The organism is Nocardia carnea, assembly GCF_029868325.1.
In the GTDB taxonomy this organism is placed as follows: Bacteria; Actinomycetota; Actinomycetes; order Mycobacteriales; family Mycobacteriaceae; genus Nocardia; species Nocardia carnea_C.
Genome location: NZ_JARWNW010000313.1, coordinates 1 through 45,216 on the forward strand (window position 1 = coordinate 1; position 45,216 = coordinate 45,216).

Below are 45,216 nucleotides of genomic sequence, written 5' to 3' on the forward strand. Positions count from 1 at the left end.
CCTGAAAACCCATGGGGGCCAACGTTTGCCCGCCTCCGGGATAGCACCGAACGCGAACGAGGCGCGCCACCGCGCAGCCAAGAGCGGCGCGGTTGCGGTTTAGGCGCCCAAACCCGGGCGGGGGGGCGGGCGGGTTAGGGGCGCGGGGTGTGTCTGCCCCCGCGGGGGTCCACCCCCCCGGGTATGCGCCCCTAAACCGTAACCCCGCCGCAAACCGCTCCGCCTTTTTGGGGCTCGTTCGCGTTCGGTGCTATCCCGGAGGCGGGCAAACGTTGGCCCCCATGGGTTTTCAGGCGCTGTCGCGTTCCTCGCGGAACCCGGGCAGCCAGCGGGAGGCCAGCTGTATGAAGGGCACCTCGGCATCGAGCTGGGCACAGATACCGATCGATCCCCCCAGGACCCGGAAGATCATCACGTATTCGGCGGGCAGCACCATGGCCCGCGCGGTTTTCATCTCCGGCGAGGAATAGTCGGTGGCCTTACCCGCCACCCGCTGCATCCAGCGGCGGGTGAAATGGAACGATTCGGAGCGGATCGGATCGGTGAACGGGCGCAGGTACTCCTCGATCTCCTGCTCGGTGAGGGTTCTACCGGGCAGCACCCACCCGTTGGCGTGCAGTAGTTCGGTGAGTTGGCCGTACTCCTCGGCCACCGCGAGGGCGAGTATCCGCCCCAGGAGCTCGGGGAAACCACCCGGTAGCGGGGCGCAGGCGCCGTAGTCGATCACCGCGAGTTTGCCCTCGGGCGTGATCATGAAATTGCCCGGATGCGGGTCCGCGTGCAGCAGACCGACGATTTCGGGCGAGGAGAAGTGGAATCGGCCCATCAGTCCGGCGACCCGGTTACGCAGGACGCGAGTGCCCTCGGGATCGGCTTCGCCCGCGGCGATGATGGCGGAAACCGATGTGCCGTCGAGCCATTCGCTGACGATGACCTTCGGCGCGCTCGCGACCACCTTCGGCACCACGAACTCCGGATGTCCGTCGTAGGCCTTGCTGAAGGCTCGTTGATTCGCGGCCTCGTTGCGGTAGTCCAGCTCTTCCTCGGTACGTTCGTTGATCTCGGCGAGCAGCGGTTTAACATCCGCACCGGGGATAACCTTCGCGAACAGGCCCGTCATCCGGTTCAGCGTCCGCAGATCCGCACGCAGCGCCTCGTCCGCGCCGGGGTACTGGACCTTCACCGCCACCTGGCGGCCGTCCGACCACACCGCCTTGTGCACCTGGCCGATACTGGCCGAGGCGGCCGGGGTGTCGTCGAACGATTCGAAACGCTTCCGCCAGTCGGTGCCGAGTTGCTGATCGAGGACGCGGTGCACGGTGGCCGCGGGCATCGGCGGGGCCGCGGCCTGCAGTTTGGTGAGGGCCTCGCGATAGTGTTCACCGAATTCTTCGGGAACTGCGGCCTCCATCACACTCAGCGCCTGACCGAATTTCATCGCGCCGCCCTTGAGCTCACCGAGCACGGCGAACAGCTGTTCGGCCGCCTTCTGGTTCATCTCGGTGTTGATCTCCTTGCGATCGCCACCCGCGAGCTTGCGGCCGAAACCGACCGCGGCACGACCCGCCACACCGAGCGGAATCTTGGCTAACTTCGCATTGCGGGACATGGGCCGGCGCACGATCTCAGACACTCCCCCATCATGGCCGACGGACCGGCGGATCTGCCACGGAAAACCGAAGAGAATTACCACAGCGACCGCAAGTGTGAGCGTCATCACAGCGCGCCGCTGTGATGCGGTACCAGGCAGCCACATCGTTCATGCGGTGTCCACGGACGACGGTGCAGCTGCCGGGTGCCGAGATCGAGCTCCAATGTGCGGTTCAGCGTCTCCGGTGGGGAAGCCGGGTCACAAGCGAGAATCGTCTCGAGTTCGCCGAGCGCCAGGGCGGCCACGGCGGCGATTCCGGCGGGACTCGCATGTCCCGTCCGGCCGAGCAGCTGAGCGGCCAATCGCGGCCATTCGGCATCGCGATCCACTCGGGCGAGATCGGCGCAGCGCAGACAGCTGGTGAGCCCCGGCAGAACCAGCGGGCCGACGAGTCCTTTACCGTCGCGCAGCCGGACCACGATATGCGCGATCCGGGCCCGGGACAGCTCCTGGACCAAACAGGGATCGGGAATCAGCGCATCGGCCAGTACCACCAGATCCGCCGGCGCGACGGGGCCGGGCAGCCGGCCGCTCCGGTCGCGGGAGCGGGACGGCCGGATCCCGAGCGCACCCAGGCCGGAGCCGATCGCGTCGGCGAGCGGGCCTGTCCCGTGAACACGGATGGTTCGGACACAGCCTGCGGGGCAGGAGGGATGGACCACCAGGCCGGCCGCGTCGATCACCTCGAACAACGCCGTCGCATGCCGAGCCTCGAGACCGAACGAACGCGCCCGCCACACGATCGCCGGCCGGCTGTTCAGTCCATCGAGGAGGCGGAGGAATCCCAGGACCTGCTGAGTCTCCAGCCCCGGGGCCTCACACAGTACGGCTGTCTCGGGATCCCAGCCCAGCTGGACCTGACCGGTCGAGCGCACCAGGATCGGTACCCGGGGATGCAGGAGCGGGCCGCGCGGCCGAAGTGTCGTCATGCCCGAAGTATGCGACGGCCGTTGCGGCGCAAAAGGTTCCAGGAAGGGAGTTATCCACAGGCGCATGACCTGTGGATAACTCCGATTATCGCAGCTGACGGGCGGTTCACGGCACTACAGCGAGACGGACAGGAAACTCGTGCGAAACCGCGCACTCCGGGCGCGACTGCGCAGCGCTTGGTTCGGAGTCAGTCCTTGCCGTTACCCGGTTCGGGTTTTTCCGGGCCGGATTCGTCTCCGCCTTCGGCGGGCGGGTCCTGCTTCTCGCCTTTTCGGTCCTTACCGGCCTGTTCCCGCTCCGCGGCCTCGGTGGCAGCCAGCTGGGCCATGGGATCGTCGAACGCACCGGCACCGCCGCCGATCACCGAATCGATGAACCCGGCGGGCGCGTCGAGATCCGAGGCGTCGGGCAGCAGATCCGGGTGCGCCCAGACACCGTCGCGGGCCGCGAGACCGGCATCGTCGGTCAAGCGTTGCCACAGTGTGGCGGCCTCGCGCAGTTTGCGGGGTCGCAGTTCGAGGCCGACCAGGGTGGCGAAGGTTTGTTCGGCCGGGCCGCCGGTGGCGCGGCGCCGCCGCAGTGTCTCGGCCAGTGCGCCCGCACCGGGCAGCCGCTCACCGACCGCCGCGCCGACCACGACCTGCACCCAACCCTCGATCAGGGCGAGCAAGGTCTCCAGCCGGTCCAGGGCCTGCTTCTGCTCGGGCGTCGTCTGCGGTTCGAAACTGCCCTGGGACAGGATCTCCTCGAGCTTGCTCGGGTCGGTCAGCGCCGAGGGGTCGAGATCACGGGCCGCCTCTTCGAGTGCGGAGAAATCCATGGTGATCCCGCGCGCGTAGTCCTCGACGGCGCCGAGGAGCTGCTGGCGCAGCCAGGGGACATGCACGAACAGGCGCTGATGGGCGACCTCGCGGGCGGCGAGGAACACCATGATCTCGCTCTCCGGCTGTTCGAGCCCTTCGCTGAACTCCGAGATCGCCGTGGGCAGCAGCGCGGCCGTACCGGCCGGACCCAGCGGCAGACCGATATCGGTCCCGGTCAGAACTTCCTTGGCGAGCTGGCCCAGCGCCTGCCCGAGCTGCGAACCGAAGGCGAGTCCCCCCATCTGGCCGAGCATGCCCATCATGGGGCCGGCCATTTCGCGCGCTTCCTCGGGCAGCCCAGCGGTCCACATACCGGAGATCTGCTGCGCCACCGGATCGCAGAGTCGCTGCCAGGTGGGCAGCGTTTTCTCGATCCAGTCGTTCGCGGTCCAGGCCACCGTGGTCGTCGCGCCGGCGGGGAAGGTCGTCGCATCGTCGAGCCACAGCTCGGCAAGGTGGGCGGCATCGGCAACGGCCGCGGCCGTACCGCTCGACACCGGCTCGACTGTCTTACCGAGCTGCTGGCGGGCGAGCTGTTTGGCCACGTCGTAGTTCACCGGGCCGGAGCCACCACCACCGGCCACGCCCTGTCCCATACCGCTGAGCATCTGCCCGAGCGAGGTGAGCATCTGGCCCAGGGCTGCCGGATCGAAACCGGCCGCGCCGCCGCCGAGACCGAACGGGTCGTTACCGCCCCCCGGCTTATCGCCGCGGCGACGGTCGTCGTCGTCACCGCCCTGGGAGAATCCGAATCCGAAATCGCTCATTACGCCTCACCCGCCGGTACGACGTCCGGGTGGTGTCCGGGGAGCGCGCGCGCACCGAGCGAACCGGCCGGCGCTTCGTGAAGCTGCATGTTCTCCATAGTAGGCGTGACGAACCGGCCGGTCCGCCACGGCGGGGCAGCTTCGCGCTCGGTGAACATCCGGCCGATCCGGTGCGGACCGGGACGCATCGCCCGGCCGGCCCGGTGACCACTTATTCCGCGAGCGAATCGGCGCCGGCGGCGACCCACGATTCCACGATGGTGCGGGCGATGGAAACCGCACCCGGCAGCAGCAGCTTCGGCGCCGCCTCGGGGTCGGGGTCGATTCCCGCACCCGGCCGGGCCGGCCAGCCGCCGGACGCCAGTGCCGCGCGCACCTCATCACGGGTGAACCAGCGGGCCTCGGCGATCTCACCGTCGGTGAACTCCAGCGGCTGCTCCGGATCGGCGAGCGCGCAGAAGCCGAGCATCAGCGACCGCGGGAAGGGCCACGGCTGGCTGCCGAGATAGCGGATATCGCGGACCGCGAGCCCCACCTCCTCGAGCATCTCGCGTTCGACGCAGCGTTCGAGCGATTCCCCGGCCTCGACGAACCCGGCCAGCAGGGAGAACATCGTCGCCGGCCAGCTGTGCTGACGAGCCAGCAGGACCCGGTCGGCCCCGTCGTGGATCAGGCAGATCACCGCCGGATCGGTGCGCGGGAAATCCTCGCGACCGTCCTCGGTCACCCGCGACCACCCGGCCTTGGCGGGGATCATCGGACTGCCGTCGGCGCCGTGGAATGCCGCGCCGGCATGCCAGTTGATCAGGGCGAGCGCGGCGGACAGCACTCCGGCGGTGAAATCGTCGATCCGGCTGTCGGCGAGCTGGCGCAGGTCACGCAGCTCGCCGGTGAGGTCGCGATCACGGACAGCCCACAGGTGCACACCGTCGCGGACACCGAGAAATACCGCGTCCGGGCTCGGCTCGGCCGACAGTTCGGTAGCGGCTTCCCAGACCAGAGCCCCGGATTCGTAACGCACCGTACCGCGCCGCCCGATCCGTAACAGCCGGGCGGTGGCCCAGCCTTCCTTCAGCACATGTGCGTCGCCGCGCAGATGGTCGGCGCGGTCGAGCGCCGAACGGGACAACAGAGGGATCTGGTTGAGCTCGAATACCGCCACGTCCCGAGGGTATCGCGACGCGAACCGCGGAGTATCCGGGTCAGCGCGCGCGACGGATGTAGAGCAGTTTGTCCCCGGTTTCCAGGGCGTCGACAGCCGGTTCGCCCACCCGGACCAGCTCGCCGTCGCGCACCACACCGAGCACGATATCGCTGAGGTGGCGCGGCGATCCCCCGACCTCGCCCGGCTCGACCTCGCGTTCGGCGACCGCGAAACCGTGTTCCGGGGTGAGCAGATCCTCCATCATCTCCACGACGCTGGGTGTGGTGGTCGCGATACCGAGCAGCCGGCCGGTGGTCTCCGAGGACACCACCACCGAATCGGCGCCGGATTGACGCAGCAGATGGGTGTTCTCCGATTCCCGGATCGAGGCGACGATCTTCGCCTTCTTCGTGAGCTCCCGGGCGCTCAGGGTGACCAGCACCGCGGTGTCGTCGCGGTTGGCGGCCACGATGACCGACGCGGCGTTCTGCACGCCCGCCAGCCGCAGGACATCGGATTGCGTGGCCGTCCCGTGCACGGTGACCAGACCCGCGGTGGCGGCGGCTTCGAGGGCCACCGCGTCGGTGTCGACCACGACGATTTCGGCGGGCTGCACCCCGTCCCCGATCATGGCGTCGATTGCGGTGCGGCCTTTGGTGCCGTACCCGACGACGACGGTGTGATTACGCACGGTGCGCCTCCAACGCTGGATCTTCAAGGCCTGGCGGGAACGTTCGGTGAGCACCGCCAGGGTGGTGCCGACCAGGACGATGAGGAACAGCACGCGAAGCGGTGTGATGACGAAGATGTTCACCAGCCGCGCCGAATCGGTCACCGGCGAGATATCGCCGTAACCGGTGGTCGACAGCGATACGGTCGCGTAGTAGAACGCGTCGAGCAAATCCACCGAACCGTCGGCGTTGTCGTTGTAACCGTCGCGGCCGAGGTAGACGACGATCGCGGCGGTGCACAGCAGGCCGATCGCGAACAGCACCCGGCGGGTCAGCGAAATCCACGGGCTGTTCTGCACCTCCGGGATACGCAGCACCCCGACCAGCGCGAAATCCGGGCGCTCGCCGCCGAGCCGCCCCCGGCCACCCAGCTGGGCGAACCGGGCACTGACCGGGGCTACCATCGGCTACCCCGGGAATTCGACACCCTCAGTCCCTCCGACACAGCTCGGGAGCCTACCCGCTCGCAGACCGCCGGGCCCGCTGCGCGCCCGGCGGTCCACGGGCCACCTTCGCCCGTATCCCCGGATTACGGTGGAGCCCATGGCAGACGACACACCTCCGGATACCACCCGCGATCCCGGCCGCACTCCCGCTCTGCGCCTGGCCGCGATCCTGATGGGTGCGGGGGTCATGCATTTCGTGGCGCCCGCACCGTTCGATTCCATCGTCCCGAAACAGTTGCCGGGGAAAGCACGCTCCTACACATATTGGTCCGGTGTGGCCGAAATCGGTGTCGGGACCGCATTGTTGATCCCGCGAACCCGGCGGCTCGGTGGCCGGCTGGCGGCGCTGCTGTTCATCGCGGTGTTTCCGGCCAATATCCAGTTCACGGCCGATTCGGTGGGCAACCCGAAGGCGCCGTTCGCACTCAAGGCGATCTCGCTGCTCCGGCTGCCCTTACAGGTGCCGTTGATCACCCAGGCCTTGGTGGTGAGCCGCCGGGCACCGCGTCCCTGAACGGACACACGCGCGATGGGGGCGGCATGATCGGGGCCGGCTTCCGCCACTCGGGCCGAATCGGAGCAGAGCGAGGCCACGGCTTGCGCCCCACCTCGACCGGGCCCTCGGTCCGCCCGGGGCATCGAGGCACTCGCCGGACGGACACCGACATTGTCCGGCACGACACCGGGCCAGGCCGTTACTGCCGGGATTTCGTGTCCGGATGGCCGGCGTGTTCCGCCCCCGGTGTGTTCGTGAGTAGTTCGGTGAGTTCCGCGGGTCCGGGCAACCGGTCCGGGGAGACGGTCCGGCCGGTGTGCACATAGTGGAAGGCGGCGCCGACCCGTTTCAGCACCTGTTCCTCGGTTTCCCCGGTCTGCGCCGCACGCAGGCGCGCCCAGGCCAGGCGGTAGACGGCCAGCTGCACGGCGACCGCGGGTTCGTCGGCGAAACCGGGTTCGGCGCCGGTTTTCCAGTCGACTACGGTCCAGCCGTCTCCCGGTTCCGCGAAAACGGCGTCCATCCGGCCGCGGATCACGATCCCGGCGATGGTGGTTTCGAACGGCACCTCGATTTCCACCGGACGGCGTGCCGACCAGCGCGAGGACAGGAACGCTTCCTGCATCCGGGCCAGTTCCACATCGGCCGCGGCGCCGGCATCCGCGGAGCCGGGCAGATCGTCGAGGCCGGGTAGCTGGTCGGTGGCGAACCAGCGCTGCACCCAGGCGTGGAAGGCAGTACCGCGGCGGGCCAGCGGATTCGGCGGGTACGGCAGCGGCCGGCGCAGCCGGGCGGCGAGCCTGCCCGGGTCGGCGCGCATTTCGACCAGCGCGGTGGCGGGAAGCTGGCTGGGCAGTTCCACATCGGTGACCGTGGCCGCCGTCGACCGGAATTCGGCGAGCAGCGCATCGACATCGGCGGCCCAGCCGTCCGGATCGTCGTCGGTTTCCGATTCGGCTGCGCCGGCGGCGAGGTCGGCCAGCGCGGCGTTCACGAGGGCGGCGCCCTCCTCGATATCGGTGCGGCGGGCGCCCAGCGGGTCGCCGGGCCAGGGCGCGGTATCGGGGGTCGCGGCCAGCGGGTTCGTTTCGCCCTCTTCGGGTTCGGGCGCCCAATGCGCGATCTCCATACCGCTGTCCGGCAACTCGGCGGCTGCTTTCACCTCGAGCAGGAACTCCGAGGGACCTTTCGGTTTGTCACCGGATTCGGGCCAGTGGTGCGCCGAAACCAGCAGTACGCGTTCGGTTCTGGTCAGCGCGACATAGAAGAGCCGGCGGTCCTCGTCCAACCGGCGGCGCTGTAGCGCCTTCTTGTGCGCGGTCAGGCAACGCTGCAGATCGGCACGGTCGGCGCAGTCGGCGAGATCCAGTACCGGCACCCCGTCCGGCGAATCCGCGGTGGCGCGGTCACCACGCAGCGAGGTGGGCAGCTCGGCCAGCGCGCCCAGCCAGGTGTTCACCCCGCGGGTGGACGGGAACACCTCCTTGCACACATGGGGTACCGCGACCACCTCCCATTCCAGGCCCTTGGCCGCGTGCACGGTGAGCACCTGGACACGGTCCGGGGCGACCTCCACCTCCCCGGGTTCCAGGCCGTTCTCCACCGATTCCGCGGCCGCGAGGAACGCCAGCAACCCGCCGAGGCTCGCCCCGGTATCGGCGGCGTAACCGGCGACGACCTCGGCGAAGGCATCCAGATGTTCACGTCCCGCACCGGAACCGGTCAGGGCACGACGCGCCTGCGCCTCCACACCGACCCCGATGGTGCGCTCCACATCGGCAACCAGTTCGGTCAGCGGCTGCCCGGCCCGTTCCCGCAGCGTCGCCAGTTCCGCGCCCAGTGTGGTGATCCGCCGGTACCCGGCGGTCGAATAGCGTTGCGGCGGCCCCGGGTCGGCGATCGCATCCGCCAGGCCGGCACGTTCGGCAGGTTCCGGCGCCACCTCGCGTAGCGCCGCGGCCAGTGTGGTCGCATCGGTGATTTCGCCGCCGGGATCGTGCCCGATCGACAGTTCCCGGGCCCGCCGTGCCAGCGCGGCCAGATCGGCCACGCCCAGCCGCCAGCGGGCGCCGGTGAGGATTCGTACCGCCGCGCTCCCGGCCGCCGGATCGGCGATGAGGCGCAGGGTCGCGACGATATCGGCGACCTCCGGTGTCGCCAGCAGTCCGCCGAGACCGACGATTTCCACCGGCAACCCCTGCGCACGTAACTGTTCGGCGAGTTCGGCGGCATCGGCGTTGCGGCGGATCAGCACCGCCGAGGTGGGCGGTGGCCGCTGCGCTTCGCGGGCGCGCGACCATTCGGCGGCGATCCGCTCGGCGATCCAGCGGCGTTCATCGGCCACGGTGGCACACAGCGCGACGGCGAGATCGCCGGGAGCCGCCTCCGGTTTGGCCCGCAGCGGATCCACGGTGACCCCACCGCTCGCCCGGGCCACGGCACGCAGCGGCTCGACGACCATATTCGCCAGGTTCAGCGCCTCCGGCGGGTTGCGCCAGCTGGTGAGCAACGGCAGGACCGGCGCCGGATCGCCGGGGCCGCGCGGGAAATCGGTGGTGAACCTGGGCAGGTTGGCCGCCGACGCACCACGCCACCCGTAGATCGACTGCATGGGATCGCCGACCGCGGTCACCGCCGGTGCCCGCGGTTCGCTGCGCCGGGGGCCGCTGCGTTCGGCCGCGTACCCGGCGCCGAACAGGGACGAGAGCAGGATGCGCTGCGCGTGCCCGGTGTCCTGGTATTCGTCGAGCAGAACCAGCCGGAACCGCGCCCGCTCGGCATCGGCGACCTCGCGATGTTCGGCCGCGAGCCGCGCCGCCAGCGACATCTGGGCCCCGAAATCGAGTGCGCCGCGCTGATGGAGGGTTTCGCGGAGTTGCCGGACCAGCGGCAGCAGCGCGACCCGTTCCCGCTGCGCCCGCAGAATCGACAGCAGCTCCTTGTTCGGCCCGCCCCGCTGGCGCGGCCCGGGCGGCAGGGTGTGGACCAGTTTCTCCAGCTCGGTATGCGCTTCGGACAGCTGTTCGGGTTCCACGAGATGCTCGGCGAGCTGACCGGACAACGCGAGAACTGCCTCGGTCACGGTCAGCGGTGCGCGATCGGTCTCCAGATCGCCGTCCCAGCCGCGCACCACCTGATGGGCGACCTGCCACAGCTGGGTCTCGGTGAGCAGCGCCGCCGACGGTTCCACCGGCAGCAGCAACCCGTGCTCGCGGAGCAACCGGCCAGCGTAGGAGTGATAGGTGCTGATCTCCGGTTCCGCGGCGGTCAGGGTGGTGCGCAGCTCGCCGGTGGGATCGAGATCGCGGAGCAGGCGGGAACCGGCCAGCCGGGCCAGCCGGGTCCGGATCCGGGCGGTGAGCTGCTGGGCAGCCTTCCGGGTGAAGGTCAGGCCCAGTACTTCCTCCGGGGTGACGAGGCGGTTGGCCACCATCCATACGACCCGCGCCGCCATGGTCTCGGTTTTACCCGCGCCCGCACCCGCCACCACCAGCGCCGGGCCCGGTGGCGCGGCGATCACCGCGGCCTGTTCCGCGGTCGGCGGAGGTAGGCCAAGCGCGTCGGCCAGCTGCCCCGGTGTGACCCGGGCGCTCACTCGTCGGTCACCTGACGTCCGGCGTCCTGAACCGGGCAGCTGTTCTTCACGGCGCAGTGGCGGCAGCCGTCGTTACGGATCGCCAGGAAGCCGGGGCCTTCGGTGCCGGCGGCGGCCGTGTGGATCGTCTCCCGCCAGGCGTCGAGGGTTTCGGCGTCGAATGCCGGTTGGACACGTTCCTTCGCCACCCCGCTGGAAGCCGGCAGTCCCACATACACCAGCCGCGCACCGCCGGGTTCGGGGTCTTCCGTGGTTTCGCCGAGCGCGCCCGCAGCCGCCGCGACCTGGTACGTCGCCAGCTGGGCGTGCTGGGCGGCATCGGCCTCGCTGACCGGGTTCTTGCCCGTTTTCACGTCCACGATCACGAACCGGCCCCGGTCGTCGCGTTCCAGACGGTCGATCCGGCCGCGGATCCGGACCGCGGGCGCCTCCGCGCCGCGACCGGGCAGTTCGCAGTCGACGGGCACCTCGACGCCGGCCTGTGTCAGCTCGTCCCGGGTATTGCGCACCCAGGCCACGAACGCGTCCAGCATGGCCTCGGTACGGCGCAGTTCCTGCCGGGAGTGCCAGCTGGTTTCGGGATCGATACTCGTCCAGCTGCGGGCGAGTTCGGCACGCACCCGGTCGAGCGGGACCCGGCCCGCCAGCGCCTGCACCAGAGTGTGCACCAGGGTTCCCTTCACGGCGTGCGGATTCTCCCCGTCCGACCCGCCGTGTCGTTCCAGCGCCCAGCGCAGCGGGCAGGTGCGCAGCAGCTCGATCGTCGACGGGGACAGCGCGATCGGCCCGTCGTCGTCCCACAGGGTCTCGGTGGAACTGAGACCGGGGACGCCGTACCAGTCGCCGGGCGCCGTACCGGGTATCCCGGCCAGCGCCAGCCGGGCCAGCTGCGATGCGGCGCGGCGACGCCGCTCGGCACCGGCGTCCGGATCACAGACGACCGCGCGCAGTTCGGCCACCAAGGCATGCAGCGCCAGCACCCGGCCCGGCTCCGCGATCGGCAGTGCGCCCGGCTCACCGTCGGATTCGCCGCCGATCAGTTCGGCCAGGAATCTCGACGGCACCAGATCGCGTTCACCGGTCACCGATTCCACCGCCGTCACCAGCAGTGAACGCCGGGCCCGGCTACAGGCGAGGAACAGCAGCCGGCGTTCCTCGGCCAGAATCGGCGCGGACCGGCTCACCCGCTCGGTGATACCGGCAACCTGATCCACCAGATCCTCGGTATGCAACAAGGTGCCACGGGGTCGTGGATCCGGCCAGATCCCCTCCTGCACCCCGGCGACCGCGACAACCTCCCATTCCCGCCCGGCCGCGGCATGCGCACTCAGCAGATCGACGGCCTCGTCCTGCCGCGACCGCGCCGCCCGATCCTGCGCGATCTGCTGCTGGGTCAGGTATTCCACGAAACCTTCGATGGTCGCGCCCGGTAACCGGTCGGTGTAGGCGGCCGCGGCATCGAACAGCGCCACCGCCGCATCGAGGTCGCGATCGGCCTGCATCCCCGCCGCCCCGCCGCGCTCCGACTGCGCCGGCCAGCGCTTCTCCAGCCGCGACCCCGTCCACAACGCCCACAGCACATCCTCGAGAGTGCCGCCGTCCCGCCGGACCCTGCGGGCCCGGTCCAGCGCACGCAACGCCCGGTTCAGCGGTGCGCGCTCGACCTCGGTGAGCCCCGCGAGGATCCGCTCGTCCCCCGAACCGAGGAGTATGTCGCGCAGGACATCCATCGAAGGGCGATCGGCGACGAGCCCCGGGCCGTCGACGGTACCGGTATCGCCGACGGCGATTCGGCCGGAACCCGAAGGCGAACCGGTGGAGGCATTGCCGTCTCGGGCTTCGCCATCGGTCGCCGGACGAGCGCCCCGAGGCGAACCGGTGGTACTGCCACTGGCCCGGCTTCCCGGTGCAGCGCGACGACCCGCCGGCTCGGTACTGTCCGCGGCCGGGTATCCGGCCGACACACGTTCGGCGTCCTGGAGACCGATCTCGCTGCCGGCTCCCTCCGCCGGCCGGACCTCCTGCGCAGGCGGATGAGGGCCGATGGGCCACCGACGAACCGGACCGGGGTGATCGGCGCGGTCGTCCCGGGGCGCGCCGACATGGTTCGGTCCGTGCCCTCCGGACCGGACCGTGACCTCGGTCGTGTCCACCGGAGCCCGCTGCATGTCGTGGGCAACCGACCGGGAGACCGAGAGGTTGTCGTTGTCCGGGCCCTCCGATGGTGATCCGAATCCATCGTCGCCGCCCGAGTGCTCCTGTGGTGACCCGAACCCGTCGTCTGTATCGGCGGAACCCGGCTGCGGCCCGAACTCGTCGTGCTCCCGGCCCGCCGCCACCAGGTGGCTCACCGCCGTGGGTGCCGTATCCTCGTCGGGAAAATCCGGGTCGAATTCGTCGTCTTCGTCCGGGCGCTCCGGCGGTAGCCCGTCCCACGGGTCGTCGTAGCGGTGGTCCCCGTCGAGGCCGAACCAGTCCGCGTCCTCGGCGTAGCGGACCGTGTCGTCGGCGAGACGGTCCGCGTCACGGAAGAATTCGGGGCGCGGGAAGTCGTCGGGGCGTTGCGCCTGTGGTGATTCCGGGTCGGGAATCGGCGGCTCGTACTCCGGTTCGGTTGGCGCGTAATCGGGGTCGGACAGCGCGTATCCGGATTCGGACAGACCGGTTCCAGGTTCGGGCAGCGCATCCCCGGGCTCGGGCAGTTCGACCGCGACATCTCCGGGCTCGCGCGGTCCGACCGCAGCAACTCCGGGCTCCGGCGGTCCGACCGCAGCAACTCCCGAGTGGCGCGGTTCGACCGCAGTAACTCCCAGCTCCGGCGGTTCGACCGCAGCATCTCCTGTTGCTGGCGTCGATCGGGTGAGTTCGAGGATGGTGCGCCGGATTCCGCGGCGCAGACGGCGCATGGCGATCTGGTCGGCGCCGCCGAGCGGTCCGCCCAGCAGGTCGAGGGCGTCGTCCGGGCCGAACAGTGATTCCGTGGACCCCGTACCCCGGCGGGCGGCTTCGCCGGCGAGCACGGCGCGCAGCGAAAGCAGCATCCAGGCGGCCCCGCGGCGGCGGGCCAGCGGCGTATCGATCGCCGGCTGCCGGACCGGGACCCCCGCGGCCAGCAACGCCCGGCGCAACGGCGGTAGCAGCAACGGGACCGATCGCACGATCACCGCCATCTGCGACCACGGGACTCCGTCGGTGAGGTGGGCGCGGCGCAACTGGTCCGCGATGAGCGAGGCCTCTTTGGCCGGGCTGCCGAGGACCCGGACCCTGACCTGCGCGGCAGGTGCGGTATCCCCCGCCTCCGGTTCGCCGCGTTCCGCGGGACCCAGATCGGCGAAAGTCGTGCGATGTGCGGCACTGCCCGGCAGACGCGAGGCGATACGCGCTGTCGCGGTGTGGATGGCCGGGCCCGAACGGTGGTTGGTGTGCAGAACGATCCGTCGCGACGCCGGAACTTCGAGGTCGGTCAGGGATCGGGGGTCGGCGCCGCGGAAGGTGTAGACGGCCTGGTCCGGGTCGCCGGCGATCACGGTGGTTCCGGCGCCTTCGGCGAGGATCCGCACCAGCAGCGCGGCCTGCGGGTCCAGGTGCTGTGCGTCGTCGACCAGCAGGCAGCGCAACCGGGCGCGTTCGGCGGCGAGCAGGTCGGCGTCCCCGGCCAGCGCATCGAGCGCGGCGCCCACCAGCTCCGCCGCGTTCAAGGCCGGCGCCGACGCCTCCGGCGCCGCCACCCCGACCGACCAGCGCAACAGCATCGCCTGTTCGTAGCGCAGCGCGAACCGGCCCGCCGCCACCCAATCCGGCCGGTCCTGCCGCCGGCCCAGCTCCATCAGATCCTCCGGGCCGAGCCCGCGTTCGGTGGCGCGCAGCATGAGGTCGCGGAGTTCGTCGGCGAAACCATCCAGGCTCAGGGCGGGTTGCAGGCGCCGCGGCCACAGATCGCGGGCACCGGCGGCGATATCGGTGAGGTCGCCGCGCAGCATTTCACGCAGGACGGCGTCCTGTTCGGCGCCGGTGAGCAGCCGCGGCGGCGGGTTCCCGTGCCGGGCGGCCTGGCGGCGCAGAATCCCGAAAGCGTAGGAGTGGATCGTGCGGGCCAGCGGTTCACGGGTTGCTCCGGAGATCGGCAGTCCGGAAGCGGTACCCGGTAGGGATAAGGAGGGGTCGCTCGGCTTGCCGGACGGGTGATCAGCCCCGGCAGCGGACGTGCCGGTAGCGAGCGGGTGACCGGTTCCGGCGAAGGTGGGCGAACGACCGGCCCCTGCGGGTGTGGACGGGCTACCGGGCCCGGCGACAGTGGCCGAATCGCCGGCTGCCTTCGATGTGGGTGTCTGATCGGTCCCGGCCGCAGTCGGCGAGCCGACCCCCGGGAAAAGCCCGTCGTCGGGTGCCGGGTCGGCGAGCGGGAACAGCGCGAGGTCGGCGACGCCGTATCCGTCCGGACCGTTGTCGAACACCGGGGCGCAGGTATCCCAGTGGGTCAGACGTTCGGTGAGGGCATCCCGGGCAGCGGCCGCGGCCTGTTTCGAGTGGGTGAGCAGCAGCACCGATTCCGGATCGGCACCGCCGGCGATCCGGGCGGCCGCCACATCGACCAGCAGCGCCGATTTCCCCGTTCCGGGCCCGCCGAGCACACGCCACAACCGCCCCGAACCGGATTGCGCAGGAGTTGCCGGGGTGGGGGCGAAGAGCGCGCGAATACCGGCGCCCCAGGTCCGAGCCCGGGGAGCCGCTGTTCTCCGGCGCACCAGCCGCACCGGCCTATCCGAACGCACCACAACCGCTATTGCAACAGACGGGGCCGACACCGCCGATACCCCGTCGCACCCGCGGGCGCTGCGGGTCCGCGGCCCGGCGATAAGAATGTCATCGTGCCCACACTGCATGTTCACCGATTCGGTCCGGTCACCGGCCCGCCGCTGCTGGCCCTGCACGGTCTCACCGGCCACGGCAGGCGCTGGGCCGACCTGGCCACCCGGTTGCTGCCCGATATCCGCGTCATCGCGCCCGACCTGCGTGGACACGGGCATTCCACCGCGCTGCCGCCCTGGGATCTCGAGACGATCGTGGCGGATCTGGTGGCGCTGCTCACCGCGGAAACCGAGGAACCGGTGGTGGTGGTCGCGCATTCCTTCGGCGGTGCGTGCGCGCTGCAGCTGGCCGAACGCCGGCCCGACCTCGTCCGCGGCCTGGTCCTGCTCGATCCGGCGGTCGCGCTCGACCCCGCCTGGCTGCACGAGATCGCCCTGGCGACCCTCGACTCCCCCGACTACACCGATACCGAGGAAGCCCGGATGGACAAACTCGCCACCGGCTGGGGCGCGGCCGACCCGAACCTGCTCCAGGCCGAACTCGACGACCATCTCGTCCCGGCACGCGACGGGCGGGTCGGGTGGCGAGTGAGCCTGCCGGCGCTGATCGCGTACTGGAGTCAGCTCGCCCGCGAACCCGCGCTACCGCCGCCCGATATGCCGACAGTGCTGGTGCGCGCCACGAAAGTGGACCCGCCTTTCCTCGCCCCGCCGGTGGAGGCGGTGCTCGCCGAACGGTTGGGCGCGAACCTCACCGTCGAGGAGTGGGATTGCGAACATATGGTCGCGCAGATCCTGCCGGAGCGGACCGCGGCGTTGATCCGCGCGGCACTGTAGGGCCGCGATGGTCACCAGTGACGCACAGATCGAACACGTCCGGGAATTGGTCGCCTCGATACCGCCGGGCCGGGTCGCCACCTATGGCGATATCGCCGCCGCGGTGGGTCTGTCGACGCCGCGGACAGTGGGCTGGATCATGCGCACCGACTCCGGCGACCTGCCCTGGCACCGGGTGCTCGGCGCCTCCGGGAAACCCGCCGCTCATCTGGCCGAACGGCAGCTGCGACTACTCGCGGCCGAGGGCGTACCGATCTCCGACGGCCGGGTCGACCTGCGGACCGCGCGGCACCGGTTCGGCTGAGCCGGTGCAATGGTCACCGACCCGGGATATCGTCCCAGACGGAATAGCATGAACGGTATGCCGAATTCCGCGCCCGCACCGGACGTGATCGTGCTCGCCGGGGGCCGGGCCAGCCGTATGGGTGGCGTCGACAAACCGGGGCTCGTGGTGGGCGGGCGGTCGATGCTGGAAACCGCGCTGGCCGCGGCGGGATCGGGTCGCACTGTGGTCGTCGGCCCGCCGCGACCTGAACTCGCCGCGTCGATCCTGCAAACCCGCGAACCAGAACCCGGGTCCGGCCCGGTGGCGGCCATTGCGGCCGGTGTGGCCGCGCTCGGCGCCGAGGTCACCGCCCAGGTGGTCGTCCTCGCCGCCGATATGCCCTTCCTGACGCCCGCTGTGATCGGTGAATTACTGCAGCAGTCTGCGGATTTCGACGCCGTGTTCGCGGCCGACGGCAACGGCCGGCCGCAATACCTGATCGGCGTGTGGCGGTACGAGGCCCTGGCCGCCCGGCTGCGCGAACTCGGCACGGTGATCAATCAGCCGATGAAAGCACTGGTGCCACCGCACACGAAAATGGTGACGCTGGCCGGGGTCGACGATTGCGATACACCGGGAGATGTCGACGCCGCCCGTGCCGCGTTCGGCACAAGTCAGGATTCGGCCCACCGCGTCGGCCACGACGGGCCCCCCGGCACCGCCGGCGGTTCAGCACACAGCACCAGTGATAACGAGACGTTCGGTACGGGCACCGCCGAGACACCCGACAGCGGTCGTGCCGCGCTCGGGTCCCGCGATGGTTCCGAGGTGGTCGGCCTTCGTCCGGTGTTCGCTCCCGGCGGCGCCGAGCCCGCCGTCTCCGGCGACGCGGCGACGAGGGATTTCAGCGCACCGGTTCCCGCAACCACCGGACAACCTGCCACCGGAACCCGGCCCACGTATCCCGCGGGAATCCGGGAACCCGGCGCCCGCTTGCCGCTACCGCTGGACAAGGCGCGCGAAGCCCTGCACGACAACCTGTCCCGGCTTCCCGGTCGTCCGTGCGAGTTGGCCGCTGCGCGGGGCGCGGCGCTGCTCGCCCCGATCACCGCGCTCGGCGCCCTGCCCCGTTTCGATGTCTCGGCGATGGACGGGTACGCGGTCCGCGGAGACGGCCCGTGGGAGCTTCGTGCCGATATCGGTTTCGCCGGCGGGCAACGGCCGGACGGTTTACACCCCGGTGAAGCAGTCCGGATCGCCACCGGCGCCCAGGTTCCCGAGGGCACCACCCGTGTCCTGCGCGATGAGTCCGCCCGGTACGACGGCCGGCTGCACCGAATTCCCGATACGCCGGAGCGTTCCGATATCCGCCGATGCGGCGAGGACCGCACGCCCGGTGATGTCATCGCACCGGCCGGTTCCCCTGTCACCGCCGCGCTGGTTTCCGCGGCCGCCGCGGTCGAAGTCACCACCGCTGCCGTCCGCGGACCCGTGCGCGCCCGTATAGTCATGACCGGCGACGAGATCCGCAGTACCGGCCCGCTACAAGCCGGGCAGACCCGGGATTCCATCGGCCCGATCCTGCCCGCACTACTCGCCGCGCAGGGAGTACACACCCTCGATCAGGTACATCTTCGCGACACCTCCCACGGTTTCGATCAAGTTTTGGCTACTGCCACCGATTGCGATCTCCTGGTCGTAGTCGGCGCGACCGGCGGCGGCGCCGCCGACCAACTCCGCGGCGCCCTCGACCGCGCCCGAGCCCGAATCCTGGTCCCCCGTCTCGCGCTACGCCCCGGCGGTTCCACCGTGGCAGCCGAACTCCCCTCGACCACCACGGTTCTCGGGCTCCCCGGCAACCCGTTCGCCGCAGTCGCCACCCTGCTCGCCCTGTCCCCCGCTATCGTCGCGGGCCGCACCGGCGCCCACCCACCCCGGCCACTGATCGGCCCTCTGCACAACGCCGCGGAAATCTCCGGTCCGGTAACCCGCATCGTCCCCGCCCGCAGGAGCGAGGACGCCGTCGGCGGTTGGATCGGCGACCCCACCGTGCGAACCGCCCACCTCGGCGGCCTCGTTGACCGCGACGGTGTGGTGATCGTCCCCGCCGATGCCCAGGATGGCACCCCGGTCGAGTTCGTCCACGTCCCCCGCTGACCCGTCGCATACAGCAATACTCCGTCCGCCGGTAGCGTCACCGGACAAACATTGTCATGCAGACCAGGGGCTTTCACCGATGACTGCAACCCAGCACCCATACGTCGAGAAACTGACGTGGGACAGAGAGGCCAACGCCGCATACCTCTACATCCGGCCGGACGGTCCGCACAAACCCGCCCGCGCCCTTCCGGTCGACGACAAGGACGGCGCCACCGTGGCCGTCCTGGACTTCGCCGCCGACGGCACCTTGCTCGGTGTGGAACTGCTCGACGCAGACACCCAGTTGACGCCCGCCATGAAGGCCACTGCGACCGATATCGCCCGCGACCACCCCATCTCCTGACCGGGTATGCCCACTATCGACCGGGCTCGCTGCGCACACTTGACCATGCCGTTACGGCATAGTTCACCCTGGAGTACCGGCACGGTACACACGCCGGCAGATCCGAGCCGAGGAGCCGATCATGACCTGGAGTACTCGTGAACTCGCCGAACTCGCCGGCACGAGCGTGCGGACGGTACGGCACTATCACGAGGTCGGTCTCCTCGAACAGCCCGAACGGAGCAGCAACGGCTACAAGCGCTACGGCGTCTCGCATCTGCTGCGCGTGCTGCGCATCAAACGCCTGGCCGACCTCGGGATACCGCTGTCGCAGATCGCCGAGATGGGCGAGGAAGAGTACCCGCGCGAATCGTTGCGCACGCTGGACGCAGAACTGGCCGCGACCATCGAGCGCCTACAGCGCATCCGGATGGAACTCGCCCTCATCCTCCGGCAGGGAACCCCCACCGATCTGCCACCCGATCTGGTTCCGGTCACCGCAGAGTTCACCGAGGCCGACCGGGCCTACACCGTCATCATGAACCGGGTTCTCGGTCCAACAGCCCTGGATTCGATGCGCGATGTGATTTCCACCGGCGACTCCAGCGATCCCGCCCTGGCCGATTTCGACAACCTTCCCGCCGACGCCGACGAACGGACCCGCGAGGAGGTGGCCGGACGGATCGCTCCGTATGCCCGCAGACTCCATATCGACTATCCGAACCTCGCCGCGGTACACGATTCACCGGTCGGCCCGCAGCGCGCGACTCAGGCCCTCGCCCTGGCTCTGAAGGAGCTCTACAACGAGGCCCAGTTCGACGTCCTACTCCGCGTGAACCGCATACTCACGGCCACCGACTGACCCGAAGAAATCCGCTACATCTACACGCCCACATCGCGCCGGGCCATATGTCACCACCGAAGCGATGGACAGGGCACTGGAGGTGCACCGACATCTGGCCGCGGCGAGTCGACACCGTCACTTCAGGTTGCCGGATCTCATCGTCGCCGCCACCGCCGAATGCGCCGGGGCAACTGTGCTGCACTACGACGCCGACTACGATCGAATTGCGACGATCACCAGCCAAGCCACTGAATGGGTCGCTCCGAAGGGGTCGCTGTGATCCGGGGCTGGGCCGAGTCGGCTATGCATTTGAGCGCTTGACTTCGGTTCACAGCCACACGGCATCGGCTGAGATGTGCCACGGGGAGCCGTAATGACAATTTTCTGGACAGCCCCGGTCTTTCAGCGGTGGATTCACCATCGGTCTACCTTTCCGCCGCATGGTTCAGTTCGGCAAGGAGGCTGATGGTGCGGTTCTGTTCGGCGGTGGTCCCGTAGGGCGCGGCCATGAATTCGGTGGCCCCGGCCGCCTCGAATCGGGTGAGCGCCTGTGCCACTTCGGTATCGGTGCCGACGATCGCGACATCCTGTGGCCCGGCCGCGCCTTCCCGGTCGAGGGTGGCGCGGTACTCGGGTACCTGCGCAGCGAGCGCGAACTGCTCGGCTATCCGAGCTCTGACGTCGTCGACTGTGTCGGTGACGCAGACGGGCAGGCCGGCGACGATGCGCGGCGAAGCTTTGCCGGCATCGGCTGCGGCTTTGGTGATGACTGGAACAACGTGCTCAGCCAGGGTTTTCGGTCCTACCATCCAGGTCGCGGTCCCGTCGGTGAGTTCGCCGGCCAATTGCAGCATGCGCGGCCCCAGGGCCGCGAGCAGCACCGGCGGGGCGGGTTGACCGCCGGGGATCATCACGGCTCCCACGGCAGTGTGCGTTTCCCCGCGGTGGTCGACACTGTTACCGCGCAGCAATGGGCCGAGTATCGAGAGGTATTCGCGCACGCGCTGTACCGGCCGGTCAGTGGGCAAGCCGAATATCCCCGACACCATCGCGCCGATGCCCGCGCCCACGCCCAGTGTCAGGCGCCCCGCAACTGCGGCCTGCACCGTCAGCGCCTGCCCGGCCAGCATCATCGGGTGCCGCTGCGGAACCGGCACGACGGCCGTGCCGACCGCGATATCGGTGGCGGCGCCGGCCACCGCGAGCGCGGTCAGCGCGTCCCAGCCGAGCGCCTGACTCGCCCATGCGGTGGCGAAACCGGAATCAGCCGCCTGCCGCACCTGGTCCACGACAGTCGCCAACGTCGTGGGACCGCGTACATCACCAACCGCCAACCCGATCTGCATTTTCGTCTCCTCGGTCCGGCGCCCCACAATAATCGGAGAGGGCACCCCATTTATTGAAGTGTACGATACGGGGCGACCACCCCACTTAGCAAGAAGGTGCCAGCCCCATGGGAGAAAGCCCCAGCTCGCCGGATCGCCGGCGGGCGGATGCGCGACGCAACCGGGACCGCTTGATATCCGCTGCGAGCGCCGTCATTGCCGACGCCGGTACGGCGGCGTCCCTGGAGGAGATCGCCCGGCGCGCCGGAGTCGGGTCGGCCACCTTGCACCGGCACTTCCCCAGCCGCGCTGACCTACTGGAGGCCGTCCTCCGCGATCGAGTCGCGTCGTTGTGCGCCCGGGCGCAGGAACTGTCCACCGCGCCGAGCGCCGAGGCGGCCTTGCTGACCTGGCTTCGTGACGTCGTGGCGCACGCCGCTACGTCACGGGCACTCGGACCGGCGCTCGCCGGTTACGAGCCCGATCCGGGATTCTCACCCCACACCATGATCCGGGACGCCGCACAGCAACTCCTCGCTCGCGCCCAGCAGGAAGGCTCGGTCGCCCCGAGCCTCGCCGTCGACGATGTTCTGCAACTCACGAACGGCATAGCCCTGGCGACCGAAACTCTTCCCGACCCCGCGCAACGTGCAGACATACTCATAGCCCTCGCCGCAGACGGATTCCTGCGCGGCGCCACCGGCAACTGACAGGCGGCACCGGCCCGGAACACGTCCATTCAGAGCGCTTGGCCGTCTCGCGCAATCGGACCGTTCGCAACCTGCCGGATGGCCTGGCCGGCAGGTTTGCAACTCACGTCACCGAAGGGGGTTCGTCCACTTCACGCCGGTGAACCTGGCGAAATCGGTATCGTTGGAATGGATTTCACCCTGATTCTCAATTGCGTACGCCGCGATCTGCGCGTCCGTCGTCAGATTTCCGGCCGTAATCATGATGCCCGCTTATTGCATCGTCAAGATGCCTGTCGAAGCATGGGCAGGGACCGTGCGGCCGCGCCGGTCAGCGCCAGCGTTCCGGGGTGACCGGGGCTTCCCAGGCGCGGGAGTAGCGGCGTTTGTCGGGGCCGGCGATCTCCTTGCTGCGGTAGACGACGTAGGGGCGGACCAGGTAGCCGACGGGGGCGGAGAACATGTGGACGAGGCGGGTGTAGGGCCAGGCGGCGATCAGGGCCAGGACGAACAGGCCGTGGGCTTGGAACGTCCACGGGGTGCCGACCATCAAATCCGGTTGGGGGCTCAGGGTGAACAGGCTGCGGAACCACGGGGAGACCGTTTCGCGGTAGTTGTAGGTGCCCCACAGCAGGTTGCTGCCCATGGTGTTCAGCATGCCGGTGATCAGGGCGCCGGCGAGCAGGAAGTACATGAACTTGTCGTTGGTGGTGGTCGCTTTGCGGACAGCGGGGACGGTGAAGCGGCGGTAGAGCAGGATGCCGATACCGGCGATCACCATCAGGCCGGCCACCGAGCCGGCGCTCACCGACACCAGGTGATAGACGTGTTCGCTGATGCCCACGGCGGCGGTCCAGGATTCGGGGATCAGGACACCGAGCACATGACCGAAGAACACCCCGAGCATGCCGAAGTGGAACAGAGGGCTGCCCATGCGCAGCAGGCGGGATTCGTAGATCTGCGAGGAGCGGGTGGTCCAGCCGAACTGGTCGTTGCGGTAACGCCAGATATGGCCGAGCACGAACGACGTGAAAGCCACGTAGGGCAGGGTCATCCACAAGAATGTGGTCACCAGGTCCTCCTCGGAACAGGGGTCTGTGGTCCGCCGAGGCCGGCGCGTGTGCGGAGGCGGGAGCGCATCACGGGAGCCCCCTCGGAGCAGGTGCCTGCGGTCCGCGGAGACCGGGGCAGCGGGACCGCGTCATCGGCGGCCTTCCGATCGGTCCGGCATCGTCGGGTCCATGGCGAAGGGCTCCAGCCCGACCTCTTCTTCGGGTGGGCCCTGCGCGGCGAGTTCGGCGATCTTGCGCCGGTCCGCCGTGGTCGGCGGGGCGAGGGTCGCCAGTACGGCGGCCAGTATCCCGGCATAGGGCGAACCGGCGTCGGACAGCGACAGTCGCAGCAGCTCTATTACCGGGACGTGTTCGCCGAGGAGACGTTCGCCGCCGACGGGGTCCACGGTGGCGGCGAATTCGAGCAGCACCGGCAGGTGGTCGGGGAGTTCGGTGTCGTCGAGTTCGACCCCGGCGTGCCGGTAGGCGTGTTTGAACCGCAGCAGCGCCATACCCCGTTTGCGGGTGTCACCGTAGGCGTAGAAGGTGAGGTGCAGGCTGGCGCGGCGGCGCATATCGAAGGTTTCGACGTAGTGCGCGGCCAGGTCGAGTTGCGATGTCGTGCGCAGGTGGCCGCAGAACTCCCCGAGATGGGTGCGCACCGGTTCCGGTAGCTCGCCGACGGCCGCGCTCAGCTGGTCGAGCATGGTGATGGTGGCGGTGGCGGGATAGTCGAGTAGCAGGGCGGCGGTACGCCAGACGAGCCGGCGGTCCCGTTCGCTCATCACGACCGTGGGTTCGGGCCGACGGCGTAGTTTCAACAGCGACATTGTCTACTCCGCTCTGCGGGCACCGGGCGAGTCACCGGCCGACCTCCGAGGGTTCGGGTCGCGCAGTGCCTTCACCGCTCGCGGCCGCCCCGTTCGTGCTGACCGGGACCAACCCGTCGGTGCTCTTCCCGTCCCAGTTGAGCAGGTTGATCCGGCCCGATTTCTCCTCCGGTGCCGCTTCGTTCGAGTCGGTGAGCTGGAATTTCTCCACCATCTGGTCGAAGGCGGTCATCCCCGGACCGCCGTCGTTGTCCAGGCTGCAGCCGGTAGCGAGCGAGTCCAGTTCGTGCGCCTGCGCGCCCGCGCCGGTCGGGATCACGTAGCGGTGCTCGTATTTCGCGATGGCGAGCAGCCGGTACATGGCTTCGATCTCTTCCGGTTCCAGCCGGACCGAGGGCGCGATGGCCGGGTCGGGTTCCTGGCCGAGGTTGACCGACCGCATGAACGCGCGCATACCGGCGAGCCGCTGCAATGCCGCGCGAACCGGGCCGACGTCACCGGCGGTGAACAGTTCGGCCAAGTACTCGACGGGGATGCGGAGTGCGTCGATGGCACCGAACAGGTTGGCGTGATCCTCACCGTCGTGCCCGGTATCGGTCAGCACATCCACGACCGGCGAAAGCGGCGGCACGTACCAGACCATCGGCATCGTGCGGTACTCCGGATGCAGCGGTAGCGCGATCTGGTAGTCGACGATGAGTTTGTAGACCGGTGAATCCTGGGCGGCCTGAATCCATTCCGGGGATATCCCGGCCCGCTCGGCCTCGGCGACGACGCGCGGATCATGTGGATTGAGGAACACCCCGAGCTGACTCGGATACAGATCTTTGTCCTCGCTGACCGAGGCCGCCTCGAGCACCGCGTCGGCGTCGTAGAGCATGACGCCGATATAGCGCAGCCGGCCGACGCAGGTTTCCGAGCATACGGTCGGGATACCGACCTCCACCCGCGGATAGCAGAACGTGCATTTCTCGGCTTTACCGGTTTTGTGGTTGAAGTAGATCTTCTTGTATGGGCAGGCGGTCATGCATTGCCGCCAGCCGCGACATTTGTCCTGGTCCACCAGAACGATGCCGTCTTCGGAGCGTTTGTAGATCGCCCCGGAGGGGCACGACGCCGCGCACGACGGGTTCAGGCAGTGTTCGCAGATTCGCGGCAGGTAGAACATGAAGGTCTCTTCGAATTCGAGCTTCACCTGCTCGGAGACCCGTGCCAGCAGCGGATCCTTACCGACCTGTTCCGGCCCGGACCCCAGATCGTCGTCCCAGTTCGCACCCCAGGTGACCTTCGTATCCGCGCCGGTGATCAGCGATTTCGGCCGGGCAACCGGTGTGGTGTCGATGGCCGGGGAGGACAGCAGATTGTCGTATTCGTAGCTCCAGGGCTCGTAATAGTCCTCGATGGTCGGCAGGTCGGGGTTGGCGAAGATATTCAGCAGCCGTTTGAATCGCGACCCCGATTTCAGGGTGAGCTTGCCCCGCTTGTCGAGCGTCCAGCCGCCCTTCCACTTCTCCTGGTCTTGATATTGCCGCGGATACCCCTGGCCGGGCCGGGTTTCCACATTGTTGAACCAGACGTATTCCGTGCCACCGCGGTTGGTCCAGGCCTGTTTGCAGGTGACCGAACAGGTGTGGCAGCCGATGCATTTGTCCAGATTCATGACCATGGCCATTTGCGCCATCACGCGCATAGCTGGTCCCCCTCTCCGGGAATATGTGGATGAACCGGCTGCGCCATATCAGTACCTGACTTCCTGGCTGCGGCGGCGGATGGTGGTGACCTCGTCGCGCTGGTTACCGGTCGGGCCGTGGTAGTTCAGCGCGAAGGATTGCTGGGCGTAACCGCCGATCAGATGCGTAGGTTTGATCATGATCCGGGTGAGCGCATTGTGGATACCACCGCGTTTACCCTTGCCTGTGAAGGTTTCACCAGGTTCCGCGATTCCCTCGATCCGCGGGACATCCACCGCACGGTCCTGCGCGTGGTACATGAACACGGTGCCCTCGGGCATCCGGTGCGAGACGATGGCACGGGCCACCACCACACCGTTGCGGTTGATCGCTTCGATCCAGTCGTTGTCGGCAACACCGATTTTCGCCGCGTCCTTATCCGACATCCAGATGGTCTGCCCACCGCGCGACAGCGTGAGCATATGCAGGTTGTCCTGGTAGGCGGAGTGGATGGACCATTTGGAGTGCGGGGTCAGATAGCGCACGGTGATCCCGCGTTCGCTCACCTCGCCGACTCCGGGTTCGGCGAACAGCGCGGTCATATCCAGCGGCGGCCGGAAGGTCGGCAACTGTTCGCCGAGTTCGATCATCCAGTCGTGATCGAGGTAGAAATGCTGGCGCCCGGTGAGGGTGTGCCACGGTTTGAGCCGTTCGGTGTTGATGGTGAACGGCGAATACCGGCGGCCACCGGTTTCCGATCCCGACCATTCCGGTGAGGTGATCACCGGTACCGGGCGCGCCTGGGTATCGGCGAAGGTGATCCGTTTACCCTCGTGTTCGGCGGCCAGATCGGCCAGTTCGGTGCCGGTGCGCCGTTCGAGAGCTCGGAAACCCTCCACCGCGAGCCGGCCGTTGGTGGTACCGGACAGCGCCAGGATCGCCTCGGCGGCGTGGCTGTCCTTGGCCAGCGACGGCCGCCCCTGCGCCACCCCGGACACCACTGTGCCGTTCATCCCCGCTAGGTATTCGACCTCGGCGTCGGGGTGCGTGGTGATTCCCTTGGTGGTGACGCCGAGAGTATCGATCAGCGGACCGAGCGCGGCCATCTTCTCCGCGATCTTCGAATAATCCCGTTCGACCACCACAATTTTCGGCATGGTCTTACCGGGAATCGGTTCGCATTCCCCGGCTTTCCAGTCCAGCACCCTGCCCCCGGCCTGCGCCATGGCATCCGGTGAATCGTGCTGTAGCGGCACCGCGACGATATCCTTACGCACCCCGAGATGTTTCTCGGCCAGCCAGGAGAAACCGCGGGCGATCCGATGGAATGCCTCGAAATCGGTTTTCGCCTCCCACGGCGGCGAGATGGCCGGGGTGAAGGCGTGCACGAACGGATGCATATCCGTCGAGGACAGATCGTGTTTCTCGTACCAGGTGGCGGCCGGGAGCACGATATCGGAGAACAGCGTGGTGCTGGTCATCCGGAAGTCCAGGGAGAGCAGCAGGTCGAGTTTGCCGGTGGCGGCCTCGTCGCGCCAGACGAGCTCTTCGGGGCGGATCCCGGCGCTGTCGGTGGTTTGCAGATTGGAATCCGCGCCGAGCAGATGCCGATGGAAGTATTCGTTGCCTTTACCGGAGGAACCCAGCAGATTGGCCCGCCAGACCGTGAGCACACGCGGGAAATTCTCCGGAGCGTCCGGGTCTTCGCAGGCGAAGCGCAGCTCACCGGATTTAAGGCCGTCGACCACATGCTCGGCCGCGGTGCGCCCGGCCGCCTCGGCTTCGTCGGCGAGGTCGAGCGGGTTGCGGTCGAAGGTCGGATAGGACGGCATCCAGCCCAGGCGCGTCGCCAGGGCGATATTGTCCGCGGCCGTGCGGCCGGCGAACGTTCCTTTACCGAGGGGTGAGGCGAAGGTTTCTGCGGTGTACGGGTCGTAGCGCCACTGGTCGTTGGTCAGATACCAGAACACCGTGCCCTGCATCTGCCGCGGCGGGCGCTGCCAGTCCAGGCCGAAGGCCAGCGTGGACCAGCCGGTCACCGGACGGCATTTCTCCTGACCCACATAGTGCGCCCACCCGCCGCCGTTGACGCCCTGACAGCCGGTGAGCAGGGTCAGGGTGAAGAAGGACCGGTAGATCTGATCGGAATGGAACCAGTGGTTGGTGCCGGCGCCCATCAGGATCATCGACCGGCCGCCGGAACGGTCGGCGTTATCGGCGAATTCGCGGGCGATCCGCCGGGCCTGAACGGCCGGGACACCGGTGATGGCCTCCTGCCAGGCTGGGGTGTAGGGCTCGGTGGCGTCGTCGTAGCCGGTGGGCCAGGTTCCGGGGAGGTCCGGGCGGCCCACGCCATATTGAGCGAGCAGCAGGTCGAATACGGTTGTGACGCGTTTACCGGCTACGACTTTCGTAGGTACCCCGCGGGTCAGGACGCCGGGAACATCGCTGTCGAACCGTGGGAACTGTACGGCCGCAGCATCGTCGGTGCGGCCGTACAGCGTCAGGAGCGGTTCGACACCGTCGAGGTCCAGATTCCACCGGCCGGTGCCGTTCGCACCGAACCGATCCCCCAGCGACCCGTTCGGCACCACCGGAGTCCCGTCCGCGTCCAGCACCACAGTCCGGAACTCGGCCCCCTCGTCGGTGTTGCCGAGATCGCCGGCGGTGAGGAATTTGCCCGGTACCGCGACCCCGTCCGCGCCTTCGTCCACAGTGATCAGGAACGGCAGATCGGTGTATTTGCGGACATAATCCAGGAAGCGCGGCGTACTGCGGTCCACGAAGAACTCCCGCAGCACCACATGACCCATCGCCATGGCCAGCGCGGCGTCTGCGCCCGGCCGGGCGGCGACCCATTCGTCGGCGAATTTGGTGTTGTCGGCGTAATCCGGCGACACCACCACAACCTTCTGACCGCGGTAGCGGGCCTCGGTCATGTAGTGGGCGTCCGGGGTGCGGGTCACCGGGACGTTCGAACCCCACATGATGAGATAGCCGGCGTCGAACCAGTCCGCGGATTCCGGCACATCGGTCTGATCGCCGAACACCTGCGGTGAGGCGACGGGCAGATCGGCGTACCAGTCGTAGAACGACAGCATCGACCCGCCGAGCAGGGAGATGAACCGGGCGCCGACCGCATGGCTGACCATGGACATCGCCGGGATCGGCGAGAATCCGGCGACCCGGTCGGGGCCGAACTCCTTGATGGTGTGCACATGCGCGGCGGCCGCGATCTCGGCGGCCTCCCACCATTCGGCGCGGACGAATCCGCCCTTACCCCGGGCGGCCTTGTACCGACGGGACCGTTCGGGGTCGGCGACGATATCGCCCCACGCGAGCACCGGATCCTTCAACCGCTGCTTGGCTTCCCGGTACAGCTCCAGCAGGGCCGACCGCACATACGGGTACCGGACCCGCGCCGGTGAATAGGTGTACCAGGAAAAAGACGCGCCGCGCGGGCAGCCGCGGGGTTCGTACTCGGGTTTGTCCGATCCCACCGAGGGATAGTCGGTCTGCTGCGATTCCCAGGTGATCACACCGTCTTTCACGTAGATCTTCCAGGAACACGAGCCGGTGCAGTTCACTCCGTGGGTGGAGCGCACCACCTTGTCGTGCGACCAGCGGTCGCGATAGAACTCGTCCGCGCTGCGCCCGCCGACCTTGTGCACGGTGCGGTGATCGGCCGAGACCTCGCCGCGCTGGAAATATTTCCCCAGCCGCAGCAGCACATCGCCCGCGCCCGGTTCCCCGGCAGCGATATCCGAAGCGGTAGGTGAACCCGGAGTACGTGAAGCAACCACGACGCCCCCTTCTCTGCAAGCGGTGAAATCGGGCTGACGCCTCGACTGTAAGGACGCCGCCGGACCGGGCCAAACGGCTTTCTCACAACGAAAAGCGCAGGTCGGTGAGCTGTGAGGGCACCGCAATGTGGTGGTCACTGCGCCGGTCCGGGTGATACGACGGCCGGGAAAGACCACCTGGGGAAACGGGCCGCGATGCCGAAGATCGGATGTTTCGGCCGCCCCCGCCGGCCGGACCCGTGAAACTTCGGAAATGACCGCTTCTCCAGTGGTTTACATTTGTTTACATATTGTGGCGGTCACATCGGGCCGGTACACGCGGCCGCTGGCGCCCCTTCTACACAGCGGGAAGCCGCCCGCTTCGCGCCCGGACGCGCCTCGCCTACGATTGCTGCCCGATCCGACTGCCGCCGGCGGTCGCCCGATCAGCTTCGAGGTGCACCATGGTCAGGCCTGTGCCGGTGTCGCGGGGGCGGAGAACTACCGCTCGTCTCCTGGCCCCTGTCGCGGCGATAATTCTGGCCGCCGGCGCGGTGGCCGGCGTCGGTACGGTATCCGGCCCCGGCCGGGCTTCCGCGGCCCCGGTGGCCGCCGCCCCAGCGGTGACCGTGTATCCCGGTATGGAGGTCAGGCGTAGCGAGATCGTCGGCGGCAAGGTCGAGATCAGCCGCTGCACGGTAGGGCTCACCGGCATGATCGGTACCGCACGGTACGCGGTCACCGCGGGACACTGCTACCGCGACGGAGTGGTCACCGACAAGGACAGCAACCCGATCGGCTGGTACGAATTCCACCGGCCCGACGAGGGCCTCACCTTCGGATTCGCGCTGATCCGGCTGTACGACGGTGTCGGGGTCGCGGCCAGTATGGGCAGCTTCGGCCTGTCGTCGGTGGATATGAAGCCGCAGCTGAACCAGCAGGTCTGCAAACTCGGCGCGACCACCGGCTGGAGCTGCGGAACGATCACCGAAATCACGGAGCGCTACCTCTATACGACCAACACCCTGGGCGCGGAGGGCGGCGATTCCGGTGCGGTGGTCTACCGGCAGACCTCCGACGGGCACGCCGCTTTCGTCGGCCTCCTGGTGGCCTTCGACCAGGACGCCGGCCACAGCGCGGTGGTGGAGCCCGCGCAATGGCTGTTCGATCAGATCGACAAGTACGGTCCCACCCGCGACAATCCGTTCGTCTGGTACCGGGTCTGATCCCGGTTCAAACGCCCAGGGCGCCCGCGAAAACCGGCCAGGACCGGTGTAGATCGTCCTGCCAGTAGGCCCAGGCATGTGTGCCCGGGTGGAAGTGCACGGTGGCCGGGATCTGCCGGGCGGCCAGCGCCGCCGCCAGCGGGCCGGTGCAGTTGTTGACGATGGATTCCATCGTCCCGCCGACCAGCACCCGGTCGGCCAGCCGCAGCGGGTCGCCGTCGATACCGCGGGAATTCAGTACCTCGTGCGGGCCGGGCGCCCCGTTACCGGAGGAGAGGTAGAGCGCCGTCCCCCGCAACCGGTCCAGGTGCAGCGTCGGGTCGTGTTCGAGCCAGGCGGGATGACCGGGACCGCCCCACATATTGGTGGCGTTCGCCCCGAACAGCGCCAGCTGCGAATACACGATGGCGCGCGCCGCCGGGTCGCTGGTGCGGGGGCAACCGCTGTACGCGCCGACCGCCTGGTAGAGGCCGGGAGCGTGGATGGCCAGATTCAACGCCGAGGTCGCCGACATCGACAGCCCCGCCACCGCATTGCGGCCGGTCATCCCGAACCGGGCATCGAGCAGCGGCGGCAGTTCGCGGGTGAGGAAGGTTTCCCATTTGTTGCGGCCCAGCACCGGGTCGTCGGCGATCCAATCGGTGTAGTAGCTGGCCCGCCCGCCCATGGGCACGATCACGTTGACCGGTTTATCGGCGAAGAACTGGGCCACATCGGTGCGCCGCATCCACGGGCCGCCGTCCTCACCGCCGTCGACGGCATTGAGCAGATACAACGCCGGCGCCCCCGGCCCGGGATGCGAGATCCACAGCGTGACCGGTTTGTCCATCGCGGCGGAATGCACCACCACCTCGGACTGCCGGCCGCCGAGCGGGCGCACATCCACGATCCGGGCCGGCCCCTCGGCGGCGGCCGGACCGGCCGCGATCCCGGTCGCCACCAGCGCGAAACACAGCGTGAGCAGGTACACCAGGCAACGCGGCAGCCGGTACATGCCGAGGTTTCTACCACGGTCCGATATGTGGCCGGGCGTTATCACCTGGCGTGTTCGTCGCGGGCGTGCACCCGCAGCGCGGTGATCGCGCCGGCGTCGGCTTCCGGCACCCGCATCCGTTCGGCGATCGACCAGCGCAGGGCACGGGGCAACTGCGGTGCGACCTTGCCGAAATACGCGTACAGCCAGTCGGTCCGCGCAACCAGGAACGGGTAGTCGGTGGTCATCATCGGGCGGATCACCAGCATCGGCAGGGGCGCGTCCAGCGGGTGGAAGGCGGCGTTCCACAGGCCCGGGACCCGGCAACCCGGGTAGAACTGGCCGAGCATCAGGCCGTCGCGCACCACCTCGGTCTTGTGGCGGCGGTGCACGGCGTCGATACGGTCGGTGCGGGTGAGTCCGGGGAAGATCGTCACCGCGGTCAGCCGGCGATCGTCGGATTCCCCGGCCCGCAACCGGTCGTACAGCTCGTGGGCGTCCAGGACGGCCGCCGAGAGGTCCTCGGCCGACAGCTCGTCGCCCCCGCGGATCACCGCGGCCCACAGGGCGTGGTGGTTCGTGGTCTGCCGGATGAACGGGCATACCGGGCCGTCCCGGCCCAGGTCCGGATGTGGATGCACGAGATGCTCGGCGATCCAGCGGGTGAGTACTGCGGCGTCGGGATGTTCTGCGGCCCAGCGCTCGGCGTCGTCGTAGACATCGCACCAGCTCCGGCCGGTTCGCGGCCCGCGATGGGTGGGTGCGGGGACCTCGGGATTCACCGGCCTGTTCATCGGCTACCCGCCCGCGCGGCGAACTCGGCGGGGTATCGGTCCAGGATCGGCGCGATCAGCGCGACCGTTTCGGGATTCATCAACCGGCCGTGCTCGGTATCGACCGGATACTCGCGCAGTTCCCCGGTGACGAACGGCCGCCACATCTGCACACCGAGCATTTCGGTCATGCCGCGGGTCGCCGAGAAGTACAGCAGGTCACCGTCGAAGACGCCGGGACGGTACCGGGCCGAGATCTCGACTCCCGCAATGTAGGCCCGATGCAGGCGGTCGAGTTGGCCGGCGGTCAGCCCCGCACCCAGCGATGCCCCCGCGGCCGCCAGTTCCGCGGCCGCTTCGGCGGCGGTCAGTTCCGCAGCGTGCGCCGCCGCCTCCGCATCGGGTTCGTCACCGAGCAGGTGGGTGAGCAGATCCCGCATCCGCGGCCGCGGTGGTGGTGGCGAGTCCGGAGGAAAGACGACACTGTCGAGCATGGCCAGCAACGCGACCTCATGGCCGAGATCGCGTAACCGCACCGCCACGGCATGGGCGAGTTGACCACCGAGCGACCAGCCCAGCAGATGATAGGGGCCGTCCGGTTGCACCCGCAGGATCTCGCGCAGATAGCGATCGGCGAGGGTATCGGCGGTGGTGACCTCCGAGTCCGGAGAAGTCAGCACCGGCGACTGGACTCCGTAGACCGGGCGGTCGGCGATCCGGTGCGACAGCCCCGCATAACACCACGCCAGCGGCACCGCGGAATGGAAACAGAACAGCGGTGGCCGGGAACCGGTGCGCCGCAGTGGAAGCAAGGTCTGCAGGCCGTCCGCTTCGTCACCGCAGCTACCGTCGCCCGTGCTGCTCCCCCGGCGCAGCGCGACCGAGTTCGCCGTCTCCCCGCTCCCGCCCGTCCCTTCTTCCACCGCGACACCGGGATGCTGGTACCCCGCGATACGGTCGGCCAGCTCCGCCACCGTCGGCGCGGTGTACAACCACCGCACAGTCACCGGAACCCCCGTCGCGCCGGCGAGTTCGGCCGACAGTCCCACACCCAGTAGTGAATTACCGCCGAGAGCGAAGAAATCATCGTCCAGGCCGATATCCGGACGGCCGACCACACCACCCACCCGCTGCGCGACCAACCGCTGCACATCCGTCTCCGGGGCGCGATAGGCGCGGGACAGCACCGGGTCCGGCAGCCGATTCCGGTCCAGCTTCCCATTGGGGGTCAACGGGATCCGATCGATCTCGACGACCACCGCCGGCACCAGAGCAGCAGGCAGTACGGTGCGGACCCGGCTCAGCGTGGCGGCCGGATCGAACCGGTGACCCGCGGCCACCACCACGTAAGCGGCCAGGCGAGCGGCCGGTCCTGTTTCCCCCGTCACCGTCACCACCGCCTGCGCGATGTCCGGACCCGCGGAGAGCGCCGATTCGATCTCGCCGGGTTCGATCCGGCGGCCGTGCAGGCCGAGCTGACGATCGGCCCGGCCGAGGTATTCGAAGCCGCCGGGGTCGGCGCGCACCACATCCCCGGTGCGATACAGGCGTTGCCCGGTGCCCGCCGGATCGGCCACGAACCGGGCAGCCGTGGTCGCGGGATCGTGCAGATACCCCAGCGCGACACCCGGTCCGCCCAGATACAGTTCGCCCCGCCCGCCCAGCGGTACCGGCCGCAGCCGGGTATCCAGTGGCACCGCTCGTACATCCGGCAATGCCGGCCCGATCAGGACCGGGTCGGCCGGTGACAGCGGGTCGCTCTGCATCGTCATCACCGTCGTCTCGGTGGGACCGTAGCCGTTGTACAACCGCACCCGCGGCGCCCAACGCCGGACGAGTTCGGTGCCGGGGGATTCGCCACCGGTCACCACCACCCGCAGACTCGGCAGCCGGGCCGGGTCGAGGCTGCTCAGTACCGCAGGAGTACTCAGCAGGTGCGTAATCTCCTCGGTACAAAGCAATTCGGTGAGCTGCGCCCCCGCCACCGGCCCCGCGGGGGTGACCTCCAGCCGCGCACCCACCGCGAACGCCGCGAGCAACTCCAGCAGATGCGCATCGAACGCGGGCGAATGCGCATGCAGAACAACGGCATCCTCATCGACCCGATACCGCTCGACCAGGTAGTCGGTGAGCGGCCCCAACCCGCGATGACCGACGAGCACACCCTTCGGCGTTCCGGTGGTGCCCGAGGTGTGAATCAGATACGCAGGATGATCCGGACGCAGACCCGCCCAGGGGTCGCGATCACCGCTACCCGCCGCCGAATACCTCCCCGGCCCGTCACCGTCGCCACTTCGGACACTTACCGGGTGCGAACCGGTGTCCTCGCTACCCTCCCCTGCCTGCGCGGATCTCTCGGACCCGCCCAACTCCAGCCAGCGCACCGACTCGCCACTGGCCGGCGCCGCAGTCGCCGCACGGGTCGCCTCCGATCCGGGCAGGTCCGGACGCACCGCCGGCACGGTGAGTCCCAGGCGAATTCCTGCGGCCGCGAGAACGGCCGCGATCCGGTGCGGCGGGTCGGCGGGGTCGATCGGCACGAAACAAGCGCCCGCGGTGGCGACCGTCCAGAGCGCGAGCACCGATTCGATCGAACGCGGGATGACTACCGCGACCGGCGTCCCAGGGGCAGCACCACAGTCGATCAGTTCCTGCGCCCAGCGGCGGGAGAGATCGTCCAGCCGGCGATACGTCAGGGACCGGGTGCCTTCACTCACGGCCACCGCATCCGGGCGGCGCATTCCCGTACGCAGGAGCTCGGGCAGGAGCCGCACCTTTGTGGCAGGCGTCGGGGATTCCCCCGACTTCTCTGTTTTTTGTGGAACGAAACCCGGAGCATCCGAATACTTTTCGGATTCCCCCAGGCCCGCGACCGGCTCGCCGGGCGCGGCGGCGAGGAAACGGTGCAGGTAGGTGAGGAATCCGCGGTGATACCAGTCGAGTGCCGCAGCCGAATAGCGGGCGGGGTTGCCCTGGAAATCGATACTGATACTGCTCTCGTCCGGACCCAGCTGATAACCGTTGACCAGCAGATCCTCCACCGGCCCCAGCGACAGCAGCTGCGCCTGCCCGGTGAGCGGCCCCAACCGCAGCGGTTCCACGAAACCCAGCACATTGACCACCGGCCCGAATCCGCCGCGCTCCACCCGCCCACCTCCGCGGTCATACTGGATCTCCTCGTACGGGTACCGCTGATGACGCAGTGCCGCAAGGATCTTCGCGCGCACCTCGGCGACGGCGACACCGACGGCGCCCCGTGTGATACCGGTGAGCCGCAGCGGGACGACATTCGAGACCGACCCGGCCGACCGGCGCAGTACGGCCGTGGTGCGTACCGGAACCGGGAGCGTGATCACGGGATCGTCGTTCCCGGTGAGCTGGGCGGAATAGCACGCGAAGGCGGCGATCAGCAGTTCGCCGAACGATGCGCCGTACCGTTCGCGTGCGGCGGCGACCACACTCGCGGTCGCCGGTCCGACCATCGCCGAAACCCGGTGCGGCCGTGGCTGCGGCGCCGCGGGGTGCCCGGCCAGGCCCACCGGTTCGGCCAGACCCGACAGCGCGGAAAGCCAGTACTCCTTATCGGCCGCCGCCCGCGCCGACTGCCGATAGGTCTCCTCGACGGCAAGCAGTGCGGCGGTGTCCAGCGCGCCGGGCTCGCCCGCCTCGGTATCGGTGACCGCGGCCCGGTACAGCTCACCGGTGCGCCGTAACAGCGCGACGGCACCGGCACCGTCGAGAACCAGGTGGTGGCTGCGCAGATACAGCAGATGCCGGTGCGGAGCCACCCGGTACAGCGTCGCGACGGTGAGGTCGTCGGTGCGCGGATCGAGCGGGGCGCAGTGGTCGTCCGTCATCCGGTCGAGCGCCGTGGTGACCGGATCGGTGTGATCGGCGAGATCACAGACGGAGAACGGGAGATCCGTCTCCGCGAGCACCTGCCGCGGCCGGCCGTCCACTTCCCGCACCAGGACACACGGCGATTCCAGCTCCCGGGCCGCGCGACGCCCACATTCGCGCATCAGCTCCACCTCGACCGGCCCCCACAAATCCAGGTACATGGCCACGGTGTTCGGAATCCCCGGATACAGCTGCTGCGCCACCCACCACCGCAATTGAGCGGCCGACAGCGGATGGTCCGATCCTGTTCCCTGGTGCTTCATCTAGACCGCGCCTCCTGCGTTGTCCGGTCGGCCCGGAAAGTGGCATACGCGCGACGCCGATCCACGCGCCGTCCGGTACCCGACCGGCTGCTACGACTACCTGCGGAATCACCTGCGAGCGAACACTACGCCTGCCGAGCAAGGTAGTGCACCGGCACGATCTCCGGGCGCCTCCGGCGCAGCAAGACGGAATTGCGCCAATATGTTTTTGTGCGCACAACGATCGACCTGCCGCCTGAACTCATGCGCGCCGCCGAGATCGCCGCCACCGAGCGCGGCCTGAGCCTCGCGGAGCTGTTCACAAAGGCCCTGGAACATGAGGTAGGCGCAGGCATCCATCAGCCGAAATCCGGACGTGTTCGGTTTCCATTGGTCGGCGCAGCAGATGCCCCGCACAAGGTGGATATGAGCATCGCAGATATCGCAGAGGCCCTCGGAAACGACGACGCCGCCAAGTACACCTGACAGCACTCGTCGACGTGGGCGTGTGGCTTGCCGCGGTATGGGGCGCCATGTGCACCATCCCGCGGCGGCGACGTGGTTCGACAGCCGCCCGGGCAACCTGTGACGTGCCGGGTTTCGCCCGGACCAGCGGCGCAGAGTCGGCGACGCTCGATCGAAAACTTGCGGCCCGGTATCCATCGATCCAGGTAGTCACGATCGCGGGATAACGGTTCCCGTCGGAGGCCGGACGGGACGTCCGAACCGTTCGCGTAGTGCAGCGCGGTAGCGGTCCGCGATCAACCGGACCACGGCGGGATGTACGCCGATCGGGTCGGCTACTCCGGTCGCGCCGGCCTGGTGCAGGCGTTCGTGGAAAAGTCCGTGCGCCAGCAGGTAAGAGGCGATGAACACGCGGTCCTGCCCTTCCTCGCGCAACTTCGCAACGACCTCCGGAACGCGCGGTGCGCCCGTGGCGACATACGCAGTGCGCACCGGTGTCGCAAGTTGTGCGGTGAGCATGGCGGCGGCACGGCGCACATCCGCCCGGGCCCGCCGATCGGACGAGCCCGCGGCCGCGAAAACCACGGCGTCACCCGGGCGCCAGCCGGCGGCGCGTAACCGCACGGACATGATCCGGGCCAGGGCCGGATCCGGGCCCATCGCGGGCGTTACCGTCACCGCGGGATGAGCACTCTCTTCCACTTCCCTCGGCACATCCTGATAGACGTGGTACCCCGAAGCGAGGAAGGCCGGAACCAGCACGGCCGGAGCCGGATCAGCAGTATTCGGCGACTGAGCGGCGAGAGCGCGCAGCACTTCCGACGGTGAGGGACCGAGAACATCGACGAACGCGGTGCGCACCGGTGTGCTCGTCGTAGACCGACCGGATAACGCGCCGAGTTCTGCGAGGGGGTCGACGGCGCACCCGCACACCGCGGTTCCGTGCGCAACGGGAAGCATCGCTGTGCGGCGCGCCCGCGCGGGCTGCCCGGTGCCTGTGCCCGGTCCGGCAGCCGCATTGTGCGCGCAGCGCGTCCCGGCCCGGTGCCCCAGTTCGCGCCCCACCGCCTCGGCCAGCGCGGCGATCATCTCCACACCCTTACCGCTGCGGGTTCCGTGCGCCACCAAGACCAGCGGCGGCACGGGAACCGGCGCGGGCGAATCCGGCGCGTTCACCCGGGGACCACCGTGCGCACATAGCGGGTGTTCTGTGCCGGTGCCGCGGGCAGCGCGGCGGCGACGTTGTTATCGGTGCATTCGGCCGGGTCCATGGCCAGCCGGTAGCCGCGTTTGACCACGGTCTGGATCGCCTTCGGTGTCCCCAGCCCCGCCCGCAGCCGGGCGATGGCGGTTTCCACCGCGTGGGTGTCCTCGCCCCCGCCGGGCAGGGCGGCCAGCAGATCCTCACGCGATACGACCCGACCGGGATATCGGGCAAGCGAACGCATCAGTGCCATCGGTGCGGGTGCCAGTTGTTTCACCGTGCCGTCCACCACCACGCATGCCCCGCGCACGCTGATGGTGTGACCGGCGGCGTTGATCCGGCCGGCGCGGCGCGGTAGTTCCTCGGCCACATGGCGGGCCAGGGCACCCAGCCGCGCCCGGCCGGGCAACGTGACCGGAACACCCAGTTCCTCCAGTGGCGCCGCGGTGATGGGTCCGACGCAGGCCGCCGGCACCCGGCTGCGCAGAGCGTGCAGGACACCCTCGAGCACACCGGTTTCCTTGGCGCGCATCAGCATCGACGCCACCGCGGGCGCGCTGGTGAAGGTCACACAGTCGATGGCCGAGGTCATGATGGCCTCGATGAGGTTGTCCATCGGACCGCGATCGGCGGGCGGCTCCCACCGGTACACCGGCACCGGCACCACATCGGCGCCGGCGCAGCGCAGGACCTCACAGAAATCGGGGACCGGTTCCCATTCGGTGGTGGCGCCGTGCAACTGCACCGCGATCCGCACCCCCTCGACACCTTCCGCGAGCAGATGGTCCAGCACCTCCGCCGACGATTCGGAAGCAGGCGACCATTCCTCCCGGAGTTCGGCCGCCCGGATCGCCCCCTTCGCTTTGGGTCCGCGGGCCAGCATCCGGGCGCCGCCGAAGGTGGTGCGCAACTGTTCGGCCAGTCCCCAGCCCTCCGCCGCCTCCATCCAGCCGCGGAACCCGATCCCGGTGGTGGCGACGGCGATCTGCGGTGGGTCGGCGACGAGTTCGCGCGTTACCCGTTCGAGTTCGGTGTCGTCGGCCAGCGGAATGATCCGGATGGCCGGCGCGGACACGATCGTCGCGCCCCGCCGGGTGAGCAGGGTGGCGAATTCCTCGGCGCGCCGGGCCGCGGTGATACCGATGGTGAACCCGGCCAGCGAGCTGCTCGTATCCGGAACCGTCATGCGGGGACGCCGTCCGCGGCCATGACGACGGGCTCGTCGGAAACCGAGACCAGGCCGCCGTCCACACGCACGGCGTATACCGGCAGCGATTCGGTCGCATCGTCCAGGCATCGCCCGTCGAGCAGCGAGAATGCCTGCTTCAGCAGCGGTGATGCGACGACGGGCTCGCCGCCGCGGTCACCGACGATCCCGCGCGACATCACCGCCGCCCGGCCGAAGGGGTCGATATTGCCGACCGCGTACAACGTGCCCTCGGGCAGCAGGAACAGGGCGGCCTGGGCCCCGCCGGGCAGCAGCACCGCTACGCCGCGGCCGGGAATCAGATAGTCGAGCCGGCAGGCCTGCGTCCACCCTGTGGTGGCCGGGGCAACGCCAGGGGTATCGATCACGGTCATGGTGTTCTCCTCCACACGCCTCAACCATTGGTACCGGCGCACTGTTTCCACTCGGTTAAGCCGTCATTTCCCACTCGTAGCGGCTGGTTGCGGCATTGCGGGCAGGCTGTTTCCTTGCGGCCTGCCCACAACGCCCTACGTGGTTACATTTCACTGCCGCCTCCGGGCATTGCCGGCAGGCCGAGCAGCACCGGGACCTTGCGTTCCCCGCTGTCGTCGAACGAGATCGTCGGATCCGCTTCGGCCGGGGCGTTGACGAAGGATACGAACCGCGAAAGCTTCTGATCGTCCTCGAGCACCGCGGCCCATTCGTCGCGATACCCGGCCACATGCGATTCCATCGCCGCTTCCAGATCGGCCGCGATACCGAGACTGTCCGCACAGACCACCTCGCGCACGTAGTCGATACCCAGGTCTTCCTGCCACGGTGCGGTGCGCTGCAACCGGTCCGCGGTGCGGATGTAGAACATCAGGTAGCGGTCGATATAGGAGATCAGGGTGGCGTCGTCCAGATCACCGGCCAGCAGTACCGCGTGCTTCGGGGTGAGACCGCCGTTACCGCCGACGTAGAGGTTCCAGCCGTTCTCGGTGGCGATCACACCGACGTCCTTACCGCGGGCCTCGGCGCATTCCCGGGCACAGCCGGAAACGGCCAGCTTCAGTTTGTGCGGTGACCGCAAACCGCGGTAGCGCTTCTCCAGCAGGACCGCCATCCCGACCGAATCCTGCTGGCCGTACCGGCACCAGGTGGACCCGACGCAGCTCTTGACGGTGCGCAGCGATTTGCCGTAGGCGTGGCCGGATTCCATCCCGGCGTCCACGAGCCGTTTCCAGATGAGCGGCAACTGTTCGACGCGGGCACCGAAGAGATCGATCCGCTGGCCTCCGGTGATCTTGGTGTAGAGACCGAACTCCTTGGCGACCTCACCGATCACGATCAGCTGCTCGGGCGTGACCTCCCCGCCCGGCATCCGCGGCACCACCGAATAGGTGCCGTTCTTCTGCATATTGGCCAGGAAGTGGTCGTTGGTGTCCTGGAGCGCGGCCTGTTCGCCCTCCAGGATGTGCTCGCTGGAGGTGGAGGCCAGGATCGAGGCGACCGTCGGTTTGCAGATATCGCAGCCGATGCCCTTACCGTGCCGGACGATCAGCTCGGAGAAGGTGCGGATACCGGTGGCCTGCACGATCTGGAACAGTTCGGCACGCGACTGTTCGAAATGCTCGCACAGCGCCTTGGACATTTCGACGCCGGATTGTTCGAGCACCTTCTTGATCATCGGCACACAGCCGCCGCAGGAGGTACCGGCCTTGGTGCAGGATTTGATCGCGGGGATATCGCAGGCACCGTCGGCGATGGCACCGCAGATGGCGCCCTTGCTCACATCGTTGCAGGAGCAGATCTGGGCCTCGTCGGGTAGCGCGTCGGCGCCGAGTTCCGCCCCGGCCGGGGAGATCAGCGCGGCGGGTTCGGCCGGTAGCGGGCGCCCGACCAGCGGACGCAGGGCCGCGTACTGGGTGGCGTCGCCCACCAGGATGCCGCCGAGCAGGGTCTGCGCATCGTCGGAGATCACCAGTTTCGCGTAGGTGCCGCGCGCCGCATCGTGCAGCACCACCGACAGCGCCCCCTCGGTGCGGCCGTGCGCGTCACCGAAGCTGGCCACATCCACACCCAGCAATTTCAGCTTGGTGGACATATCGGCGCCGGGGAACTCGCCGGCGCCCCCGAGCAACCGGTCGGCCACGATCTCGGCGGTCGTATACCCGGGCGCGACCAGGCCGTAGCAGACACCTTCGACCGCGGCGCATTCCCCGATGGCGTAGATATCCGGATCGGAGGTGGCCAGGCCCAGATCCGTGACGATACCGCCGCGCGGGCCCACCTCGAGGCCGGCGTCGCGCGCGATCTGGTCACGGGGGCGGATACCTGCGGAGAACACCAGTAGCGCGGCGTCGATCACGGTGTCGTCGGAGAGGCTGATCTTCAACCGTCCGGCCGGGGACGCTGCCTCATCGCGTTCGATCCCCTGGGTGCCGACGCCGGTATGTACCTGCAGTCCCAGATCGGTGACAAGTTTCTCCAGGATCGCGCCGCCGCCCTCGTCGACCTGCGCGGGCATCAGCCGGTCGTTGTACTCGATCACATGCGGGGTCAGTCCCAGCATCCGCAGCGCGTTGGCGGCCTCCAGCCCGAGCAGACCGCCGCCGACAACCACACCGTGCGCACCCGGACCGGCCGCCTCCGCTGTGGCCTTGATGCCGTCGAGGTCGTCGAGGGTGCGGTAGACGAAGCATTCCGGATGTTCGTGCCCCGGCACGGGCGGCACGAACGGATAGGAACCGGTGGCCAGGACGAGCGCGTCGTAGTCGAGCACTTCACCGGCGGCGGTGGTCACCTTCCGGGCGTCCTTGTCGATGGCCTCCGCACGCTGTCCGATACGCAGATCCACCAGGTCGTCACCGGCGTACTCGTTACCCGGCAGCGCCAGCGCGGCCGGATCCCAGTTGCCGACGTAAGAGGACAACCCCACACGGTCGTAGGCGGGCAGCTGTTCCTCGCCGAGGACGACGACCTGCCACTGCCCGGCTTCGTCCCGCGAGCGGAGCGCCTCGACGAAACGGTGCCCGACCATGCCGTGACCGGCGACGACGACTGTTTTGCGCTGTGCGTTCATGGTGTCCTCCGTGGGGATCCGGGATCAGGCCGACGTCCGGGCGGACCGGGTTTCGCCTGGCTGGGTGGACGGGGTGCCGGATTCGGCCCGGCGGACAAGGGCCTCGGCGCCGGCGACGATTTCCCGGCCGGATGCCGCAGCGGCGGGGCGGCGCAGGAACACCGCCCAGGTGACGAGGGCGCAGGCGATATAGAACGCCATGAACACCCAGAAGGCGGTGGTCGCCGACTGTGTCGAGGCGTAGGACGAGCGCAGTACCAGGTTGATCCCCACGCCGCCGAGCGCGCCGATGGCGCCGACGAAACCGATGAGCGCCCCGGAGGTGTTCTGCGCCCAGGCGGCGCGTTCGGCGGCAGTTCCGTCGAGACTGCGCGATTTGGCGTCGAAAACCGATGGGATGATCTTGGTGACGGAGCCGTTGCCCAGCCCCGACAGGACGAACAGGGCCACGAACCCGGCGACCAGCACCGCGAGCACCGGACCGGAGAACCCGTTCGCCGAACCGTCCGCGATCGTCGACGCCACGGCCACCACCACGGCAGCGACCATCATCGCCACGAAGGTGACCACGGTGACCTTGCTACCGCCGATCCGGTCGGCCAGCTTGCCGCCGTAGGGCCGCGCCAGCGAGCCGAGCAGCGGGCCGATGAACGCGATCTGCGCGGCGTGCAGGGTGGCCTGGGCCGCGGTTTCCCCACCGGCGACGAAACTGATCTGCAGAACCTGTCCGAAGGCGAAGCTGTAGCCGATGAACGAGCCGAAAGTTCCGATGTAGAGGAACGAAACCGCCCAGGAATGCGGCACTTTCAGCGCGGTGAGCATATAGGACAGATCGGCCTTCTGATTCGGCAGATTATCCATGAACAGCGCCGCGCCGAGACCGGCCAGCACGACCAGCACCAGGTACGCCGCGCAGATCACCGAGGCGTATTCGTTGCCGAGGGTCGCGATGATCAGCAGCCCGAACAGCTGGATCACCGGAACACCGATATTGCCGCCGCCCGCATTCATGCCCAGGGCCCAGCCCTTGAGGCGCTGCGGGTAGAAGGCGTTGATATTGGTCATCGACGAGGCGAAGTTGCCGCCACCCAGACCGGCGAACGCCGCGACGATCAGGAAGGTCGTATAGGGCGTCCCCGGCTGGTTCACGAAATGCAGCGCCAGCAGGGTCGGGATCAGCAGGGCCACCGCGCTGAACACCGTCCAGTTGCGGCCGCCGAAACGGGCCGTCGCCACCGTGTACGGGATTCGCAGGATCGCGCCGACCAGGGTCGGCACTGCGACCAGGAAGAACTTTCCGGCCGCGTCGATACCGTAGGTCTCGGCCGGCATGAACAGCACCATGACCGACCAGATGGACCAGATGGAGAATCCGATGTGCTCGGCGACGACCGACCAGATCAGGTTGCGCGTGGCGATCTTCTTACCGCCGGCCTCCCAGGCCGCGGTGTCCTCTGCGTCCCAGCGCTCCAGCTTCGGCCGCCGGAACAACGCCGCTACGGCGTTCCGGCGGCTTTCTGTCTGCGTGTTCAAGGGGCCTCCCGACGTGGTTCGACCCCACGTTAGGAAACTGGTATTGCCGTAATGCTGCCCAAAATGACCGCGGAATCAACGGTTTCTCACGTGGCCGGCACGACCTGGGTGAGAAACCGGCGCTTGTTAACGCGGTGTCACGATCAGCCGCCCGCGGGACCGTCCTCGAGCAGCCGCGGTTTACAGGCCTGCCAGGCACCGATCAGCAGCACCACCACCGAGACCCCGAGCAGCGCGAACGGTGCCGCCCAGCCGCCGGTCACGGTGTGCAGCATCCCGAACACCAACGGTCCGATGCAGGCCAGCGCGTAACCGACGCCCTGGGTGAACCCGGACAGCGCCGCCGATCCCGCCGGGGTGCGCGTCCGCAGGTTGATCAGGGTGAGCGCCATCGGGAAGGTGCTGGGGCCGAGGCCGAGAATGACCACCCACAGCACCGGCGCGCTCATCGGCGCGATGAGCAGGCCGGCGAAGGCCACCAGGAAACAGACCGCGCAACCGACCGCGACCGGGAAAGGATTGGTCATGCGGGCCGCCACCGTCGGCGCCGTCAATGCCGCGATCAGGCCCATGAGGGCGAACAGGGCGACCATCGAACCGCCGAACGCCGCATCGGCACCGGCGTCGGACAGGATCGTGGGCAACCAGGTGAATACGGAATAGGTGGTCAGCGAGGTCATCCCGAACATGGCCGACATACCCCAGGCCAACGGCGAGCGCCACACCTTCGGGGCGGGGCCCGTCGTGCCGGGTAGTCCGGTCGTATCCGCCACGGCCCGGCCGCGCCGATTCCACAGGACACCGATCCAGGGCACGGCCGCGGCGAACCCGAGCAGCGCCCACACCCCCAGCGAGACCCGCCAGCCGTGCGCTTCGGCGAGCGGCACCGCCACCAGAGCGGGAATGACGGTACCGATCTGGACCATGGTGATGTAGAGCGCGCTCACCGTGGCCAGGCGATCGGGAAAATAGCGCTTGACCAGCGGTGGGACCACAATATTTCCGATCCCCATACCGCCGAGCGCCAGCGCGGAGAACAGCAGCAGGCCCACCGTTTCGGAGACGAGGACGCGGGCGAGCATGCCGATACCGGCGGCGGCCATGGCCGCCAGCACGGTCCATTCCAGCCCGATCCGGCGTACCAGCAGCGGGGTCAGCAATCCGGTCACCGAGAACATCAGGGTCGGGATCATCCCGAAGACGCCGACGACGGCCGTGGAATACCCGATATGTTCGCCGATCTCCTCGGCGAGCGGGGTGAAGGCGGTGACCGCGACCCGCAGCGTGAGAGCCGACATGACGATGGCCGCCAGGACCAGCAGGCGGCCTTCGATGAGTGAGCGTCGCGGGGGGGGCGGGGGGGGGGGGGGGGGGGGGGGGGGGGGGGGGGGAGGGGGGCGGGCCGCGGAAAAAAAAGAAGTAGGAAATATAGCAGGAAAA

At 68.7% G+C, this 45,216-nt stretch carries 31 protein-coding genes and 1 pseudogene; 10 read left to right on the top strand and 22 right to left on the bottom strand.

Going from position 1 to position 45,216, the window contains the following annotated elements:
- Positions 1–289: 289 nt before the first annotated feature.
- The 5 genes from QH196_RS30925 to QH196_RS30945 all read right to left on the bottom strand — a co-directional run bounded on the left by QH196_RS30925 (position 290) and on the right by QH196_RS30945 (position 6,490).
- Positions 290–1,609: an ABC1 kinase family protein gene (locus tag QH196_RS30925; RefSeq protein WP_280419416.1), complete on the bottom strand. Its 1,320-nt coding sequence runs from the start codon at positions 1,607–1,609 to the stop codon at positions 290–292.
- 107 nt (positions 1,610–1,716) lie between these two features.
- Positions 1,717–2,580: a TOMM precursor leader peptide-binding protein gene (locus QH196_RS30930; protein ID WP_280419389.1), complete on the bottom strand. Its 864-nt coding sequence runs from the start codon at positions 2,578–2,580 to the stop codon at positions 1,717–1,719.
- 188 nt (positions 2,581–2,768) lie between these two features.
- Positions 2,769–4,211, bottom strand: coding sequence for a zinc-dependent metalloprotease (locus QH196_RS30935; protein ID WP_280419390.1), 1,443 nt, complete (start codon positions 4,209–4,211; stop codon positions 2,769–2,771).
- Between the two features lie 211 nt (positions 4,212–4,422).
- The gene (nudC, locus tag QH196_RS30940; protein ID WP_280419391.1) at positions 4,423–5,373 is read right to left on the bottom strand and encodes an NAD(+) diphosphatase; all 951 of its coding nucleotides are present in this window, start codon (positions 5,371–5,373) and stop codon (positions 4,423–4,425) included.
- 40 nt (positions 5,374–5,413) lie between these two features.
- Positions 5,414–6,490 (bottom strand): potassium channel family protein, encoded by a 1,077-nt coding sequence (locus QH196_RS30945; RefSeq protein ID WP_280419392.1) that lies wholly within the window; start codon positions 6,488–6,490, stop codon positions 5,414–5,416.
- Positions 6,491–6,629: 139 nt separating this feature from the next.
- Between QH196_RS30945 and QH196_RS30950 the strand changes: the two genes are divergently transcribed.
- On the top strand, positions 6,630–7,046 hold the full coding sequence (locus QH196_RS30950; RefSeq protein ID WP_280419393.1) for a DoxX family protein: 417 nt from the start codon (positions 6,630–6,632) through the stop codon (positions 7,044–7,046).
- A 181-nt stretch (positions 7,047–7,227) separates the two neighbouring features.
- On the opposite strand, the gene QH196_RS30955 is transcribed toward QH196_RS30950, so the two are convergent.
- Positions 7,228–10,623, bottom strand: coding sequence for an ATP-dependent DNA helicase (locus QH196_RS30955; protein ID WP_280419394.1), 3,396 nt, complete (start codon positions 10,621–10,623; stop codon positions 7,228–7,230).
- The gene (locus QH196_RS30960; RefSeq protein WP_348538124.1) at positions 10,620–15,254 is read right to left on the bottom strand and encodes a PD-(D/E)XK nuclease family protein; all 4,635 of its coding nucleotides are present in this window, start codon (positions 15,252–15,254) and stop codon (positions 10,620–10,622) included. Before QH196_RS30960 ends, QH196_RS30955 begins: the two co-directional genes overlap by 4 nt.
- A gap of 237 nt (positions 15,255–15,491) precedes the next feature.
- On the opposite strand from QH196_RS30960, the gene QH196_RS30965 reads away from it, so the two are divergent.
- The 6 genes from QH196_RS30965 (at position 15,492) to QH196_RS30990 (ending at position 20,139) form a co-directional block, all read left to right on the top strand.
- Positions 15,492–16,268: an alpha/beta fold hydrolase gene (locus QH196_RS30965; RefSeq protein ID WP_280419395.1), complete on the top strand. Its 777-nt coding sequence runs from the start codon at positions 15,492–15,494 to the stop codon at positions 16,266–16,268.
- 7 nt (positions 16,269–16,275) lie between these two features.
- Positions 16,276–16,572, top strand: a complete 297-nt coding sequence (locus QH196_RS30970) for an MGMT family protein (RefSeq protein WP_280419396.1) — start codon at positions 16,276–16,278, stop codon at positions 16,570–16,572.
- A 57-nt stretch (positions 16,573–16,629) separates the two neighbouring features.
- Positions 16,630–18,690 (top strand): NTP transferase domain-containing protein, encoded by a 2,061-nt coding sequence (locus QH196_RS30975; protein WP_280419397.1) that lies wholly within the window; start codon positions 16,630–16,632, stop codon positions 18,688–18,690.
- A 79-nt stretch (positions 18,691–18,769) separates the two neighbouring features.
- On the top strand, positions 18,770–19,036 hold the full coding sequence (locus QH196_RS30980) for a DUF2283 domain-containing protein (RefSeq protein WP_280419398.1): 267 nt from the start codon (positions 18,770–18,772) through the stop codon (positions 19,034–19,036).
- A gap of 121 nt (positions 19,037–19,157) precedes the next feature.
- Positions 19,158–19,877 (top strand): MerR family transcriptional regulator, encoded by a 720-nt coding sequence (locus QH196_RS30985; protein WP_280419399.1) that lies wholly within the window; start codon positions 19,158–19,160, stop codon positions 19,875–19,877.
- 64 nt (positions 19,878–19,941) lie between these two features.
- Entirely contained in the window at positions 19,942–20,139 is a 198-nt protein-coding gene (locus QH196_RS30990; RefSeq protein WP_280419400.1) for a hypothetical protein, read from the top strand.
- A gap of 145 nt (positions 20,140–20,284) precedes the next feature.
- Here QH196_RS30990 and QH196_RS30995 read toward each other — a convergent pair whose 3' ends face one another.
- Positions 20,285–21,205: a TIGR03564 family F420-dependent LLM class oxidoreductase gene (locus QH196_RS30995; protein WP_280419401.1), complete on the bottom strand. Its 921-nt coding sequence runs from the start codon at positions 21,203–21,205 to the stop codon at positions 20,285–20,287.
- Between the two features lie 107 nt (positions 21,206–21,312).
- Between QH196_RS30995 and QH196_RS31000 the strand changes: the two genes are divergently transcribed.
- Entirely contained in the window at positions 21,313–21,894 is a 582-nt protein-coding gene (locus QH196_RS31000) for a TetR/AcrR family transcriptional regulator (protein WP_280419402.1), read from the top strand.
- A 310-nt stretch (positions 21,895–22,204) separates the two neighbouring features.
- Here the strand turns inward: QH196_RS31000 and narI are convergent, their stop codons facing one another.
- From narI to QH196_RS31020, 4 genes are all read right to left on the bottom strand, one after another.
- The gene (narI, locus tag QH196_RS31005; protein WP_280419403.1) at positions 22,205–22,945 is read right to left on the bottom strand and encodes a respiratory nitrate reductase subunit gamma; all 741 of its coding nucleotides are present in this window, start codon (positions 22,943–22,945) and stop codon (positions 22,205–22,207) included.
- A gap of 129 nt (positions 22,946–23,074) precedes the next feature.
- The gene (gene narJ / locus QH196_RS31010; RefSeq protein WP_280419404.1) at positions 23,075–23,755 is read right to left on the bottom strand and encodes a nitrate reductase molybdenum cofactor assembly chaperone; all 681 of its coding nucleotides are present in this window, start codon (positions 23,753–23,755) and stop codon (positions 23,075–23,077) included.
- A 31-nt stretch (positions 23,756–23,786) separates the two neighbouring features.
- Positions 23,787–25,445: a nitrate reductase subunit beta gene (narH, locus tag QH196_RS31015; protein WP_280419405.1), complete on the bottom strand. Its 1,659-nt coding sequence runs from the start codon at positions 25,443–25,445 to the stop codon at positions 23,787–23,789.
- 48 nt (positions 25,446–25,493) lie between these two features.
- Positions 25,494–29,186 (bottom strand): nitrate reductase subunit alpha, encoded by a 3,693-nt coding sequence (locus tag QH196_RS31020; RefSeq protein ID WP_280419418.1) that lies wholly within the window; start codon positions 29,184–29,186, stop codon positions 25,494–25,496.
- A gap of 485 nt (positions 29,187–29,671) precedes the next feature.
- Between QH196_RS31020 and QH196_RS31025 the strand changes: the two genes are divergently transcribed.
- Positions 29,672–30,433, top strand: coding sequence for a hypothetical protein (locus tag QH196_RS31025; RefSeq protein ID WP_280419406.1), 762 nt, complete (start codon positions 29,672–29,674; stop codon positions 30,431–30,433).
- 7 nt (positions 30,434–30,440) lie between these two features.
- Here the strand turns inward: QH196_RS31025 and QH196_RS31030 are convergent, their stop codons facing one another.
- From QH196_RS31030 to QH196_RS31040, 3 genes are read right to left on the bottom strand one after another with little or no spacing between them, the layout of a single operon-like run.
- On the bottom strand, positions 30,441–31,427 hold the full coding sequence (locus QH196_RS31030) for an alpha/beta hydrolase (protein ID WP_280419407.1): 987 nt from the start codon (positions 31,425–31,427) through the stop codon (positions 30,441–30,443).
- A 41-nt stretch (positions 31,428–31,468) separates the two neighbouring features.
- Positions 31,469–32,188: a DUF6875 domain-containing protein gene (locus QH196_RS31035; RefSeq protein ID WP_280419408.1), complete on the bottom strand. Its 720-nt coding sequence runs from the start codon at positions 32,186–32,188 to the stop codon at positions 31,469–31,471.
- Between the two features lie 8 nt (positions 32,189–32,196).
- Positions 32,197–36,342 carry an amino acid adenylation domain-containing protein gene (locus tag QH196_RS31040; protein ID WP_280419409.1) on the bottom strand — a complete coding sequence of 1,382 codons (4,146 nt, stop codon included), beginning with the start codon at positions 36,340–36,342 and terminating at the stop codon, positions 32,197–32,199.
- Between the two features lie 210 nt (positions 36,343–36,552).
- Between QH196_RS31040 and QH196_RS31045 the strand changes: the two genes are divergently transcribed.
- Positions 36,553–36,807, top strand: coding sequence for a hypothetical protein (locus QH196_RS31045; protein ID WP_280419410.1), 255 nt, complete (start codon positions 36,553–36,555; stop codon positions 36,805–36,807).
- A 189-nt stretch (positions 36,808–36,996) separates the two neighbouring features.
- Here the strand turns inward: QH196_RS31045 and QH196_RS31050 are convergent, their stop codons facing one another.
- The 7 genes and pseudogenes from QH196_RS31050 to QH196_RS31075 form a co-directional block, all read right to left on the bottom strand.
- A complete protein-coding gene (locus QH196_RS31050) occupies positions 36,997–37,746 on the bottom strand; it encodes a sirohydrochlorin chelatase (protein WP_280419419.1) in 750 nt (249 codons plus the stop codon).
- 87 nt (positions 37,747–37,833) lie between these two features.
- Positions 37,834–37,929: pseudogene (locus QH196_RS32410) on the bottom strand (sirohydrochlorin chelatase); the annotation flags it as partial.
- Between the two features lie 29 nt (positions 37,930–37,958).
- Positions 37,959–39,176 carry a uroporphyrinogen-III synthase gene (locus QH196_RS31055; protein WP_280419411.1) on the bottom strand — a complete coding sequence of 406 codons (1,218 nt, stop codon included), beginning with the start codon at positions 39,174–39,176 and terminating at the stop codon, positions 37,959–37,961.
- Positions 39,173–39,571, bottom strand: coding sequence for a nitrite reductase small subunit NirD (gene nirD, locus QH196_RS31060; RefSeq protein ID WP_280419412.1), 399 nt, complete (start codon positions 39,569–39,571; stop codon positions 39,173–39,175). Before nirD ends, QH196_RS31055 begins: the two co-directional genes overlap by 4 nt.
- A gap of 143 nt (positions 39,572–39,714) precedes the next feature.
- Positions 39,715–42,243 carry a nitrite reductase large subunit NirB gene (gene nirB / locus QH196_RS31065; protein WP_280419413.1) on the bottom strand — a complete coding sequence of 843 codons (2,529 nt, stop codon included), beginning with the start codon at positions 42,241–42,243 and terminating at the stop codon, positions 39,715–39,717.
- 24 nt (positions 42,244–42,267) lie between these two features.
- The gene (locus QH196_RS31070; RefSeq protein ID WP_432279580.1) at positions 42,268–43,734 is read right to left on the bottom strand and encodes a nitrate/nitrite transporter; all 1,467 of its coding nucleotides are present in this window, start codon (positions 43,732–43,734) and stop codon (positions 42,268–42,270) included.
- 185 nt (positions 43,735–43,919) lie between these two features.
- Positions 43,920–45,074, bottom strand: coding sequence for an MFS transporter (locus tag QH196_RS31075; RefSeq protein WP_280419415.1), 1,155 nt, complete (start codon positions 45,072–45,074; stop codon positions 43,920–43,922).
- Between the last annotated feature and the right edge of the window lie 142 nt (positions 45,075–45,216).

Bases quoted from the DNA above. Each gene is read 5' to 3' on its own strand.
- QH196_RS30925 (WP_280419416.1), bottom strand. From the start codon at position 1,609: ATGTCCCGCAATGCGAAGTTAGCCAAGATTCCGCTCGGTGTGGCGGGT.
- QH196_RS30930 (WP_280419389.1), bottom strand. From the start codon at position 2,580: ATGACGACACTTCGGCCGCGCGGCCCGCTCCTGCATCCCCGGGTACCG.
- QH196_RS30935 (WP_280419390.1), bottom strand. From the start codon at position 4,211: ATGAGCGATTTCGGATTCGGATTCTCCCAGGGCGGTGACGACGACGAC.
- QH196_RS30945 (WP_280419392.1), bottom strand. From the start codon at position 6,490: ATGGTAGCCCCGGTCAGTGCCCGGTTCGCCCAGCTGGGTGGCCGGGGG.
- QH196_RS30950 (WP_280419393.1), top strand. From the start codon at position 6,630: ATGGCAGACGACACACCTCCGGATACCACCCGCGATCCCGGCCGCACT.
- QH196_RS30970 (WP_280419396.1), top strand. From the start codon at position 16,276: ATGGTCACCAGTGACGCACAGATCGAACACGTCCGGGAATTGGTCGCC.
- QH196_RS30975 (WP_280419397.1), top strand. From the start codon at position 16,630: ATGCCGAATTCCGCGCCCGCACCGGACGTGATCGTGCTCGCCGGGGGC.
- QH196_RS30980 (WP_280419398.1), top strand. From the start codon at position 18,770: ATGACTGCAACCCAGCACCCATACGTCGAGAAACTGACGTGGGACAGA.
- QH196_RS30985 (WP_280419399.1), top strand. From the start codon at position 19,158: ATGACCTGGAGTACTCGTGAACTCGCCGAACTCGCCGGCACGAGCGTG.
- QH196_RS30990 (WP_280419400.1), top strand. From the start codon at position 19,942: ATGGACAGGGCACTGGAGGTGCACCGACATCTGGCCGCGGCGAGTCGA.
- QH196_RS30995 (WP_280419401.1), bottom strand. From the start codon at position 21,205: ATGCAGATCGGGTTGGCGGTTGGTGATGTACGCGGTCCCACGACGTTG.
- QH196_RS31000 (WP_280419402.1), top strand. From the start codon at position 21,313: ATGGGAGAAAGCCCCAGCTCGCCGGATCGCCGGCGGGCGGATGCGCGA.
- narJ (WP_280419404.1), bottom strand. From the start codon at position 23,755: ATGTCGCTGTTGAAACTACGCCGTCGGCCCGAACCCACGGTCGTGATG.
- narH (WP_280419405.1), bottom strand. From the start codon at position 25,445: ATGCGCGTGATGGCGCAAATGGCCATGGTCATGAATCTGGACAAATGC.
- QH196_RS31025 (WP_280419406.1), top strand. From the start codon at position 29,672: ATGGTCAGGCCTGTGCCGGTGTCGCGGGGGCGGAGAACTACCGCTCGT.
- QH196_RS31030 (WP_280419407.1), bottom strand. From the start codon at position 31,427: ATGTACCGGCTGCCGCGTTGCCTGGTGTACCTGCTCACGCTGTGTTTC.
- QH196_RS31040 (WP_280419409.1), bottom strand. From the start codon at position 36,342: ATGAAGCACCAGGGAACAGGATCGGACCATCCGCTGTCGGCCGCTCAA.
- QH196_RS31050 (WP_280419419.1), bottom strand. From the start codon at position 37,746: ATGCTTCCCGTTGCGCACGGAACCGCGGTGTGCGGGTGCGCCGTCGAC.
- QH196_RS31055 (WP_280419411.1), bottom strand. From the start codon at position 39,176: ATGACGGTTCCGGATACGAGCAGCTCGCTGGCCGGGTTCACCATCGGT.
- nirD (WP_280419412.1), bottom strand. From the start codon at position 39,571: ATGACCGTGATCGATACCCCTGGCGTTGCCCCGGCCACCACAGGGTGG.
- nirB (WP_280419413.1), bottom strand. From the start codon at position 42,243: ATGAACGCACAGCGCAAAACAGTCGTCGTCGCCGGTCACGGCATGGTC.
- QH196_RS31075 (WP_280419415.1), bottom strand. From the start codon at position 45,074: ATGTCGGCTCTCACGCTGCGGGTCGCGGTCACCGCCTTCACCCCGCTC.